This window comes from Paenibacillus lycopersici (genome assembly GCF_010119935.1).
In the GTDB taxonomy this organism is placed as follows: domain Bacteria; phylum Bacillota; class Bacilli; order Paenibacillales; family Paenibacillaceae; genus Paenibacillus_Z; species Paenibacillus_Z lycopersici.
Genome location: NZ_CP048209.1, coordinates 5,973,357 through 6,031,027, shown reverse-complemented (window position 1 = coordinate 6,031,027; position 57,671 = coordinate 5,973,357). Strand labels below are relative to the sequence as shown.

At 58.9% G+C, this 57,671-nt stretch carries 47 protein-coding genes (1 of these 47 only partly in view); 34 read left to right on the top strand and 13 right to left on the bottom strand.

Translation table 11 applies throughout. The features are described from left to right. Positions 1–91: 91 nt before the first annotated feature. Positions 92–676 (top strand): hypothetical protein, encoded by a 585-nt coding sequence (locus GXP70_RS26445; RefSeq protein WP_162359574.1) that lies wholly within the window; start codon positions 92–94, stop codon positions 674–676. 611 nt (positions 677–1,287) lie between these two features. Here the strand turns inward: GXP70_RS26445 and GXP70_RS26440 are convergent. The 3 genes from GXP70_RS26440 to GXP70_RS26430 form a co-directional block, all read right to left on the bottom strand. Continuing rightward, positions 1,288–2,691 carry a glycine--tRNA ligase gene (locus GXP70_RS26440; protein ID WP_162359573.1) on the bottom strand — a complete coding sequence of 468 codons (1,404 nt, stop codon included), beginning with the start codon at positions 2,689–2,691 and terminating at the stop codon, positions 1,288–1,290. Positions 2,692–3,076: 385 nt separating this feature from the next. Beyond that, a complete protein-coding gene (locus GXP70_RS26435) occupies positions 3,077–3,292 on the bottom strand; it encodes a hypothetical protein (protein WP_225442568.1) in 216 nt (71 codons plus the stop codon). 280 nt (positions 3,293–3,572) lie between these two features. After that, on the bottom strand, positions 3,573–5,000 hold the full coding sequence (locus GXP70_RS26430) for a sulfatase family protein (RefSeq protein ID WP_162359571.1): 1,428 nt from the start codon (positions 4,998–5,000) through the stop codon (positions 3,573–3,575). A gap of 199 nt (positions 5,001–5,199) precedes the next feature. Here GXP70_RS26430 and GXP70_RS26425 point away from each other — a divergent pair, with 199 nt between their 5' ends. The 13 genes from GXP70_RS26425 (at position 5,200) to GXP70_RS26370 (ending at position 18,906) form a co-directional block, all read left to right on the top strand. Next, positions 5,200–6,021, top strand: coding sequence for a helix-turn-helix domain-containing protein (locus tag GXP70_RS26425; RefSeq protein ID WP_162359570.1), 822 nt, complete (start codon positions 5,200–5,202; stop codon positions 6,019–6,021). 353 nt (positions 6,022–6,374) lie between these two features. Then, the gene (locus GXP70_RS26420) at positions 6,375–7,241 is read left to right on the top strand and encodes a phytanoyl-CoA dioxygenase family protein (RefSeq protein ID WP_162359569.1); all 867 of its coding nucleotides are present in this window, start codon (positions 6,375–6,377) and stop codon (positions 7,239–7,241) included. 543 nt (positions 7,242–7,784) lie between these two features. Further along, positions 7,785–9,194 carry an ABC transporter substrate-binding protein gene (locus GXP70_RS26415; protein ID WP_225442567.1) on the top strand — a complete coding sequence of 470 codons (1,410 nt, stop codon included), beginning with the start codon at positions 7,785–7,787 and terminating at the stop codon, positions 9,192–9,194. Positions 9,195–9,265: 71 nt separating this feature from the next. Further along, on the top strand, positions 9,266–10,165 hold the full coding sequence (locus tag GXP70_RS26410) for a carbohydrate ABC transporter permease (RefSeq protein WP_162359568.1): 900 nt from the start codon (positions 9,266–9,268) through the stop codon (positions 10,163–10,165). Between the two features lie 17 nt (positions 10,166–10,182). Beyond that, complete coding sequence (locus GXP70_RS26405; RefSeq protein WP_225442566.1) at positions 10,183–11,073, top strand: carbohydrate ABC transporter permease; 891 nt, start codon at positions 10,183–10,185, stop codon at positions 11,071–11,073. A gap of 59 nt (positions 11,074–11,132) precedes the next feature. Continuing rightward, positions 11,133–11,966, top strand: coding sequence for a phytanoyl-CoA dioxygenase family protein (locus tag GXP70_RS26400; protein WP_162359567.1), 834 nt, complete (start codon positions 11,133–11,135; stop codon positions 11,964–11,966). 59 nt (positions 11,967–12,025) lie between these two features. Further along, positions 12,026–12,913 carry a helix-turn-helix transcriptional regulator gene (locus GXP70_RS26395; RefSeq protein WP_162359566.1) on the top strand — a complete coding sequence of 296 codons (888 nt, stop codon included), beginning with the start codon at positions 12,026–12,028 and terminating at the stop codon, positions 12,911–12,913. Between the two features lie 177 nt (positions 12,914–13,090). After that, positions 13,091–14,095, top strand: coding sequence for a hypothetical protein (locus GXP70_RS26390; protein ID WP_162359565.1), 1,005 nt, complete (start codon positions 13,091–13,093; stop codon positions 14,093–14,095). A 235-nt stretch (positions 14,096–14,330) separates the two neighbouring features. Beyond that, complete coding sequence (locus tag GXP70_RS26385; protein ID WP_225442565.1) at positions 14,331–14,981, top strand: GNAT family N-acetyltransferase; 651 nt, start codon at positions 14,331–14,333, stop codon at positions 14,979–14,981. Further along, the gene (locus GXP70_RS29960; protein ID WP_225442564.1) at positions 14,962–15,180 is read left to right on the top strand and encodes a GNAT family N-acetyltransferase; all 219 of its coding nucleotides are present in this window, start codon (positions 14,962–14,964) and stop codon (positions 15,178–15,180) included. Before GXP70_RS26385 ends, GXP70_RS29960 begins: the two co-directional genes overlap by 20 nt. A 328-nt stretch (positions 15,181–15,508) precedes the next feature. Continuing rightward, entirely contained in the window at positions 15,509–16,807 is a 1,299-nt protein-coding gene (locus GXP70_RS26380) for an ISNCY family transposase (RefSeq protein WP_162360403.1), read from the top strand. A gap of 165 nt (positions 16,808–16,972) precedes the next feature. Further along, positions 16,973–18,271, top strand: a complete 1,299-nt coding sequence (locus GXP70_RS26375) for an ISNCY family transposase (RefSeq protein ID WP_162360403.1) — start codon at positions 16,973–16,975, stop codon at positions 18,269–18,271. A gap of 158 nt (positions 18,272–18,429) precedes the next feature. Next, the gene (locus GXP70_RS26370; RefSeq protein ID WP_162359564.1) at positions 18,430–18,906 is read left to right on the top strand and encodes a GNAT family N-acetyltransferase; all 477 of its coding nucleotides are present in this window, start codon (positions 18,430–18,432) and stop codon (positions 18,904–18,906) included. 57 nt (positions 18,907–18,963) lie between these two features. Here the strand turns inward: GXP70_RS26370 and GXP70_RS26365 are convergent, their stop codons facing one another. Both GXP70_RS26365 and GXP70_RS26360 read right to left on the bottom strand, forming a co-directional pair. Next, entirely contained in the window at positions 18,964–19,899 is a 936-nt protein-coding gene (locus tag GXP70_RS26365; protein WP_162359563.1) for an SPFH domain-containing protein, read from the bottom strand. Positions 19,900–19,906: 7 nt separating this feature from the next. Beyond that, on the bottom strand, positions 19,907–20,332 hold the full coding sequence (locus GXP70_RS26360) for an NfeD family protein (RefSeq protein WP_162359562.1): 426 nt from the start codon (positions 20,330–20,332) through the stop codon (positions 19,907–19,909). A 137-nt stretch (positions 20,333–20,469) separates the two neighbouring features. On the opposite strand from GXP70_RS26360, the gene GXP70_RS26355 reads away from it, so the two are divergent. After that, a complete protein-coding gene (locus GXP70_RS26355; protein WP_162359561.1) occupies positions 20,470–21,093 on the top strand; it encodes a histidine phosphatase family protein in 624 nt (207 codons plus the stop codon). Positions 21,094–21,273: 180 nt separating this feature from the next. On the opposite strand, the gene GXP70_RS26350 is transcribed toward GXP70_RS26355, so the two are convergent. Next, positions 21,274–21,693, bottom strand: coding sequence for a VOC family protein (locus tag GXP70_RS26350; RefSeq protein WP_225442563.1), 420 nt, complete (start codon positions 21,691–21,693; stop codon positions 21,274–21,276). Between the two features lie 232 nt (positions 21,694–21,925). After that, a complete protein-coding gene (locus GXP70_RS26345; RefSeq protein ID WP_162359559.1) occupies positions 21,926–23,311 on the bottom strand; it encodes an AraC family transcriptional regulator in 1,386 nt (461 codons plus the stop codon). Positions 23,312–23,655: 344 nt separating this feature from the next. On the opposite strand from GXP70_RS26345, the gene GXP70_RS26340 reads away from it, so the two are divergent. The 8 genes from GXP70_RS26340 (at position 23,656) to GXP70_RS26305 (ending at position 34,781) form a co-directional block, all read left to right on the top strand. Then, on the top strand, positions 23,656–24,198 hold the full coding sequence (locus GXP70_RS26340; protein WP_162359558.1) for an OsmC family protein: 543 nt from the start codon (positions 23,656–23,658) through the stop codon (positions 24,196–24,198). Between the two features lie 52 nt (positions 24,199–24,250). Further along, positions 24,251–25,495, top strand: coding sequence for an MFS transporter (locus GXP70_RS26335; RefSeq protein WP_225442562.1), 1,245 nt, complete (start codon positions 24,251–24,253; stop codon positions 25,493–25,495). 49 nt (positions 25,496–25,544) lie between these two features. Further along, positions 25,545–26,873 (top strand): LLM class flavin-dependent oxidoreductase, encoded by a 1,329-nt coding sequence (locus GXP70_RS26330; RefSeq protein WP_162359557.1) that lies wholly within the window; start codon positions 25,545–25,547, stop codon positions 26,871–26,873. Positions 26,874–26,958: 85 nt separating this feature from the next. After that, positions 26,959–28,677: an ABC transporter substrate-binding protein gene (locus tag GXP70_RS26325; RefSeq protein WP_225442561.1), complete on the top strand. Its 1,719-nt coding sequence runs from the start codon at positions 26,959–26,961 to the stop codon at positions 28,675–28,677. Between the two features lie 12 nt (positions 28,678–28,689). Then, positions 28,690–29,619, top strand: a complete 930-nt coding sequence (locus GXP70_RS26320; RefSeq protein ID WP_162359556.1) for an ABC transporter permease — start codon at positions 28,690–28,692, stop codon at positions 29,617–29,619. 19 nt (positions 29,620–29,638) lie between these two features. Beyond that, positions 29,639–30,532 (top strand): ABC transporter permease, encoded by an 894-nt coding sequence (locus GXP70_RS26315; RefSeq protein WP_225442560.1) that lies wholly within the window; start codon positions 29,639–29,641, stop codon positions 30,530–30,532. Positions 30,533–30,555: 23 nt separating this feature from the next. Next, positions 30,556–32,958 carry a dipeptide ABC transporter ATP-binding protein gene (locus GXP70_RS29955; protein ID WP_225442559.1) on the top strand — a complete coding sequence of 801 codons (2,403 nt, stop codon included), beginning with the start codon at positions 30,556–30,558 and terminating at the stop codon, positions 32,956–32,958. 488 nt (positions 32,959–33,446) lie between these two features. Further along, positions 33,447–34,781 carry an LLM class flavin-dependent oxidoreductase gene (locus GXP70_RS26305; RefSeq protein WP_162359555.1) on the top strand — a complete coding sequence of 445 codons (1,335 nt, stop codon included), beginning with the start codon at positions 33,447–33,449 and terminating at the stop codon, positions 34,779–34,781. Between the two features lie 226 nt (positions 34,782–35,007). Here the strand turns inward: GXP70_RS26305 and GXP70_RS29950 are convergent, their stop codons facing one another. Both GXP70_RS29950 and GXP70_RS26295 read right to left on the bottom strand, forming a co-directional pair. After that, positions 35,008–35,352, bottom strand: a complete 345-nt coding sequence (locus tag GXP70_RS29950) for a hypothetical protein (protein WP_225442558.1) — start codon at positions 35,350–35,352, stop codon at positions 35,008–35,010. Positions 35,353–35,615: 263 nt separating this feature from the next. Continuing rightward, positions 35,616–36,152: a GNAT family N-acetyltransferase gene (locus GXP70_RS26295; protein WP_162359554.1), complete on the bottom strand. Its 537-nt coding sequence runs from the start codon at positions 36,150–36,152 to the stop codon at positions 35,616–35,618. A gap of 192 nt (positions 36,153–36,344) precedes the next feature. Here GXP70_RS26295 and GXP70_RS26290 point away from each other — a divergent pair, with 192 nt between their 5' ends. Next, a complete protein-coding gene (locus tag GXP70_RS26290) occupies positions 36,345–36,914 on the top strand; it encodes a GNAT family N-acetyltransferase (protein WP_162359553.1) in 570 nt (189 codons plus the stop codon). 666 nt (positions 36,915–37,580) lie between these two features. On the opposite strand, the gene GXP70_RS26285 is transcribed toward GXP70_RS26290, so the two are convergent. From GXP70_RS26285 to GXP70_RS26275, 3 genes are all read right to left on the bottom strand, one after another. Further along, positions 37,581–38,408 (bottom strand): sugar phosphate isomerase/epimerase family protein, encoded by an 828-nt coding sequence (locus GXP70_RS26285; protein WP_162360689.1) that lies wholly within the window; start codon positions 38,406–38,408, stop codon positions 37,581–37,583. Positions 38,409–38,503: 95 nt separating this feature from the next. Then, positions 38,504–38,752 carry a hypothetical protein gene (locus tag GXP70_RS26280; RefSeq protein WP_162359552.1) on the bottom strand — a complete coding sequence of 83 codons (249 nt, stop codon included), beginning with the start codon at positions 38,750–38,752 and terminating at the stop codon, positions 38,504–38,506. Between the two features lie 198 nt (positions 38,753–38,950). Next, positions 38,951–39,955: an NAD-dependent epimerase/dehydratase family protein gene (locus GXP70_RS26275; RefSeq protein WP_162359551.1), complete on the bottom strand. Its 1,005-nt coding sequence runs from the start codon at positions 39,953–39,955 to the stop codon at positions 38,951–38,953. 239 nt (positions 39,956–40,194) lie between these two features. On the opposite strand from GXP70_RS26275, the gene GXP70_RS26270 reads away from it, so the two are divergent. Both GXP70_RS26270 and GXP70_RS26265 read left to right on the top strand, forming a co-directional pair. Continuing rightward, entirely contained in the window at positions 40,195–41,088 is an 894-nt protein-coding gene (locus tag GXP70_RS26270; protein ID WP_162359550.1) for a phytanoyl-CoA dioxygenase family protein, read from the top strand. Positions 41,089–41,241: 153 nt separating this feature from the next. Further along, positions 41,242–41,421, top strand: coding sequence for a hypothetical protein (locus tag GXP70_RS26265; RefSeq protein WP_162359549.1), 180 nt, complete (start codon positions 41,242–41,244; stop codon positions 41,419–41,421). Positions 41,422–41,597: 176 nt separating this feature from the next. Here GXP70_RS26265 and GXP70_RS26260 read toward each other — a convergent pair whose 3' ends face one another. Continuing rightward, a complete protein-coding gene (locus GXP70_RS26260; protein ID WP_162359548.1) occupies positions 41,598–42,956 on the bottom strand; it encodes a ParB/RepB/Spo0J family partition protein in 1,359 nt (452 codons plus the stop codon). A 288-nt stretch (positions 42,957–43,244) separates the two neighbouring features. Here GXP70_RS26260 and GXP70_RS26255 point away from each other — a divergent pair, with 288 nt between their 5' ends. The 8 genes from GXP70_RS26255 to GXP70_RS26220 all read left to right on the top strand — a co-directional run. Beyond that, the gene (locus GXP70_RS26255; protein ID WP_162359547.1) at positions 43,245–44,114 is read left to right on the top strand and encodes a VOC family protein; all 870 of its coding nucleotides are present in this window, start codon (positions 43,245–43,247) and stop codon (positions 44,112–44,114) included. Positions 44,115–44,231: 117 nt separating this feature from the next. Next, complete coding sequence (locus GXP70_RS26250) at positions 44,232–45,983, top strand: ABC transporter ATP-binding protein (protein ID WP_162359546.1); 1,752 nt, start codon at positions 44,232–44,234, stop codon at positions 45,981–45,983. A gap of 4 nt (positions 45,984–45,987) precedes the next feature. Continuing rightward, positions 45,988–47,838 (top strand): ABC transporter ATP-binding protein, encoded by a 1,851-nt coding sequence (locus tag GXP70_RS26245; protein ID WP_162360688.1) that lies wholly within the window; start codon positions 45,988–45,990, stop codon positions 47,836–47,838. Between the two features lie 73 nt (positions 47,839–47,911). Continuing rightward, entirely contained in the window at positions 47,912–48,586 is a 675-nt protein-coding gene (locus tag GXP70_RS26240; protein ID WP_162359545.1) for a TerC family protein, read from the top strand. A 112-nt stretch (positions 48,587–48,698) separates the two neighbouring features. After that, positions 48,699–49,169 carry a GNAT family N-acetyltransferase gene (locus GXP70_RS26235; protein ID WP_162359544.1) on the top strand — a complete coding sequence of 157 codons (471 nt, stop codon included), beginning with the start codon at positions 48,699–48,701 and terminating at the stop codon, positions 49,167–49,169. A gap of 1,938 nt (positions 49,170–51,107) precedes the next feature. Continuing rightward, positions 51,108–54,296 (top strand): sugar-binding protein, encoded by a 3,189-nt coding sequence (locus GXP70_RS26230; protein ID WP_162359543.1) that lies wholly within the window; start codon positions 51,108–51,110, stop codon positions 54,294–54,296. Between the two features lie 102 nt (positions 54,297–54,398). Next, the gene (locus GXP70_RS26225; protein ID WP_162359542.1) at positions 54,399–55,439 is read left to right on the top strand and encodes an S-layer homology domain-containing protein; all 1,041 of its coding nucleotides are present in this window, start codon (positions 54,399–54,401) and stop codon (positions 55,437–55,439) included. Continuing rightward, positions 55,436–57,671, top strand: partial view of a golvesin C-terminal-like domain-containing protein gene (locus tag GXP70_RS26220; RefSeq protein ID WP_162359541.1) — the 5' portion only. The gene runs 674 nt beyond the window's last position; the window shows 2,236 of its 2,910 coding nt (coding positions 1–2,236); its start codon is at positions 55,436–55,438; its stop codon lies beyond the right edge, outside the window. Before GXP70_RS26225 ends, GXP70_RS26220 begins: the two co-directional genes overlap by 4 nt.

The following is a 57,671-nucleotide window of genomic DNA, read 5'->3' as shown; positions in this document are numbered from 1 at the left end:
TCCTCTGCGCGCCTAGCGCGCTGCAACTTATTGTCGCTGTCGCCGTCTAGAAAGTAAGCGGCAACATGACAGAGAGAGAGGGGGCTGCATCATGCGAAAATGGTACAGCGTATTCGCGATGATCCTGTTCATGCTGACGGCATGCGGCAGGGCGGAGAAGGATGATCCGCAGGCCAAAGCGCGGGCGGAGGCGAACAAGGCGGTCATGGAGCAAATGGCGCACCCGAAGCCGGCGTACCGGGACGGCCTGTTCGACATGAAGCTGAATGTAGAGCGGACAACGGTTAAACGAGGGGAAGCGATACATGCTTCGGCGACGTTTGCTTATATCGGCGGCGAGCCGAAAATAACGGTGTACGGGGCGCGAAGCTTCCTCGGTTTCGTCATACACGACGGGCATAACTTCGCCATGGACGGCGCCTCTACGACGGAACGCGCCCCGACGGAGCTCGTCCAAGGCAAGCCGCTCGTGCAGCCGTTCTTCAAAAGCGGCGGTTACAGCAGCGATGCTCCCGACGCGAATTATTGGCGCGGCTTCTATGCGGAGAAGGAATTGATCCTGCCGCCGGGCAAGTACGTGCTGGCAGCGTCGGTCTCGTTCGATCTGCATGAAGACATCGCCGATCGATCGTCGTATACGGGTTCGGTGTATCGGACGATTACGGTCGAGGAGTAGGAGGGACCCTAGGGGACGCCGGCCGCATTCATCAGCGCATAATGGAGTAAGTCGCCAGATAAGCAGTAGCCGGTCTCTAGCATCAGTAACCGGTCTCTAGCATAAGCCGTATATGCCGCACCGAATAGACAGCCCCGGGCTTTATGGCCCGGGGCTATGCTCCATGCACCAAGCAATCGGCCGAATGCGAGCAAACAGGTGCACCCCGTGCACCGTAGTCTGTCTAGAAAGTATTCAGTCCTACGACATCACATATGCTGACACCGATAACCGCCATGGGCTGAGGACAGAGGATCCGTTATTTTGTTGAAAGTGGTGTTTTTCGGTTGGCGAACGGACTCGGGATCCGTTATGGTCTCCAGAAAGCGCCGAAAGTCTACTTAATTGGCAGCATAAGGGATCTCCTGTCCGCAGGCACACGAAAAACCAATGAAAACGAGTGAATAACGGATCTCCTGTCCACTTCCTTGCTTTTGACGGCAGCGTTGCTGACTAACAGGTCATAAAACCATTTTATCGTAGCGTTCCCGGCAGGCCCAAAAGGCCCAAAAGGCTGCGCCCTACGCCGGGGAGGCGGCCGCCGAAACTGCACTGCAGTTCGGCTAAGGAACCTAGAACACCATCTTCTCCGCGACGTACGCGCGAAGCTCCGCGATCGGCAGCCGCACCTGCGCCATCGTGTCGCGGTCGCGGACGGTGACGCAGCCGTCGGCTTCGGACTCGAAATCGTACGTGATGCACAGCGGCGTGCCGATTTCATCATGGCGGCGGTACCGTTTGCCGATGGAACCGGCCTCGTCGTAGTCGACCATGAAGTCTGCGGCCAGGTCGGCATAGATCCGCTGCGCGCCGTCCGCGAGCTTCTTCGACAGCGGGAACACCGCCGCCTTGAACGGCGCAAGCGCCGGGTGCAGGCGCAGCACGACGCGGCTGTCGTCCGCTTCGAGCCGCTGCTCCTCGTACGCGTCGATGAGGAAGGCCAGCGTCACGCGGTCCGCGCCGAGCGATGGCTCGATGCAGTACGGCACGTACCGCTCGTTCGTGTCGGGATCGAGCACGTGGAAGTCTTCGCCCGCATGCGTCATATGCTGCTTCAGGTCGAAGTCCGTCCGGTCGGCGATGCCCCACAGCTCGCCCCAGCCGAACGGGAAGCGGTACTCGATGTCGGTCGTCGCGCTGCTGTAGTGCGACAGCTCGTCTTCGGCGTGATCGCGCAGCCGGATGCTTGCTTCCTTCATGCCGAGGCCGAGCAGCCAGTCGCGGCAGAAACCGCGCCAGTACTGGAACCATTGCAGATCCTCGCCGGGCTTGCAGAAGAATTCCAGCTCCATTTGCTCGAATTCGCGCGTCCGGAACGTGAAGTTGCCGGGCGTGATTTCATTGCGGAAGCTTTTGCCGATTTGGCCGATGCCGAACGGCAGCTTCTTGCGCATCGACCGCTGCACGTTCTTGAAATTGACGAAGATGCCCTGGGCCGTCTCCGGGCGCAGGTAGATCTGGTTCGCGTTCGATTCCGTCACGCCCTGGAATGTCTTGAACATGAGGTTGAACTGGCGGATGTCCGTGAAATCATGCGAGCCGCAGTCCGGGCAGGCGATGCCGTGCTCCGCGATAAGCGCCTTCATGGCGTCGAACGTCATGCCGTCGACGACGACCTCGATGCCCTTCCCGTCCAGGGCGTTCTCGATGATTTTATCCGCGCGGTGGCGGGCTTTGCACGATTTGCAGTCGATCATCGGATCGTTGAAATTGCCGACGTGACCCGAAGCGACCCACGCCTGGGGGTTCATCAGAATCGCGGCGTCCAAGCCGACGTTATGCGGCGACTGCTGGATGAATTTCTTCCACCACGCGCGCTTGATGTTGTTCTTCAGTTCGACCCCGAGCGGGCCGTAATCCCATGTATTCGCGAGTCCGCCGTAAATTTCGGATCCCGGGAAAATAAACCCGCGCTGCTTCGCCAGCGAGACGACGCGTTCCATGGATTTCGGTTCGTTGGTTAGTTCGTTGCTCATCGACAGACACTCCTTCGGCCGTCGCGCGGCCATGATGGTAATAGAAAAAGCTCCCGCCTCCGGACATCGCATGCACGCGATATCCGGGGACGAGAGCTTGCGCACCCGCGGTTCCACCCCAGTTGACGGCCTTGAAGAAGACCGACCACTTTTAGACGAACAATTGGAGATTGCTCCGGACTGCCGTTTCCCCAAGGTCTCTTCCGGGCTTGCACGATCCCCGGCTCGCTGCAGTAGAAGACTGCTCAGGTACTATGGTCCATCATTGCCGATCATCCATGTTTTGGCTATCGTATCGCGAAGCGGGAGAAAAAGCAACCGGAATCAATCGGATTTCCGCAGGCGCCGCGAGCACGCGCACATACGGCAATCGATTCAACGGACGTCAGCGCCTGTCGGAATAGAGTGCCGTCGCCTGCGGTTCATCGATCGCTTCATCAATGAACAAATCGTTCAGCGAGCTAAGCGAGCCGTCCTCTTCGACCTGATAGACGTCAAGCTTCTCGCCGGCCAGACTCATTTCGATGCAGCAGTTCCAGCAAAAATACTGATGAGGACCGATCTTGCCGATATCGGACGAGTTGCAGTTGATGCATTTCAAGGGCATGGGCTCCTTTCGGCGAATCTACGAATCTACCACTGCGGGAAATGCTACTAGCATTGCCGATTTAACGAACGCCTAAACCCTCCGCTATCAGCGGAAGGCAATCCTGCAATCGCATCGGATGCCGATCATGAGCTTTCATCGCAGAGGCAGCGCGGATTCGCGGACGCCGACAAGGCTGCCGCCTGACGAAGGGGCAGCCTTGCGATGTGCGGCGCGGAAGAAGCGGAGCCCGGCTTGCCGGATTTCGCAGCGTCACGGTGCGGCGATGCGCTCCCTATCCGGCCGAAAGCGTGGCCGTCCGCAGAATGCGCCGGTCTTCCGTCCAATGGTCGCGGTACCAGGTGCAGCTCTCGAACGTGTCGGAGACACGGTCCATGCTGCGCGCGAGGAGCCCCCGGAACCGCTCCAGCACGGCGGCATGACCCGGGTCGCCGGCCAAATTGCGCATCTGGCACGGGTCCTCCGCGTTGTCGAACAGCAGCTCTTGCCGGTCTGCCCGGTAGATGGCGTAGGTATACCGTTTGTCCCGCAGCGCCCGCCATTCGTGGCCGTCCGACCAATCCGCGGTAGCGCCGGTTCCTTGCAGGAACGCCGCCTCCGGTTCTTCGCCGGCTTCGCCGAGCGCGAACGGGCTAAGGTCGGTACCTTCGACCTCCGAAGGGACCGGAAGATCGAGCAAGCTCAGCAAGGTAGGCATGATGTCGCATGTATTCAAGCAGACGTCGGTCTCGCCCTGCGGCACGCGGCCTGGCTGGCGCAGCAGGAACGGCACGCGCACGGCCTCTTCGTAGAAGATGTTTTTCCCCTTCCGTCCGTGGGCGCCGAAGAGCTCCCCGTGATCGGAGGTGAAGACGAACACGGTGTCGTCCCGGAGTCCAAGCTCGTCCACGGCAGCCAGGAGCCGGCCCAGGTTCCAGTCCAGATTCGCCGTCATCGCGTAGTATACGCGCAGCCATTCCGGGATGGACGCGCGCTCCTCGGAAGACAGCTTGGCCCAAGCGTCCGCGTGCGGGTCGTCGGCATCCAAGTAGTTCCGCGGCAGCGCGAACTCGGCGTCCTTGAACCGCGCCAAGTATTCGGCGGGCACGTTGTCCGGCGTCCATGGATCATGCGGCGTGCCGTAGGACAGGAACAGGGCGAACGGACGGTCTGCGCCCGCGAGCCTCCGCAATTGTCCGATGGCCATGTCGGTCTGCCCGTCGGGCTCGTAGCCGTCCATGGGGATTTTGTCGGCGGTATCGGCGTGGTAGTACATGCCGTAATAATCGTGGTGAAAGTTGTATGCGGCCCAGAAACCGTCGAAACCGAGCCGGTGTTCGCCGGGCGGCGTGTACGAATTGCGAGTCTCGAAGTGATGGCCCAGCTCGTTGGCCGACAGATGCCATTTGCCGATGTAGGCCGTGTCGTAGTCATTGTCGGTCAGCACATGCCCGACGCAGCGATGATTCGGGTTCATGCTGATTTCGTTGATGACCATGCCCGTGCTGGTCGTGTATTTGCCCGTGAACAGCGAAGCGCGGTACGGCGCGCATACCGGGTGCCCCGAGACGGCGTTCGCGAAATTCATGCTTTCTCCGGCGAGACGGTCGATGTTCGGGGTTTGCGACAGGCGGTCGCCTGCATAGCCGCAGGCGGACAAGCGCAGCTGGTCGGCGAAGACGTAGATCAGGTTCGGCTGCGTGCGAGGTTGGTTTCGTTCCATCGTAATGGCCTCCTTGGACGGGCGAAGGGGCGCCCTATGCTCGAATGGGTATTGGCGTCGCGTCTTTCTCTCACGTTCTCATTTTACTGCGGCCCGCCGCCGCGCGACATGCGGGATTCGGAACAAAAGGTGGGGGATAGGGACATATGTTATAATGCGGGCATAGAAAATGGGATGAAGTAGAGTGAGGGTTCTGGACATGAAGCATGGCGAATTGTACACCATTCCTTCGGACTGGGACGGCGGCGTCTCGGTTCCGCTCATCGGCACCAATTATTGCCATGCCAATTACCGCAACGTTCGCGGCCGCGCCGATATCACGGTGATTGCTTGCGTGCTGCGCGGGGAAGGACGGATTCAGGTGGACTCTGTCGTGCACCGGCCGAAGGCAGGCGACGTGTTCATATTGCGCAAAGGAAGCTACCACGAAGTGACGGCGCTGCCTGACCAGGAGGAGTATTGGACGTACCTGTGGTTCAACGTCGCGGGCAGCAGCGAAGGGCTGCTCGCGGCATTCCAGCTGTGGGAGAAATCGCTCGTCGCCGACGCGCCGCTTGAGGGGCTGTTCCGCAAGGCGTTCCGTCTCGTCCGCCGCAATCGGCAGGGGGACTCGGAGCAGGTCCAGGAAGGCGTCCTGCTCGTGCTGACGGAAATCCTGATCGCCCTATCGCGGCTGCTGAAGAGCCGCAACCTGAAATTGTCCGATCAGGCGCAGCAGATCAAGCAGTATTTGGACCAGCTGGCGGAGCCGTTCGATTCGGAGCGCTTCAGCCGGAGCATGGCGATGTCGTACAAGCAGCTGAACCGCGTGTTCAAGCAGGAGACGGGCTTTACCGTGTACGGCTATCTGCTGTCGAGGCGGATCGGCCAGGCCGAGATGCTGCTGCAAGACACGAGCTTGAGCGTCAGCGAAATCGCCTTTCGGCTCGGCTATGCCGACCCGCATTATTTCTCGAACCTGTTCAAGCAGAAGACGGGGATGACGCCGACGGGCTTTCGCCGGCAGGCCGGCCATCGCTGATCAAGCGGGCAGGGCGGCGTTTCGTCCGGCTAAGGCCGGCAGGGATTGAAACACGATGGTAAGAAAATGTAATATGATTGCAATCGGCATTTCATCTTGTCTTAATATAACGCGCCTATACTAGAACTCGACCCCCTTTTTGATATAAACCTTTGGACCTGCGGCCCGTTGCCGCGGGTCTCTTTTTTTTGCCGTTCGGGCAATGACAGGGAACAGGCACGGCATCGTCGATCGCTTGCCGAAATCGCCGGAAGTTTGGACAAATCGCGGCCGACTCTGCCAAATACAAGCCGCAGTCGGCATGGTACATTGAGCACATCGATGAAAACGAACTTGACGGAGGTAGAGGAACGATGGAGAACAAGCGGCAATCGGGCAGCTTGACGCGGGAACAGCTCGATCATTACAACGTTGAAGGCTATCTCGTTCTGGAGGATTTGCTCGACGAGCAGGACATGGCGGCGCCGCGCGCGGCGATGGCGGAGAAGGTGTCCATGATCGCCGACGAATTGTACGACGACGGGCTAATTGCGGATAAACTGGAAGGGGAGCCGTTCAAATACCGGCTGGCCAAGTTGTTCGCGGGAAAGACCGACAAGGACTTCCTGAAATACGGCCGGAGCTGGCGGGATCGGATCGCGGGTTATTATCGCCTGCTAAGCAATCCGAAAATCCTGAATGCGGTAGAGTCGCTGATCGGCGATGAAATATTCGCCAATCCGGTCTACAACGTGCGGCCCAAAGTGCCCGGCGTGGCGGCCGGCGCCGTGCCTTGGCACCAGGACAAATCGTATTGGCCCGACGCGAACGCGAATCCCGTCATCACGGTATGGATTCCGCTCGTGGACGCGACGCTTGAGAACGGGTGCCTGCATATCAAGCCGCGCACGCAGATCCGGAAGCTGCTGGATTGGCATGCCGAATCGCACACCGGCACGGGATATACCGCGCTTCACGAGCATCAGCTCGGCAAGTGCCCGACGGTCGCGCTGCCGGTCAAAGCCGGCACGGCGATCCTGTTCAACGACCGGGTGCTGCATATGTCGACGCCGAACGGCTCCGACCATGTCCGCTGGAGCGTTGATCTGCGCTACCAGCCGACCGATCAGGACCCGATGGTGCAGCACGGCGTCGGTTTCCTGGCGCGCAGCGGCAAATTCCCGAGCCGCGTGGCGACGCTTGCGGATTGGCTGGCGGAGCGGCCGGAGCACGAAGGCTGACTGGTGAAGTGACGTCAGCCTGAAGGACTTGCGTATCGTCAATGGCTATCTTTCATGAATAATGATAACAACGGAGCCCGCAAACCCGCGAGGCTCCGTTGTTATTTTATAAGCAGACCTAATTTGCAGCTTAAATCCAACTGTATTTCCCTTCCATCAGTGGCTGCCTCACCGCCGAATGCTGCCGGAATCGTGTGAGCAAAAACATACAAAAATACGAGAGCCCTTCTTTTTCGAGTCCCTTTTTCATGGGGCCTCCGAACGGCTCGGATCCTTGTACTGCGTTCGGGTAACGGACGGAGCGCTTCCGTGCAATGCTCGGTGACAAGCTGCTTTTTCGGCATCTCCGGCGGGTGCTGGCCCTGCGAATTGCGGATCGCATAGTCGAGCGCCATTTTAATGATAAGGTCGTCCCGTTACTTTTTATCAACAAGCCAAATGATCAAATTTTATAAATCTAGGATCAAATGCAAAAAATACTTTTCCCGCAGCCTCTTATATAATTCACTCGTGGAAGCGGTTTCTAAATAGGGGAGGGTGCGTATGACGAAGATGAAATTAGCAGTGAAGGTCGCGATTCCGACGATGCTGGCCGTCTATTTGGCCGGCTGCGGCAGCTCGGGCCAGTCTGCGAACGACAGCGACGGTTCCGCCGACAAAGGAGAAAAAGCGGAGGTCGTCGTGTGGGGGCTCGACCCGCTGTCCGTTGGCAGCGGCAACAAGGAAATGATCGATGAATTCAACAAACAGCATCCCGGCATTAAACTGGTGACGCAAGCGATGCCGGGCTCCAGCGGCTACGACACCCAGGACCTGAGCAAGCTGACCGCCGCGATCGCCTCCGGATCGCCGCCTGACGTCGTCAATCTGAACGGGCCTTTCATCATGGAAGTCGCTTCAAGGGGAATTCTGATGCCCTTGAACGATCTAATCGACTCCTCCGGCTTCGATCTATCCCGATTCTACGATTACACCATCAAGGAAATGTCGTTCAAGGGCCAAGTATGGGGCTTGCCCGCAGGGATGGACGACAGGGTTCTCTATTATAACAAGGATATGTTTAAGCAAGCCGGACTGGATCCCGATAAGCCGCCGACGACGTGGGATGAGCTCCTCGACTATTCCAAGAAGCTGACCGTTCCAAGCGGCGATTCCTTCAAGCAGATCGGATTTCTCCCTAATTTCGGGAACAGCTGGTTCTATCTGTATTCGATTCAGAACAACGGGAAATTTCTCGACGACGAGGGCAAGAAAGTGCTTCTGAACTCGCCCGAGAACGTGGCGGCGCTCGATTTCATGGTGAAAGGCTACGACCTTCTCGGCGGCGCGAAGAAGACGAACGCCTATTCCTCTTCGTTCCAATCCGGCGCGAACGATCCGTTCCTGTCCGGCAAGCTGGCGATGGTCATTAACGGCAACTGGGTATTGTCCGACTTGCTGCGCTTCTCGCCTAATCTGAACTTTGGCGTGGCGATGCCGCCTACGCCGACGGGAGGCGATTTCAAAACATGGAGCGGAGGCTGGGCGTGGGGAGTGCCGAAAGGCGCCAAGCACCCGAAGGAAGCCTTCGAAGTCGTGAAATGGCTGACGACGGAAGGTCCCAAATATCAGGCCGAAGCGGCTGCGAAATACAATGCGGCGCAAAGCAGGACGTATATCCCGAATTGGACCGCCAACATCGACTTGAACGACTACTTGAACAAAACGTATATCGAGCCGCTGCAAAACGCGAACGTCAAGAGCGCGATCGATTTTACCGTCAAAGCGATGGAGAAGTCGGTCAGCCTGCCGGTATCTCCCGTCGGACAGCTGCTGTGGTCCGAACACGCGCGGGCGATCGACGAGGCGATCTACCATAACGGCAGCACGCAGGAAATCCTGGACAAAGCCAATGCAAAAGTGCAGGCGGAGCTTGATAAATTCTGGGCCAACAATACCAGCTTATCCAAATAGCAATCGTAACAAGAGAATAGGATAACCGCCGTTATTCTATTCTCTATTCCATTCGTGAAAAGGAGCGTATTATGGCTCAGACGCATAAAAGGTACCGGCAGTCGCGAAGGGAAGCGCTTGTCGGCTACGGCTTCGCCTCCCCGTGGCTGATCGGACTCGTCGTGTTCGTCCTATTTCCGGTTATCGCTTCCTTGCGATACAGCTTCATGGACTACGATATCTTGCAGCCGGCGAGATGGGTCGGATTTGCCAACTACGAGGCATTGCTTCACGACAGTCTGTTCTGGAAATCCCTCTATAATACGTTGTACTACGTCTTATTCAGCGTCCCGTTGACGATTGTCCTCGGTCTCGGCATCGCCCTGCTGCTAAATGCGGAAATAAAGGGGATTGCGCTATACAGAACCCTGTATTATATCCCTTCCATCGTGCCGATGGTTGCGGCTTCCATTTTGTGGGCGTGGATTTTCGATCCGAATTTCGGCATCCTGACGAACGTCGTGCATTTTTTTGGCCTATCCGCGCCCGGCTGGCTATCCGATCCCGCTTGGGCCAAAAATTCGCTGATTCTCATGTCCCTTTGGAGTGCGGGAAGCGGGATGATTATCTATCTTGCAGGCTTGAAGAACATCCCGAAAGTATATTATGAAGCGGCCGATATTGACGGAGCCGGATTGATCCGGAAATTCATGAACGTCACGCTCCCGCTTATCACGCCGACCTTGTTTTTCCAACTCATCATCGGGATGATCGGGAGTTTTCAGGTTTTTACCCAATCGTACATCATTACGGGCGGCGGGCCTAACGACTCCACCCTGTTCTACGTGCTGTATTTATATAACAACGCTTTCCGGTTTTGGAAAATGGGCTACGCGTCCGCGCTCGCTTGGGTGCTATTCGTTATCGTCATGTTCCTGACCTGGCTCAATCTTAAACTATCGAAACGCTGGGTTCACTACGACCAAATGTAAAGGAAAGGAGGAATCGCATGCTCCAGCCGAAGGCTCAAACACGGACGATGACGCGAAAGCGGCCTATTCTAGCCAAGTCATCGCCGAGATCGCTTCTCAGGCATATTGTCTTAATCGTATTAAGCGTTTTTTTCGTATTCCCGCTGCTATGGCTGTTGTCGACGTCGCTGAAGACGGATCTTCAAGTATTCGTCGTGCCGCCGGAATTGATCCCGAAGCCGTTTTTATGGAAAAACTATACGAATTTATGGACGTACTTTCCTTATTTTCTTTTTTTGAAAAACACGGTGCTGGTCGTCGTGCTCAGCGTAGCGGGCGTGCTGCTGACCGCCCCGCTCGTCGGATATGCTTTCGCCAGGCTGCGCTGGCCGGGCAGAGACTTCTTCTTTCTTATTCTCCTGGGCACGATGATGCTCCCGAGCCAAGTCACGCTGATTCCTTTATACCTGCTGTTCAGCAAGCTGGGATGGATCAACACGTTCATGCCGCTCTGGGTACCGGCTTGGTTCGGCGGCGGCGCCTTCTACGTCTTTCTGATCCGTCAGTTTCTCATGTCGATACCAAGGGATTTGGAAGAAAGCGCGTTTATCGACGGGGCCGGCTACATGCGGATTTATACGAACATCATGCTGCCTCTGATTCCTCCCGTGCTCACGACGGTTGCCATCTTTCAATTCATGGGGTCGTGGAATGATTTTATCGGCCCGCTGATTTACTTGAACGACCAGTCCAAATATACGCTTTCGCTAGGCTTGCGGATCTTCCAACAGCAATCCTCCCAATCGCAGGGGGAAATCGGGATGATGATGGCGGCTACGGCGATCAGCGTCGTTCCGGTCATCGTCTTCTTCTTCCTTGCCCAGAAGAAGTTCATCGAGGGCGTCGTTCTGACGGGCATTAAAGCGTAATCAAAAATGCTTGAAATGACATTCATTTTGGACATATGCGGAAAGGTGCGTGTTTGGCTGTGAGCGGTTTGCTTCAAATGCAATGCTTGCCGGAAGAGAAGGACATTCGGTTCTTCGAGGAGAACGGATTCTGGGTGTCGCCGAAAATTTTTTCGGATGAACAGCTGGAGAAGATTATTGCACGCCAAGATCGCATCTATCGCGGAGAGTTCGAGACGGGGAGAGAGCCGGTCTGCAACTGGCTTGAAGGCGTCGACAACCCGCGGGCGCTTCGGAAAACCGACAATTCGCATTGGTCGGATTCGATACTCCGTACGGTGGCAACCGATCCGACGATCGGAACCATCGCCGCCAAGCTGATGAATGCCGACGTCATTCGGCTCTGGCACGACCAGCTGCTCTATAAGCCCGGCAGAGGGACAGGCAAAGAAACGGCAAACGTCGGCTGGCACCAGGACTTCGTCTATTGGCAGAATTGCAAGGAACCGACATTGGTAACGGCCTGGGTTGCTTTCACCGACGTGGATCTTTCCAACGGCTGCATGCAGGCCGTTCCGCGGAGTCACAAGTGGGGACTCGTGAACGTGAACAACTTTTTCGAGCAGAACCTCGAGAAGCAGCAGGCGGAGATGGAATTACCGGACAATGAAGTATTCAAGCCGGTGCCGCTCGTCATGAAGGCAGGACAAGTCAGCTTCCACCATGCGCTGACGATTCACGGCAGCGGCGCGAATGCAACCGACACGCCCCGCCGTTCGATGGCCGTTCACTTAATGACCGGCGATACGCGATATCGGGACACGCCGAGGGGAAGGCATTTCAATGCCCAAATTTTGAATGGCAATGATGGAGATCTATACGAAGGAGACGCATGGCCAGTGCTTTACCCGTAATCGGCAGGACTATCGCAACAAAGAGGCGCAGCGAACATACCTTCGGAAGGTGAGGGATAATGGCGGAATCGAAACCTGAGAAGTATGATAAGCCTCATTGCGCAAGCGTGGTGGTATCGGATACGGAAATGCGTTTTGAGCTTCCGTTCGCAGATCTTGACAATATGCTATATATCGGAATTAACAAGACCGAAGATTGGACGGTAAGAACCCATTATCACGATCATTTTGAACTTTGCTATCTGGATCAGGGGCAGCTGACGTATTTTATCGATAAATCCATCTATCACATCAACCAAGGCGAATTATTCATTACGAAGCCCGGAGAAAGGCATTACGGGCTAACGGACGGAATTTCGCATTTTCGGCTGTATTATTTGGGGTTCAAGCTGGACATGCTGCGCGCAATCGAAGGCGAATATTATGGGATCGGGGTAGACCGGGTCATCATGGACGAGGACTATCAGATCAAACGGATGTTTGACCAGATCATCGGGGAAGTGCGAAATAAACGTCAGGGGAGCACGGAGATGGCGCAAGGGCTGTTTCTTCAGCTGTTGGCTACATTGCTTCGACTGCATCTAGACCGCACGACGCTCGGGTACAAAAAGCCGAAAATACTCAAACCGATGATCATTAGACTGATGGATTATCTGCAAGTGGAAATCCGGCACGACCATAATATCGAAGATATCGCGGAAAAACTGCATATTAGCCGTTCTCACTTGGCCCGCGCCTTTAAATCGACAACCGGAATGACCATCGGGGAATATATTCGCAATTTATGCCTGGATAAGGCAAAATACCAGCTGCGCGAGACCGACAAGTCGGTATCGGTAATCGGAGAAGAATTGCGCTTCATTTCCATTCACACGTTCAGCATTTTTTTCAAGCATTATATGGGAATGTCCCCTCTCGAGTATCGCAAGCTATTGCGAGCGAATTAGTCAGCTAGCGGAGAAACGGATTCAGACCGAAGAGTACATTGCTGAAAAAGATCGTCAATAAGGCCGGCCCGCCCAGGTGCCGGCTTTATTTATTGGTTTACATACGAACATTTGTTCTGTATATTATTGGTAAGCGGATATGGGCCGTAAACGAATTTCAGAGGGGGATGCGTTGCTGTGACCAGGCTGCAATGGAATCTTGGTACGGATTTGACCGATTTCGAGTTGGGGGCATCTGGTGCAAGAGCCGTGGATTGGAACGGTTCAAACGCCTTAGGTTTCGAGGGAGAGCACTGCGTTCCGGTTCTGCTCCGCGATCCATTGGGCATGGACAGTTTCCTCATTGAAGCTGAAGTTGCCTGCACGGCCGACAGTTTTGCCGGCCTTGTCTTCGGGGCAGCGGACGAGAAGAACTTTGAATTGGTATACGTGTCGGCGAGCAACGAATGGGGCTTGCCCAATCTTCAATACGATCCGGTCATGAACGGTTCCAGCACGTGGCAAATTTATCATGGGCCAAGCTATCAGGCCGTGGCAGCCGTTCCTCCAGATCAATGGGTCCGAATCGCCGTAAGGGTACAGCCGGACAGCGCCTCGATATACGTCGGAGGGAGCTCGCAGCCTAGTCTTGTCATTCCTAATCTGCTGCACGGCAGGGTGTCAGGCGGTAAAGTCGGCCTATGGGGCAGCGCCCCGAGTACCATCAGAAATCTTGTCGTTGCGCAGATCGAGCCTCGGCCGCATACCGAACGTACGCCGGACAGCGTCGTACGTCCCGCCCCGTCCGTAGTGCCGGCGTGGATGGTGTCCAAGCTTCCGGACCAAACCTGGATCGAAGCGCCAGTGGAAATCAACGGTACGCTCAATCTAAACAGGCTGTATACGGCCGAGCAGGGCGCCGTCGTTCAAGCGAAATATTCAATTAACCTGGCTGAGCGGCAAGAAACATGGCTTCGTCTCGGGTTCAGCGACCGCATCCGTTTATGGGTGAACGATAACGAGGTTTATGCGGGAGAGTGGAAATGGGAGGCACCCGGGTTCACAATGGACGGAAGGATCCGTGCCGACCAGATTCGCGTGCCCGTTCAGTGGAGAGCGGGCTCCAATACCATATTGGCGGAGGTGGCCAGCATAGAAGGCATGTATGGCTGGGGACTTAGCGTTCGAATGGGTCTTAAGTAGCCGAGGACAGGCAAGCCCGCGCGGTTATGGGCTGCAGAAATAATAAAAACCGGCACGATTACGTGCCGGTTAATGCCATTTAAAGGTAACCCGAAAATAGTCACGGATACATAATAGTCTATAAAAAAATCGCATATAAGTCTATATCTTTTTCGGTATGGGTTGTATGTTTATTAAGCGAAGCGGCCGCGACGCGCATACGTTCAATCATTTCAATAACGGAGGGTCAAAGCTTATGCAGCAGGCAGGCATTCGATATGAACAATACCGCGAACAAGATTATAAGGCCGTCAGCGATTTATTACTCCTGGATGCCCATACAGGCGAAAATATCCTTCGCGTGCTTGCAGAAGCGCCGGAATTGTTCGTTACCGCGTATCGGGGCGATACACTTGTCGGGGTGGCTCAAGTGAATGAGCCGGGAACGCAATCGTATTTGACCGTGTTTGTTACGCCGCAGTTCCGCAGGCAAGGAATTGGCTCAGCCATGCTCGAGCATGCCGAAACTCAATTGCGGTCAGGAGGAACCCGGAAGGTTAGAAGCTCCTTTCGAGCCGGGCATCTCTCGGCGCTTGCGTTTGCGCACAAGCATGGTTACTCCTCTTATTTTTCATCGGCTCTCATGCAGAGAGTGGGTGATCCGTTTCCTCTGGATGAGCTTCCGGTACGTCCGTACAGGGACGAAGACTATTTTGCCAGCCAATCGCTCTATGCTGAGGCTTTTCACGACATGCGTGTTCGAGTCGGGCGTTTTCCCGATTCCGTTGTCGCAGAGCCCAGCGAAGAAGAACGAAGTGCCTGGAAGGCGGATGCGGATACCCGCTATGTCTATGAAGTAAACGGGGGAGATCGTCGCTTACAGCCACTTGGACAGCAGTGGAATTAGCAGCGTTTGCGTCCGAACCGACCTCCAGGGACGGGGGATCGGAAGAGCGTTTGTCATGTATTTGTGCAATGAGATCTATCGGCGCGGCAGCGCGGATATCAGTCTCTGGTGCGTAGTCGGCAATACAGCGAGAAACCTGTACGACAGGCTTGGTTTTCGGGAGAAGTATACGATGGATTTCGTGCGCAAGGCGCTGTAATGCGCTGGATGCATATCGCGCAGGCAACAAGAAAAAGCTGCGGCAATTGCTGCTGCAGCTACTCCTTGTTCCGCCTTACTATAAGACAAAGTACTGTAAACGTTGAACGCCGTCCGGCAACTCGTTACAGAAATAATAAAAACCGGCACAAGCATATGCCGGTTAATGTCATTACAGGATAACCCGAAAATAGTCACGGATACATAATAGTCTATAAAAAAATCGCATATAAGTCTATATCTTTTTCGGCATGGTGTTGTTCGTCTGTGATAATGTCACCCTGTAACTGTTCTGAGATAATGTCACTATGAGACAGGAGACCATGACATTGACGAACACAGAGCTGAAGAAGGTATTGGTTGTGGAGAAAGTGTTGGATGGACACATGACGAATGAGGAAGGAGCTGCCCTGCTGGGGCTTTCGGTTAGACAGGTTCAACGTCTGAAAAAACGTTATCAAGTCGGAAACGCTGGGGGGATCGCTCACGGCAATCGCGGACGTAAGCCCGTTCATGCCTTGTCCGCGGAAATCAAGGATCGAGTCGCGGAACTTTACACACAAAAGTATCAAGGCAGCAACAGCTGTCACTTTGCCGAACTGCTTGCTGAGCATGAGGGGATTGAACTAAGCGGCGTCAGCACACGTCGCATTCTCCTCACCAAGGGTTTGAAATCGGCGAAACAGCGTAGACGTTCGAAGGTGCACCAGCCCCGTAAACGTCGCTCCCAAGTCGGTATGCTTTGGCAGATCGACGCAACTCCGTATGCTTGGCTCGAGGATCGTGCCCCTGTCTTTGCCCTTCACGCCGCCATCGACGACGCTACCGGCATCGTGACAGGCGCCGTATTCATGCCCACTGAATGCCGCGAAGGGTATTCGCTTGTGATGATGCAGGGAATCAAGAAACAAGGCATCCCACTCGGACTCTACAGCGATCGCCACACCATCTTCCGTTCGCCGAACGAGAAACTTACCTTGGAGCAGCAGCTTGCTGGCATGACCAAGCCCCTCTCGCACTTTGGCAAGGCTATGCATGAATTGGGCATCGAACACATCAAGGCCGTCACGCCGCAAGCCAAGGGCCGCATTGAGCGCCTCTGGGTGACGCTGCAGGACCGCCTCGTCATTGAGCTGCGATTGCTCGGTGTATCGACCATCGAGGAGGCCAATAAGGCACTCCCCAAGCTTATCGCCAAGCACAACAAGCAGTTTGCCGTAGCCCCCGTATCTGCCGACTCCGCTTACCGCAAGCTTGGCAAGGACGTACGCTTAGAGCATGTATTCACGACACGTGAACATCGTAAGCTGGGTACGGGCCGAACGCTTTCGTACGGCGGGAGGATTTACACCTTCGCCAAGGCGGTACCGGGACACTGGGATGCCAAATCCGTTGTCGAGGTCCGAGAGACACTTAGCGGGGCCTTGCTGATCTGGCACAACGGAGAGGCCTTAATGCTGAAGGAGACCACGAAAGCGGTCCGACAGGCGGAGAAGAAGCCCAATAAAAAAGCGGGTATTGCGCAGCCACGCAAACCCGCCGCTGACCATCCTTGGAAAAGGACGTATCAGGTACACCAAAAACAGATTCAGAATACCACAATGCAAGGCCGAAACCAAGCCACCTGACGGTGGCTTTAAACTCAACGGGGGTGACATTTTCACAGAACAGTTAGGGTGACATTCTCTCAGACAATTGACATATCTTTTTCGGCATGGGTGTTGTTCGTCTGTGATAATGTCACCCTGTAACTGTTCTGAGATAATGTCACTATGAGACAGGAGACCATGACATTGACGAACACAGAGCTGAAGAAGGTATTGGTTGTGGAGAAAGTGTTGGATGGACACATGACGAATGAGGAAGGAGCTGCCCTGCTGGGGCTTTCGGTTAGACAGGTTCAACGTCTGAAAAAACGTTATCAAGTCGGAAACGCTGGGGGGATCGCTCACGGCAATCGCGGACGTAAGCCCGTTCATGCCTTGTCCGCGGAAATCAAGGATCGAGTCGCGGAACTTTACACACAAAAGTATCAAGGCAGCAACAGCTGTCACTTTGCCGAACTGCTTGCTGAGCATGAGGGGATTGAACTAAGCGGCGTCAGCACACGTCGCATTCTCCTCACCAAGGGTTTGAAATCGGCGAAACAGCGTAGACGTTCGAAGGTGCACCAGCCCCGTAAACGTCGCTCCCAAGTCGGTATGCTTTGGCAGATCGACGCAACTCCGTATGCTTGGCTCGAGGATCGTGCCCCTGTCTTTGCCCTTCACGCCGCCATCGACGACGCTACCGGCATCGTGACAGGCGCCGTATTCATGCCCACTGAATGCCGCGAAGGGTATTCGCTTGTGATGATGCAGGGAATCAAGAAACAAGGCATCCCACTCGGACTCTACAGCGATCGCCACACCATCTTCCGTTCGCCGAACGAGAAACTTACCTTGGAGCAGCAGCTTGCTGGCATGACCAAGCCCCTCTCGCACTTTGGCAAGGCTATGCATGAATTGGGCATCGAACACATCAAGGCCGTCACGCCGCAAGCCAAGGGCCGCATTGAGCGCCTCTGGGTGACGCTGCAGGACCGCCTCGTCATTGAGCTGCGATTGCTCGGTGTATCGACCATCGAGGAGGCCAATAAGGCACTCCCCAAGCTTATCGCCAAGCACAACAAGCAGTTTGCCGTAGCCCCCGTATCTGCCGACTCCGCTTACCGCAAGCTTGGCAAGGACGTACGCTTAGAGCATGTATTCACGACACGTGAACATCGTAAGCTGGGTACGGGCCGAACGCTTTCGTACGGCGGGAGGATTTACACCTTCGCCAAGGCGGTACCGGGACACTGGGATGCCAAATCCGTTGTCGAGGTCCGAGAGACACTTAGCGGGGCCTTGCTGATCTGGCACAACGGAGAGGCCTTAATGCTGAAGGAGACCACGAAAGCGGTCCGACAGGCGGAGAAGAAGCCCAATAAAAAAGCGGGTATTGCGCAGCCACGCAAACCCGCCGCTGACCATCCTTGGAAAAGGACGTATCAGGTACACCAAAAACAGATTCAGAATACCACAATGCAAGGCCGAAACCAAGCCACCTGACGGTGGCTTTAAACTCAACGGGGGTGACATTTTCACAGAACAGTTAGGGTGACATTCTCTCAGACAATTGACATATCTTTTTCGGCATGGGTTGTATGTTTATTAAGCGAAGCGGCCGCGACGCGCAAATAGCAACGGAACCGAAGGGAGAACGATCCATGATTACACTCCGAAAAATCACGCTGGATAACCGGCGTGCCATCTTCAACCTCGAAGTTTCCGAGGAGCAGCGCCGCTACGTCGCATCCAACCTGTCGAGCGTGGCGTCTTGCTACGTGATTGCAACCAACGGCGGGCATCCGTTTCCGTTCGCGATCTACAAAGACGAACAGCCGGTCGGGTTCGTGATGATTACGTACCACATTACCAGCTACGATACCCCGTCGGTCGCGGAGGACGGCTACAGCATCCTGCGGCTGATGATCGACAAGCGGCATCAGAACCGAGGTTACGGACGGGAAGCGATGCGAGAGGTGCTGGCGTTCATCCGCACCTATCCGGCCGGGCCTGCGCGCTACTGCTGGATCGCGTACAAGCCTGAGAACACGCCGGCCAAGAAGCTGTATGAAAGCTTCGGCTTTCGCGATAACGGCGAGATCGTAAACGACGAGCATACCACCGTTTTGGAATTATAACGTTGCGAAGAGCGCCTCCATGCTTGATTTAAGCAGGGGCGCTCCTTTAGTCGCTGGTTACTTCGGATTCGTTATATCGAAAATTTTACCGATCATGCCGGCTGAACCGAGGGCATTGACGGCGTCCGTCGGGATGAAGATCGTCGTCGCCCGGCCTTCCGCCATTTGACCGAGCGCTTCGAACGATTTGTACGCCAGGATCTGCGCATCCAGGCCCGCCAGCTTGATCGCTTCGATGCGGGCCCGTTCCGCGTCGGCGACATGCTTGATCGCTTCTGCTTTCCCGATCGCTTCCAGCTCCTGCGCTTTCTGCTTCGCCTCGGCATCGAGAATTTGCCGCTGCTTCTCGGCTTCGGCCGCCAGAACGACCGCCGCTCGCTGCGCTTCCGCTCGCAGGACGGTCGATTGCTTCTCGCCTTCCGCCTGCAGGATGATCGCGCGTTTCTCCCGCTCGGCCCGCATCTGCTTCTCCATCGAATTCTGAATATCCGATGGGATGGCCAGCTGCAGCACCTCGACGCGGTCGATGCGAACGCCCCAGTTCTCCGACGCCTGATCGAGCACGAGCCGCAAGTCCGTTTGAATGCGGTCGCGGTTGGAGAGAATCTCGTCCAGCTCCATCTTGCCGATCGTCGCGCGGAGGGCCGATGCCACGATATTATGGATGCCGCCGACGTAGTTCGCGATACCGTAGGTCGCGAGCTTCGGATCCACGACGTTGAAGAACGTCGCCAGCTCGACGCCGATCGCGACGTTGTCCTTCGTAATGACGGATTGCGACGGCACCGTTTCCTGATGGATGCGAAGATCGTGGCGCAGCCGGATCTTATCGATGACCGGAATGATCAAATTGACCCCGGCATTGAGCGTCTTGTTGTATTTGCCCAATCTCTCCACGATCGCCACGGTTTGCTGGGGGATGATGCGCACGCCTTTCGCGACAATGGCTGCAACCGCCGCAAGAATGACGATAAATACGATTATGCCGACCAACTCGCATCTACTCCTTTGTCACGACTAATTTGGTTACGCGTACTTCGGCGACGCTCACTTTGCTGCCTTCCTCGATTCGTTCGTCCGCAACGGCGGACCAAATTTCGCCGCGCAGGTTAACAAGCCCGGTCTCCCCGGGAGCAATGGTCTTCACGACCCAAGCTTCTTGTCCAATCAGTTCGTCGACGATCGGGCGGAACGCCGTTCGCGCGGCGGAGGGCACGATTTTGCGCAGGAGCGGCAGCAAGAAGAGGTAGAGGAGCGCAAGCGCGACGACGAACGTGAAGCATTGCGCCAGCGGCGGAAGCCCGGCAAGCGCCGCTAGGATGGAGACGACAGAAGCGGCGGCCAGCAGCAGACAGTAGAAGGTGCCGGTAAATAGCTCGATCAGCACGAGCGCGACGGCCAGTACGAGCCAAGCGACGGCGAGCATGAGCCACCTCCTTAACGAACGTTCAGTTCTATACCTATGTAGTTTCTTCGTAATCAGAACAAGCGGAATATGCGATGAGAGCATGAGGATTTGGCCACGAACCAACAATGACCGAACAAGATTGCGAGGCGAGAACAATGAACGAGCTGCTACTCATCAGGCATGGAGATGCCGAGCATTTACGATCGGGCTTCGTCGGCGGGTGGACCGATACCCGATTGACGGACCAGGGGAGAAGGCAGGCGCACTGCACGGGGGAGCGATTGTCGCAGCTGCTCGCGAACCGGACCGTACGCATGTACGGCAGCGATTTGTCCAGGGCGAGCGAAACCGCCGGGATCATCGGCCGGTATCTAGCCGTGCAGCCGATCCTTACGGCAGAACTCAGGGAATCGAATAACGGCCAGGCGGCGAATTTATCCAAGGAGGAGGCAGCGCGAATCGGCCTCCCCGTTACGGAGCCGATTATCGACTGGGTGCCGTATCCGGAAGCGGAAAGCTGGAGAATGCTGCACCGTCGGACTTCCGCCTTCCTCCGCCGAATCAAGGAAGAACCGAATGACGCGACCGTTATCGTAAGCCACAGCAACGCGATTGTCTCGCTGATTCAGGGCTGGCTCGGTTTTCCGGCCGAACTGTTCTCCGTCTCCTTCGATATCGAGCCGTGCAGCATCACGCGGCTGCGGACGAACGGCTGGCATGAACCCACCCTTGCCAAGTTGAACGATACTTCGCATCTGGAGCATGCCGGTAATTTCTGATCAGAGGCAAGCCGCATGACGGGGGCATGCCGTGCCGCTTATCTAAGCAGACGAACGGCAGCCGAGAAGGCCTGCCGCTGCTAATTGGCCGAGCGCCTGAGTCGACGACGGGCCGATGCCAAGCAAGTGACAAGGGCGGCCGTCCGCGCGATAACCCGCGCGGACGGCCGCCCTTATTCGCTACTCCCGGCAAATCATCAGCTTGTTGCCGTCCGGATCTTTGACCACGAACCAGTGGTCGTGCTCGATGCCGGTCACCAGCTCGACGCCGAGCTGTTTCATGTAATCGAGCGAGCCTTGCAGATCGCTCGTCATCAGCATGAACGCCGGCGTCGTAATGGACGGCGCGCCGCCGGGCTCTTGGCCGCCCCACATCGGCATGGTGTCCAGGATGAGGCCGGTGCCTTCCATCGGCAGCGGACATAGGTGGCCGCCGATAATGTCGCAGCGCGTCTCGTCGAGTCCGAGCACCCGGCAGTACCAGCTGCGGGATTTCTCGATATCGCGCACCGGGACGAAGCAGCTGCCGACTTTATTTTTCACCGGACTTGCGGCAAAGGTGCCTTCGGCAGCGGATTCCGGCTGGTTGGATGGGGTCATGGGCTTGCCTCCCTGAATAAGTTTGAATGACTTCGGTACAAGGTTGGGCCGGTAACCGCCCGGACCGGAGCGATGCATCTTCCGTGGGCTCATGATTGTCCTTCGGCATTATCGCTTGTTGTTATTGAGGAAGCGACCAGCGCGAAGCTTTCCCCCCTCGTCATCGTATCGTTCGCTAATTCCACTTGCCAATCCGCTTATCGGCTTTTCGCTGAACATGGATGGCTGCCGTTCACGCTCCGACGGACCGCGTGACAGGCAGATAGAGGCTTACGACGGCATCCCGTTCGACATCCATGCCCGGAGAGACCTCGTATTCCGCGAACCATTGGCGATCCTCATCCGGCAGACAGTCGCCGCTCGCGGCGATCCAGCGATGCATCATTTCGAGGACGCCGGTCAACGAGCCGTACGTCCTCGTTGCGCAGTACGCGTAATCGCCGGCCTTGAGCCGCCGTTCCTCGAGCCCCTCCCACGGAGCGGTACGGTCTGCCGCATCGTTTGACTGCGAAGCGGAAGCGGGGATTATCCCGTTCTCCCACCAGTAATCCGCCGAATTCCGCATGCCGTAAGCGAACGACATATAGTAGATTCCTTCGCCGGCGCTGCCGTTCTTCCCGGACAGCGTCTTCCTGTGCCATGCGATCAGCCGCTGTTCGGCCGCCGACTGGGCATCGGCTCCGATGCCGCGGGCGCAGTAGGCGCGCAGCTCCGGCCGACGCACGATTTCGATCGTCTCCCGCCGCAGCTTCCGCTGAACGGGGAGGAAGAGATGCATGCGCGTTACTTTGCCGTTGTAGGCGATGAATTCCTCGATGCAGGGCGAGTCGTCGAGCTCGAAATTGCTCTTCGGCAGCCATTCGGAGACAAGCCGGTTCCAGCCTTCCTGAATGATCGCGGGAGACGCCGAGGGAACCTTCCTTACGGCGTACAAGCCTCCGGCGAACGGCGCTGCCGCCCAATCGCCGCCAAGCATGTCCGGTTCCTCCGTCAGCATCAGGATGCGGTAACCAAACCGGGGATGCCCGCCGTCATCAGGCATATCCACATTGCAGCCGAAAATCCGCGCTTTGCGCTTTCCCGCCGCGCCGATCGCCGTCAGCCTCTCGTACGCGATGCGGAACGCTTCGTTCTCCATGCCTGCTTCCTGCTCCGCGACATGCAGATAGGCAGCCGCCTTACCGGGCTGAAGCCGGACGACCTTCACGTCGGGGAACCGTTCCGACTGCTCCCTGTCCTCCGAGTACGCGAACTGTTCGCCGAGGCGGATCGGTTCGAAGCTGTAATGGATGGCGGCGGTGCGATAGGCGGCCGGCGTCAGCCCGACGAGTTTCTTGAACACCTTGGCGAACGCGTGATAGGACGCGAATCCGCTTTCCAACGCGAGCTCTTCCACGGTGCGCTTCGAGTATCGCAGATGATTGGCGGCGACGCTCATTCTTCGCTTGCGGACATAATCCTTCACGGGGTGCCCGGTCAGCGCATAGAACATGCGGTATAACTGCGGGACCGATGCGTAGGCCTCTTCCGCGAGCGTAGCGAGCTCGAGCGCCTCGTCGTCGTCCAAATGGTCTTCGATGTAGTCGAGCGCCCGCTGCACCGCATCCGCATAACTCATGGCTCTCACCTGCCGTCGTTGATGTCTTGGCCTTATTATAGCAAAGGAAAATCGAGGAAGCAGGTTCAAAATTATCAAGTTTCTACATCGAGTTTCGTATGGCGTGCGTGCGGCTCGCTCGTCTTCCGCAATTCCGGCAAGCAACGCGTGCCGCCTGCATCGCGCAACCGGCTTTGCATCGGAATCTTAAATACATGAATCGGCTTTTTCTATTATACATCGGGTCGGATGTCATCTATATTATAAATACCTAGTTTTCTCATAGGAATTGTAAATTATGTTTGAGGCAACGCGTGCATGGCAATCAGGGATACATACGTCCCGGAGAAAGGCGGAAGAACGAGATGGGCACCTTAAACGAATATTTAACGCACAAGCGTACCGCATTATTGGCGCGCCGGGCGCAAGCGGAATCGCATCCGGAGCAGACCGCCAAGCTGCGCGCGAAGGCCAGGGCGCTGGGACGAAGCGGCGTCCGCGAGATCCGCATCCGGGATTTCCAGGTGATCAGCGACAGCCCGCCGGATTTCGCCGGCTATGATCTCGGTCCTTCGTCGCCGGAGCTTCAGCTGGGCGTGCTCGGCAGCTGTCTGACCCATATCGCGCTCATTCAGGCCGCGGAACGCCGGGTTTCCCTTCATGCCGTCGACGTGGAGGTGGAGGGCGAGATGCATCCGCTTGCCGGGCGTCCCGGCTACGAGCACATCCCCGTCTACCCGCATAACTTGCGCTACACGCTGACGTTCGAATCCGATGAAGCGGAGGAGACGCTGCGCGCGCTGCATGAAGCGATTGAGCAGGTCTGTCCGATTTTCAACCTGCTCCGCCAACCGCAGCGCGTCGACGGCGAGTTGATCATCCGTCGCCCGGAGGCGCGCAATGCGTAAGGCGCCGGGCGGCTGCGGCAGGCGATCCGCAAGCGACAGGGGGACGTAACCGTTGCCTCGGCTGTCCGGACTGCTTCAATTGCCTCCGTGGAAGCGCAATTTGTATATTCTCTGGCTCGGGTTGTTTTGCAACTTCATGGCTTATACGCTCTCCGTCCCGTTCTTCCCGCTGTTCCTGCAGCAGGAGCTGGGCGTTCGGAGCGGGCTGGAAGCCTGGTCGGGCGTGTCGATCTCGATCAGCTTCCTGATCAGCGGCTTATGCGCGCCCTTCTGGGGCTCGCTCGGCGACAAGTATGGCAGCAAGTCGATGCTTGTCCGTTCGGGCATCGGGCTCGGCATCGCGCATTTGGCCAACTATTTCGTCCATGATCCGTATACGTTCATCCTCGTCCGGATCTTCCAGGGACTGATGGCCGGCTTCGGTCCGACGTCCATGGCGCTCGTCGGCACGAATACGCCGGAGAAGCATGTCGGATACGCGCTCGGCGTCATCTCCACCTCGACCGCCGCGGGCGGCATTATCGGACCGCTGGCCGGCGGGATATTGAGCCACTGGGCCGGGCTGCGCGGCTGCTTCATCGCCTCCGGCGTCATCACGCTCTGCTCGGCGCTAATCGTCCTCGGAGTGAAGGAATCGCATGAGCGCCGCGCCGCGAGACGTCCCGGCATATGGCAGGACATCAAGCGGGCGGCGGCCAATTCCCGCTTGCTGCGCGTATACGGGCTGATTCTGCTCGTGTCGACGTCGGTGATGATCCTCGATCCGTTGTTGACCATCTACGTGGTTCAAATCGGAGGCAGCGCCGAGAACGCTTCGGTCAGCTCCGGCATCGTGTTCTCGGCGGTCGGCGTGGCGACGGTTATTATGGGGCCGCGCTGGGGAAGGATCGGGGGTCGAATCGGGTACGGCAGGACGCTGTTCATCGGCTTGATCGGCGGCGGAGTCGGCAACTTACTGCAAGCGGCCATTCCGCATCTGGTCGGCTTCGGGCTGTTGCGATTCGGTTACGGACTGTTCTTTGCCGCGGTCTATCCGGCACTGAACGCGCTGATCGTTCACTACGCGGACGGCGACTTCCGAGGCAGAGCCGTCAGCTTGAGCCAATCGGCCAGCCAGTTCGGCATCGTCGCGGGGCCGCTGCTCGGCGGCCTGCTGGGCGGATGGATCGCCATTCCGTATGTTTTCGTGCTGACGGGCATCGCGCTGCTCGCCGCCGCATGGGGAGTCAAAGCGATGCCCTCCGGCAAGCCGGGCGAGAGCGAAGCGGAACGAACCGCTTCTATTTCGACATTTTAAATCCGACTAAAAGCATGCGAATAATTTGAATGAAATGAGGGGACTAACCATGGCGCAACGACAATTGAAATTAGGCGCGAATTTGAACGGCGTCGGCAACAGTATCTCCTTCTGGCGTCATCCCGACGTGCCGATCAACGCGAGCGTAAGCCTGGCCTTCTATACCGGGCAAGCGCGCAAGGCGGAAGAAGGGAAATTCGATCTGCTCTTCATTGCCGACGGGCTGTTCATTAACGAGAAGTCCAATCCGCATTTCCTGAACCGCTTCGAGCCGCTGACGCTGCTGTCCGCGCTGGCGGCGTCTACCGGGCATATCGGACTCGTCGCTACCTTGTCCACTTCCTACAGCGAGCCGTTCACGGTCGCGAGGCAGTTCGCTTCGCTGGATCACTTGAGCGGCGGCAGGGCGGGCTGGAACGTCGTCACCTCGCCGCTGGAAGGCTCCGCGCTGAACTTCGGCAAGGGCCGGCATCCGGATCATGCGCTGCGCTACGAAATCGCCGAAGAGCATCTGGCTGTCGTCCAAGGGCTGTGGGATTCCTGGGAGGACGGTGCCTTCGTCGGCGATAAAGCGTCCGGCGTCTTCTTCGACCCGGCGAAGCTGCACGCGCTGAACCATAACGGCACGCATTTCGCCGTGCAAGGGCCGCTCAACGTGGCGCGTTCCAAGCAGGGCTATCCGGTCGTCTTCCAAGCCGGCTCCTCGGATTCGGGCAAGGCGCTGGCGGCCAAGTCGGCGGACGCGATCTATACGGCGCACGAGACGTTCGCGGAAGCGCAGGCGTTCTACGCGGACGTGAAGGCAAGGGCGGCGGCATACGGAAGAAATCCCGACGAGCTGCTCATCTTCCCGGGCATCGGCCCGATCGTCGGCAGAACCGAGGAAGAAGCCGAACGGAAATACCGGGAGATTGCGGAGCTCGTGGCGATCGACCAAGCGCTGAATTACTTGGGCCGGTACTTCGAGCACTTCGATTTCTCCCGATTCCCGCTCGACGAGCCGTTCCCCGATATCGGCGATCTCGGCAGCAACAGCTTCCGCAGCACGACGGACAAGATCAAGCGGGAGGCCAAGGAGCAAGGACTCACTTTGCGCCAGGCGGCCCTTCGGGCATCCACGCCGCGCTCGGGATTCATCGGTACGCCGGAGAAGGTCGCCGATCTGATTCAGCAATGGTTCGAAGGGGGCGCCGCGGACGGCTTCAACGTTCGTACGGTCGTGCCGAACGGATTGGCCGATTTCGTCGACCTGGTCGTGCCGATTCTTCAGGAGCGGGGCTTGTTCCGCAAGGAATACGAGAGCGATACGCTTCGCGGCAATCTGGGACTGCCGGTACCGCGCAACCGGTACGCATCGGAGGCTATCGAGACGATATGATCCGCGGCCGCGATCCAATAAACCATTCACCGCAAACGATCAAACAAATTCATGACCTACAGCGTCAATCGGGAGGAAATGGGAGATGAGAAAAGGATTAGGGGTCAAAGTCAGCTTGGTTCTGGTTATTGCCGTCATGCTCTTGTCGGCTTGCGACTCGTCCGGGAAGAAGAACGGCGCGGGCCCGGCAAGCGGAGACGCCGGAGGGAAGAACGCCGCGAATGCGGCGAATGCCGCGGGGAGCTCGAATGCATCGAGCGATGCGGGGGGACAGAACGGCGATACGAAGGCCGCTTCCGGCGGCGAGCTGTCCTACGCGCTGGCTACCTCGCCGGATACGCTCGATCCGGCTCGCAGCGGCCTGGCCGTCTCCGTGCGGGTGTTCCGCACGATCTATGACAGCCTCGTCGCGCAATTGCCCGACAATTCGATCAAGCCATGGCTGGCGACCGAGTGGACGATTTCGCCGGACGGCAAGAGCTACACGTTCAAGCTCCGCAACGACGTAAAATTCCAGGACGGCACGCCGTTCAACGCGGAAGCGGTCAAGTACAGCTTCGACCGCATTCTCGATCCGGCGACGAAGGCCGCCAACGCTTCGGCGCTGCTGAAACCCTACCAATCGTCGGAGATCATCGACGACTATACGATCAAGCTGAACCTCGAGACCCCATCCTCGGCCTTCCTCGGCAACTTGAGCCAGGCGATGCTCGGCATCGTATCGCCGACGGCGGCGAAGAAGTACGGCGATCAATTCGGCAAGAATCCCGTCGGCACCGGCCCGTTCTCGTTCGTGAAATGGGAGGACAACACGGACATTCAGGTCAAACGGAACCCGGATTACGCGTGGGCGCCCGAGCTGGTCGAGAACAAAGGGGCGGCCTATCTGGACGCCATCGATTTCAAAATCATTCCTGAGGAGGCGACGCGCATCGGCAGCGTGCAAAGCGGCCAGGTGAAAGCGATCGAAACGGTGCCGCCGCAGAACGTCGTATCGCTCAAGAACGACGCGAAGCTTCAAGTCATCCAGACGAATACGGCCGGTCTGCCGTACACGCTGTTCTTCAACCAGACGCACGCGCCATGGAACGAGCTCAAAGCAAGGCAAGCCGTCCAGTATGCCGTGGACATCGATTCGATCGTCAAGAGCCTGTATCTCGGCACCTACGAACGCGCCTGGTCGCCGCTGGCCCCGAATACGTTCGGCTATGATCCGGCGCTGGAGAACGGCATCAAGCCAGATCTCGACAAAGCCAATCAGCTGCTCGACGAGCTCGGCTGGACCAAGGGCTCGGACGGCATCCGCGAGAAGGACGGCAAGAAGCTGACGCTGCATTATGTCGACGGCTCGCCGAACCGGGAGAAACGCAACGATATCGCGGCCATTATTCAGCAGCAATTGAAGAAGGTCGGCATCGACGTTCAGGTGGAGATCACCAAGGACACCGCCACCGTCGTGTATACGAACTGGGCTTACGATCTCTATGGCAACAGCCAAGTGAATTCGGACCCGGCGGCGCTCAATTCGTTCTACCATACGACCGCCGAGGGAGCCCGCCCGTCGCTCAGCCATCTCGCCGATCCCGAGCTCGACAAGCTGCTGGATCAAGGCGTCGTCGAAACGGATGCCGCGAAGCGCAAAGAAATTTACGTTAAAGTCCAGCATGCCATTATCGACAACGCCGCCATTCTTCCGGTCTATGTGTTCCCGTATACCGTAGCGGCCGTGAAGGAGCTGTCCGGTCTGAAATTCGATTCGCTCGGGTATCCGCTGTTCAACGACGCCTCGCTCGCGCAGAAGTAAGGAGGCCGGAAGATGACCCAAATCATTGCGGTTCGACTGCTGAGCTCCGTGGGCGTCGTGGCCGGCTCCTGCATCCTGGTGTTCTGTATTCTGTACGTGCTGCCCGGCGACGTCGTGATGAACATGATCGATCCGAGCTCGATGAGCCCGGAGGCGATCGCCAATCTGCGGCATCAGCTGGGCGTCGATCAGCCGTTCTATGAACAGCTGCTCCATTATTTCAGCGCGCTGCTGCGAGGCGATTTCGGCCATTCGCTCGTCAATTCGGAGCCGGTTCTGCCGAAAATCCTTGCTCATTTCCCGGCTACGCTCGAGCTGACCGCCGCCGCATCGTCCGTATCGATCCTTGTCGGCGTTGCGCTCGGCGTACTGGCGGCCATCCATCGCAACAAACCGATCGACATCGCGGCCAGAATCATCGGCTTGTTCGGCATTTCGATGCCGACCTTCTGGTCGGGCATTCTCATGATTCTCGTCTTCTCCGTCTCGCTGGGCTGGCTGCCCGCAATGGGCTCCGACGGCTGGAAGACGCTGGTGCTGCCGGCGCTCACGCTCGGCCTGCTGGGCGCCGGGTTCATCGTGCGCATGGTCCGCAATTCCATGCTCGAGGTGCTGGGCGAGCCGTTTATTACGACGCTGCGCGCCAAAGGGCTGCCGGAGCGAGCCGTCATGTACCGCCATGCGCTGCGCAACGCGTTGATTCCGGCGGTTACGATGATGGGCATTCTCATCGGCGAGATGCTGGCCGGAACGGTCGTCATCGAGACGGTGTTCTCGCGGCAGGGCATCGGACGCATCATATCCGATGCCATCATGTCGAAGGATTTGCCGGTCGTACAGGGCGTTATTCTGTTCACGGCCATCGTCTACGTCGTCATCAACGCGCTGGTCGACATCTCGTATTCGTACATCGATCCGCGCGTTCGGCGCCTGCAGCATTAAGAGGGGGGGGGGATGAAAGTTGAGGGAAGCCGTATCGGCAAAAGCGGCATGGCGGACAAAAGCGGTCTCCGCGTCGCGCCGCCGCCCGTTTCCGAAGTTGTCCGTATCGCGGCTTATGGTCTTCGCCGCCGGCCTGATCGTTCTGTTTCTGATCGTCTGCGCCCTGGCGCCGCAGTGGATCGCGCCTTATTCGCCCACGGACATGCAAGCGGACCGGATTCTGCATCCGCCGGGAGCCGCGTACTTGTTCGGAACCGATTACTTCGGACGCGACGTCTTCAGCGTCGTCGTGTACGGAACGCGGGAATCGCTGTTTATCGGCTTCGCTTCGGTCGTCGTCGGCGGGCTGGCCGGGTCGCTGATCGGCGCGCTGGCCGGTTATTTCGGCAAATGGACGGACGGTATCTTGATGCGGATTATCGATGTGTTCATGACGATTCCCGGCGTGCTGCTGGCGCTCGCGGTGGCCTCGGTACTCGGTCCGGGCTTGTGGAATTTGATTCTGGCGGTTGCGCTGGCTTCGATACCGAACTATGCCAGAATCATGCGCGGGCAAATTCTGAGCGTCAAGAACAGGCCGTTCGTCACGGCCTCCCGGTCTATCGGCGCTTCGGAGCTGCCGATCTTCTTCAGGCATGTGCTGCCCAATTCCTTGTCGCCGCTTCTGGTCATGGCGTGCATCGGCGTGGGCACATCGATTCTGACCGGCTCGGGCTTAAGCTTTCTCGGGCTCGGCGTTATTAAGGAAATACCGGATTGGGGCGCGCTGCTCTCCCAAGGCAGAGGGTACTTGACGGTCGCTTGGTGGATCTGCACGTTTCCCGGCCTCGCGATCACGTTGTTCGTCCTGGCGGTCAACGTGATCGGCGACGAGCTGCGCGACGCGCTCGATCCGAGGAAGCGTCGCGCATAAGCCGCGCATAAGGAGGAACGCATGTGAGTCAATTGCTGGACATCTCGCACGTCAGCGTGGAATTTGACAAGGGCCGGGGCGCGCTGCAGGCGATCAGCGGGATCAGCTTCTCGATCCAGGCCGGCGAAACCGTCTGTCTGGTCGGGGAGTCGGGGAGCGGGAAGACGGTCACTTCCAAAGCCGTCATGCGATTGATCGACGAAGAGAATGGCAGGATCAGCGCCGGCGAGATCCGTCTTGGCGATGTCGATATCGCCGCGCTCCCGAAGCAAGCGCTCCGTTCGCTGCGCGGGAAGCGGATGGCGATGGTCTTCCAGGAGCCGATGTCGGCGTTCGATCCGGTGTTTACGATCGGCCGCCAAATCGTCGAAACCATCCGGCGTCACGATCGGAGCAGGACGCGGTCCGCGGCTTGGCAGCGGGCGGTGGAGCTGCTGCGGCGCGTCGGCATTCCCGAGCCCGAGCTTCGGATGAAGCAGTACCCGAACGAGCTGTCGGGCGGCATGCTGCAGAGGGCAATGATCGCCATGGCCCTCAGCTGCCAGCCCGAGCTGCTCATTGCCGACGAACCGACGACGGCGCTCGATGTCACCATACAGGCGCAGATTTTGCAGCTGCTGCAGGAATTGAAGAACGAGTTCAACATGTCGATACTGCTCATTACGCATGACTTGGGGGTCGCGGCCGCGATCGCCGACCGCATCGTGGTGATGTATGCCGGGCAGGTGGTCGAGCAGGGAGCCGCGGCCGAATTGTTCGCCGAGCCCCATCATCCGTATACGATGGGCCTGCTGCAATCGATCGCGACGATGGAGAGCGACCGCGGGCAGAAGCTCTATACGATTCCAGGCTCCATCCCGAGCCTTGATGCGCTGCCTGCCGGCTGCCGGTTCCATCCCCGTTGTCCGTACGCGACCGAGGCATGCATGAGCGAAGCCCCGCCGCTGAAGGATCGGGAAGGCCGGCTGTCGGCTTGCTGGCATAGCGACCGGCTCGCCGCCGGCCGGACAGACCGGCCGGCGCCGCAGGCTGCCGAAGCTGCTTTCCAAGCCGAATGGTCCGGGGAAGCGCGTTACGCGCCGTCAGTGGAAACAGCTGCGGCTGCGGGGACAGCAGTGGCAGCCGTGGAGACAGCTGCGGGGACAGGAGCGGCGGCCGTGAAGGCAGCCGTAGAGAACGCCGTGGAAACAGCTGTTGAAAGAGTCATGGGGAAAGCCATGGAAACGGCCATAGAGATTGCCGTGGGGACAGCCGTGGAAACAACCGTGGAAACAGCTGTGGGGACAGCCGTAGAGACTGCCGTGGAGGCAGCGTCAGCCCCGGCTTTGCCGGCGGCTCGGGACGCCATCGCTTCCGCGGATGACGGCGAGCCGGACGCATTCGCCGATATGCCGGATTCCCCGGAAGACGCGCTGATCGAGCTGCGGAGCGTGAGCAAGCATTATCCTTTCGGCCGTTCGCTCTTCTCGTTTGCGGCGAAGGCGGTTCAGGCCGTTGACGACGTCTCGTTCACCATTCGCAAAGGTGAGACGTTCGGGCTGGTCGGCGAATCCGGCAGCGGCAAGTCGACGCTTGGCCGGGTGCTGCTGCAGCTGGAGAAGCCGACCTCCGGGTCCGTCCTGTTCGAGGGCAGGGAGCTGGGCGCGCTCTCGCCGTCCCGCCTGCGGGAGGAACGGAAGCATATGCAGATGATTTTCCAGGATCCGTACGGATCCGTCGATCCGCGCTGGAAAGTCGGCGATATCATCGGCGAGCCGCTCGCCGTGCACGGCAGACTGAGCGCCGCGGAGAAGCGGGAGACCGTTCTGGAGCTGCTGGAGCTGGTCGGCTTAAGCGCGTCCGCTTACGATCGCTTCCCGCATGAATTCTCGGGCGGGCAGCGGCAGCGAATCGGCATCGCCAGGGCGATTGCGCTGCGGCCGAAATTTCTGCTCGCGGACGAGGCCGTATCGGCGCTGGACGTTTCGGTGCAGGCGCAGATCGTCAACCTGCTTCAGGATCTCAGGCAGCGGTTGAATTTGACGACCATGTTCATCGGCCACGGGTTGAATATCGTGCGGTACGTGTCGGACCGCATCGGCGTCATGTACTTGGGGAAGCTTGTTGAAATCGCGCCGAGCGAGCAGCTGTTCAGGCGGCCGGCGCATCATTATACGAGAGCGCTGATCGCCTCGATTCCGGTTCCCGTTCCGCAGCGGCACCGCGAATTGGCGGTCCTCCAGGGCGAGATCCCGTCGCCGGCCAATCCGCCTTCCGGCTGCCGGTTTCGCACCCGCTGTCCGGCGGCGACCGCGAGATGCGCGAGCGAACAGCCCGAATTGCGGCCGATCGACCAGGGCCATTTCGTCGCCTGCCACGATCCGCTGGATCGCGGACTGCCGATCGAGATCGGCCGGCGGCCCGTTTCCGCGGACTGGCGGATTTAAGCCAACGGGAAGGGAGGGGCGGCAGCGGAAAGCCCGGACTGGCGGATTTAAGCTTAAGCCAAGGGGAAGGGCGGGAAGGGAAGCCAGCGGAAAAGCCAATACACGGTGCGACGCCCTGCTGGAGGCCCGTTCGCCATTCTGCCAGCTCCTTATGCGGTAAACGCCCAGCATCACATTCGACCTCTAACGAACCGTGTACGCCTTAAACGGCCGAAATGGGCGCATTCGCCGGGGCAGCGAATCGAGGCAACCTTATATCGGTGAACACGGCTCAGTTGCAGCGTCGATAGGTCATATAGCGATGCTGAGATTCGTAACGTTGCAGACAACGGGCAATTGTGCCGAATAACGTCAACGCAGTTCTTTAGCGCTGGGGAATTGCTTCAGCGTCACCGGCTTGAACGCATCGGCGGCCGCTAGCTTAACAGAAACGACGTCAGCCATTGAAGCGGCCGGCATATTATAAATCCCACGGGAGGAACCGACTTATGGGAACGAAGAGACAAATCAAGCTGGGCGCCATTCTGCACGGCGTCGGAGGCAATATCTCCGGGTGGCGTCATCCGGACGCGATCACGGATGCAAGCGTCAATTTCGAGCTTTATAAGAAGTGGACGCAGAAGGCGGAAGCGGGCAAGTTCGATTTCGTCTTCATCGCCGACGGGCTGTATATTACGGAGAAATCCATTCCGCATTTCCTCAACCGGTTCGAGCCGCTGACCATCTTGAGCGCGTTGGCCGGCGTCAGCTCGAAGATCGGCCTTGTCGGCACCTTGTCGACCTCGTACAGCGAGCCGTTCACGGTGTCCCGTCAATTCGCCTCGCTGGATATGATCAGCCGTGGCCGTGCGGGATGGAACGTCGTGACTTCGCCGCTCGAAGGCTCTGCGCTGAACTTCGGCAAGACCGAGCAGCAGCATCCCGCCCATTCCGAGCGTTATCGGATCGCGGACGAATATTTGGAAGTCGCGACCGGCCTGTGGAGTTCATGGGAGGAAGACGCATTCGTGCGGAACAAGGAGACGGGCGTCTTCTTCGATCCGGCGAAGATGCATACGCTGAACCACAAGGGAAGCCACTTCGCGGTCAAGGGGCCGCTGAATATCGCGAGATCCCGGCAGGGCGAGACCGTTATTTTCCAGGCGGGGGCCTCCGAATCCGGGAAGCAGTTCGCGGCCAAATGGGCGAATGCGATCTTCACCGGCCAGGAAACGCAGGACGATGCGAAAGCGTACTACGACGACGTGAAAAGCCGTGCCGCGGCGCTGGGCCGCAAGCCGGAGGAAATCGTCATTCTGCCGGGCATCGGGCCGATCATCGGCAGCACGCAGGAGGAAGCGGAACGCAAGTACGAGGAGATCGCCAATCTGGTGTCGATCGACAAGGCGCTGGATTTCCTGGGGCGCTTCTACGAGCATCACGATTTCACGCAATACCCGCTTGACGAGCCTTTTCCGGAGCTGGGTGAGCTCGGACGCAACAGCTTCCGGAGCGCGACGGACCGCATGAAAGCCCGTGCGAAGGAAGAGGGGCTCACGCTGCGGCAAGTCGCGCTGCAGGTGGCGACGCCGAAGCCGACGTTCCTGGGCACGCCCGAAGCGGTAGCCGACAAGCTGCAGGCCTGGTTCGAGGCCGGAGCGGCCGACGGGTTCATCGTCGGCGCGGCCGGGCCGAACGGCCTGGAGGAGTTCGTGGACCACGTCGTGCCGATCCTGCAGGCACGCGGATTATTCCGCAGCGAGTACGAGGCCGATACGCTGCGCGGGAATTTAGGGCTGCCGATCCCGGTGAATCGGCATGCCGCCGCATTGCCGAACCGATAATAACCGAAAGGGGCGTCCGATTTCGATCGGCCGCCCCTTTCGTTAAGGCGCGGGCTTCACGCGCCGGGTGAGGATCAATCGCCGCCTCCGCCGTCTCCGCTGACTCCGCCATGCCCGCCAGATCTGCCAGGTTCACTAGATCCGCCGTGACCCCCAGGTCCACCAGGTCCGCCAGGTCTCCCAGGTCCTCCGTGCCCACCAGGTCTGCCAGGTGCCCCAGGTCCACCTAATCCGCCGTGCCTACCAGGCCTCCCGGGCTCAACAGGTTTGCCATGCCCGCTAGATCCCCCAGGTTCGCCAGATCCGCCGTGATCCTCAGGTCTCCCAGGTTCACCGTGCCCACCAGGTCCACCAGGTCCGCCAGGTCTCCCAGGTCCCCCGTGCCCACTAGGTCTGCCAGGTGCCCCAGGTCCACCAGGTCCGCCAGGTCTCCCAGGTCCCCCGTGCCCACTAGATCTGCCAGGTGCCCCAGGTTCGCCAGGTTCGCCAGGTCCGCCAGGTCTCCCAGGTCCGCCAGGTCTCCCAGGTTCGCCAGGTCCGCTGCGATCCCCAGGTCCGCCACGCCCACCATACCCCCCACGCCCACCGGGCTCGCCATACCCACCACGCCCGCTGTGCCCAGCGTGCCCTCCGTGCCCGCCCGTCCTGCCGTCGCTGCGGCTCGCGTTTCGTCTCGACCCGTCGGCCTGTTTCGGATCTGCCCGGTTGATTTTCAACGAACTTGCGATAAGCAGCAGGAAGACGGCCAGGACGATAATGACGATTACGATTCCCATATGCGCAACCTCGCTCTCGTAATAGAGTCGCCGCATGAGCTGCCGGCAGCATGAGGGCCTACGGCTTGAACTCTTCGCTCAGCATGCCATAGATATATTCGTCGTGACGCTGTCCGTTCGTGAAAATCATGCCGCGAAGCGTGCCCTCAAGCCGAAAACCGAGCTTCTCCTGCAGCCGGACGGAGCTTTCGTTGAACGCATAGACATGGGCCGTCGCTTTCTCGTACCGCAATTCATGGAAGAAGTAGCGCAGCAGCAAGGACACGGCTTCCGACGCGTACCCTTGCCGCCAATGCGGCCTGAAGATCGCGACGCCGTACCGGAACGTGCCGTTGCGCGCATCGCAATGATGCGAGTTGATGCTGCCGACGATGTCCCCGTTCAGCGTTGCGATGACAAGCTGGATATTGTCGCCCTGCTGACCGAGGAAGGCCTGCTGTTCCGCCCAAGCCTTCGTCCCGGCTTCCGAACGCGGAAAATAGAGGGCGTCGGATAAGCGGGCCCCTTCCGAGTCCCGGTCGTTCTCATGAAACTTCGCCCAATCGTCGGGAACGATCGCGCGCAGCCTGATTCGGCTGCCTTCCCAAATATTCATGTGCCATGGCTCCTTTCTGCATGCGAACCGGTAGTTCGGACCCGAGAACGGCTTCGAATTAAGCATATCGCGGCGGTGCTTGCGTCATGCCGCCGAATTCCGCTGCGTTTAAGCTGAATTTAAGCTGGTTTTAAGCCGAACCGTTTACACTGGCGATAGCTGGATTCATTCTTGGATGGGGCGAGTGGTCACGTGAATATCGAATCGTTATTTTCTGTATTTCCTGCGATTGATACGAAGCGGCTGCATTTGCGGCAATTGGAGCTTCGGGATGCGAAGGATCTGCATGCGTACTGGTCGGATGCGCAAGTGAACCGGTATTTGGACTGGAACGGTCCGGGCTCCGTAGCGGATTCCGCCAATATGATCGCATCGTGGAATCAAGCGTATCGGGAGCGCAGGCTCATCCCTTGGGGCATCTCGTATCGATGGCAAAAGGAGCTGCTCGGCACGATCACGCTCATGCCGACGCGGGGCACCTTCGACCATTCCCGATTCCCGCTTGTACTGGGCTATGATCTGGCCCCCAAGGAATGGAATCAGGGCATCATGTCGGAGGCGCTGCAGGGCGTGCTGGATTTCTCGAAGCGATCGCTTCGTCCGTATCGCATTCAAGCCGAGGTAGCCCCGGAGAATGCGGCCTCGCTCCGGGTATTGAGGAAGCTGGGCTTCCAGCACGAAGGGGTGCTGCGCTCCTACCTCATGCATGAAGTGACGCATAAGCTGCTCGATATTGCCGTGATGGCGATGTTGTGCAATTGAGCGGCTGACCCGCGCACGCCAAGGGAGGGAGCGGCAATTCGCTTCGTCCCTTCGTAGGTCAGAGGAACGGGAGAAATGCCGGTGCTTGTGAACGCCAAAAAATCAATTGAGCCCACGAAGACCCCGTATCTCAAGCAGCTCTGCCGCTTTCGATGCGCATAAGCAGAAATACCGGCGGGATTGACGGCCAAGCCTGGTTTGATGTCTAAAACCCCGACGGGAATTGGTTGATATTGGCTTCCCGCGTCAGTGACAGCAGATCCGCGATTGGCTGGCTTTGACCCCATATTCGCATGGTTGCGGACAGCAGATCCGTTATTGCGCCAGAAAAACCCAGGTTCGATGCTTGCCGAGGTCAATAACGGATCCTCGATCCGGAAAGTAATCGATTTCATTACTTTTCGGTCCAATAACGGATCCTCTGTCCGGCGTATACAGGCCTCCTATATCCGCCTGTAATGTTGGCCGCGCATGCCGGCAGCTTGCAGCATCGAGACGGGGCCGGAGCGCGCGCTGCCCGGCGAGCGAATCGCGAACTGTACCAACGCCTCAAGAGCGCCGCTCCGAAGGACGATCCCGACAGCAGAAAGCCCATGCAATCGGCATGGGCCTTCTTTACGTTCCGCCATCTCCGGCTGTAGCAACTCGAATGGCCTGTGCTCGATTTTACAAATAAGGCTCGACGATGCGGCGTACGCGGTTGATGCCTTCCCACATGTCGCCGGGACCGTCGTAAATCAGCGATACCGCGCCGTTATAGCCGCCTGCTTTCAACACTTCCAGGCAGCGGGTATATTCTTCGACGTTCGGCAGACCGCTGTCGTCGTACTGCGCCTTGGCATGGATGGAGACGGCGTGCGGAAGAATCGCGGCGAGCTGCTCGTATTTGGTCTCGCCTTTGAAATTGCCGAAATCGTCAACGATGTTCAGTCCCCCGTCGAACGCGCCGATGATCGCGAGACAATTGTCGGACGTCGACGTGAGCGGCTTGAAGTTCTCGGTGATGACGCGCACGTTGCGGCTTTGGCCGTAGGCATGCAGTTCTTTTAAGCCTGCGATGGAACGGGCCAGACCGGCTTTGTCGTCCGGCTCGCTCTCGCCAGCCACAACGCGGATATTCTTCGCGCCGGCTTTCGACGCGATGTCGATCCACTCGCGGATATACGCGATGTCGGCTTGTCTGCGGACTTCGTCCGCGCTGGAGAGATCGCCGTAATCGAGCAGGATCGTATCGAACGATAGGCCCGCGCGCTCGAACGCGCCGCGCAGCTCGGCCAAATAACCGTCATCCGTGGCCGGGAAATGGAAGTGGCCGATTTCCAGCGCGCCGAAGCCTTGCTCGACCATGTAGGCCGGCAGATCGACCAGCTTCATCAATTCCGGCTGCGGGGTTTCGACGAAAATATGCTTGCGGGCATCCGCGTCCCACTGCGTCCAGCGAAGGGGGCCGAGATTGCGGTGCAAGCTCCAGGTGCTGAGGGAAAGGTAACTCATGTTCAACGTTCACGCTCCATTTTTTAGAATGTCGTTTCGGGCATAGCTTCGGTAATCGATCGTTAGAGGAAAATTAAAGCTCATGAAAGCTTCGCTTAAAGCAGCCTTCTGCAGGCTTCGCATTTCTTGACCTTGGGGTACTCCCGGGCTTCGAAGAAATCGTCCGTGAAGAAGTACTTGCCGTTCTTGCTTTCGTTGCCGATAACCTTCTCGCTGAAATGCTTGAGATCGACGAAGGTGCACCGGTTGGAGTGCAGCTTGCGGCCTGTTGTATCCGTAATGATGAAATAACCTGACGTGCTTTTGTACGTTTTGAACTCCTCGACCGACGTGATTTCGATCATGGTTTTCAACTCCGATCTCGAATAAAAGAAAAGATTCGCCGGCAGGCGGGACATGAGGTCTGCGCGGCGTTCGAGAAACGGGCAGGCGCCAGGGCGGAACCGGCCATCGGAAGGCAGGCGCCGGGGCGTGACCGATGATCGGAGAACGGGCGGACAGTGCCTCCCGAGCCCTCCCGTCAGCCAGGTCGCAAACGCTGCTTACGCTTGCTTGACCGCCAATTTCGCGAACGCGCTACGCTGCGCCTCGATGATCTCGTCTTCCCACGTCTCGTCGTCCGAATTCGGAATCCGTTCTTCCGCCTCCATGACGGCGAACGCCTGGCGCATGCCCTCTTCGAGCGAAACCGTCGGCACGAATTCCGGCACGTCCCGCATCAATTTCTCGGGGCTATAGATGACATTGTGCGCGAAAATCTCATCGCAAATGCCGAAACGATCCGCATGGATCGATTTTAGCGTCTCCAATGAAACGCCGACAAGCTCCACTTCGCGGCCGAGCACCTTCATGGCGAGCTTGTGGTGCTGCTCCCACGTCGTAAACCCGCGCGGCACGACGTTGTACGTCTGGCCGATGCAGCGCGCTTGGCCAAGCACGCCGGCGAATGCTTTGGCCGCGTCGTCCGCGTGCAGGAACGAATGCAGCGCTTTGCCGTCGCCGCAGACGAGCAGCGGCTTGCCCTTGCGAATGCGATCGATCCAGCCGAAGTCCCATGCGACCTGGCGCAGGATGCCGTTCTGCGGGCTGTACGTCGTCGACGGCTTCAGAATCGTGACGGGGAAGCCTTCACGATAAAACGCTTCCATAAGCACGGCGTCGGCCTCGGCTTTGCCCCGGCCGTAACCGGTCGTCGGACGCAGCGGGTGATCCTCCGTCACGGGCAGCCAATCGTAATCGACGCCGTACGTGCAGACGGTGGAGCATTGGATGAAATGCTTCACGCCGCGGAAGGCCCGCAGGCTGCTCTGCGCATCCTCGGGGCCGAAGCTGATCATGTCGATCGCGGCGTCGAACCGCTCCTGCTGCATGACGCGCTCGAACGTTTCGCGCTCGCCGCGGTCGCCGTGAATGACGCGGACGCCGTCCGGCAGCGGCTTGCCGCTTTTGCCGCGGTTGTAGCAGGTAACGTCATGCCCTTGCCGCAGCAAAAGGCGCACGATGCTCGTGCTGATGGTGCCGGTTCCGCCCAGAATAACGACTCTCATGTTGGGAAATCCCTCGCTTTCTATTATCTGTTATTCGCCATACGAAGTCTATTCGCCATGCGAGGCCCACTTCCTGTCGTGCGAGGTTCATTTCCTGACGTGTATGCGCCGGACGCGAGGAGGCGATGACCTCCGAAAGAAGTCATAATTTCGTTAATAGAGTCAGATACGTATCTTGCGAACGCCGGCATTGCGAGTATGCTAGAAGTATACAAAACTAGGGCAGGGGCTGGTAGCGCATGAAGAAGTTGAATGTACTGACCAAGACGCAAGTCGAGCAGTTCATGGAGCGCGGCTGGATTCGGCTGGAGGAAGCGATTCCGCGCAAGCAGGCATTGGCGGCGGCTGAATTTCTATGGGACAAAGTAGAAGAGCAGGGCGCCCTCCGGAATGATCCGTCCTCCTGGACGAAGCCGATGATTCGGCTGAACGAGGATTACGATACCCCGGAATTCCGGGCATGCAACACGGAGCGGCTGTGGGGAGCCGTCGAGGATTTGATCGGAGCCGACCGGGCGATCAACCGCGTGAATAAGGGGTGGGGCTACTGGGTCATGAATTTCTCCGTCGGCGCCGGTCGTCCTTGGACCGTGCCGACAGGCGGATGGCATCAGGACGGCTCGCATTTCCGCCATTTCGTCGATAGCGGCGATCAAGGGCTGCTGCAGCTCTGCTTCTTCTCGGAAGTAGGTTCAAGGGGCGGAGCGCCGCTCGTGATCGAAGGGTCGCATAACGTCGTCGCGAGAGTGCTGCGGCAGCATCCGGAAGGGCTGGACGTGCACGACGCCATTCGTCTGGAGTTCGAGCATCCATGGCTCGCCGGCATCGGCAATCCGTCGGACGAAGCCGGGAGCCCGGAAGAGATCGCTCTTGCGCGCATCGAACGTTACATGAACACGACCTATCATGACCCTGAGGGGTATCAAATGAAGGTCGTTGAGGCTACCGGTACGGTAGGCGACGTTATTTTGGCGCATCCGTTCCTCATTCATAATTCGTCCCAGAACCATCTTCGCGTTCCGCGTTTCCTGATGACGAAGACGGTTCCGCTCAAGGAACGGATGAATCTCAACCGTCCGGACCCATCCGAGTATTCGCCGCTGGAGTTAAGCACCGTGCGAGCCATGGGTTAGCGGCTGGGCGACTGGGCAGGCGGTTCAGGCGGGTGGATAGGTTGGCATTACAACGCGATAAGCCTTCGCTCCGTCCTGAAGGCAGGATGGGATGAGGGCTATTGGCTGTCCGACGGTTGAAAGCTTTGGGCGCGGAGGAAAGAGGTGTACTGGGTGCACTACATTGGCGAGAAACCGGCGAATTCGCCCAAAGAGGTGCAGTGGGTGCGCTACATTGGCGAGAAGTCGGCGAATACGCAAAAAGAGGTGCAGTGGGTGTACTACATTGGCGAGAAGTCGGCGAATACGCACAAAGAGGTGCACATGGTGGTCCGCGCGAAATCGCCGGGATGACGCAAAGAGTTCCTTCGGGTACTACAGCGGAAGCATGAAGGGGAATATGACAAGCACAAAAAGAGGTGCACCCGTGCGCGACACGCCCTATCGGCGAAGCTCCGCAACGAGGTGCACCTCTTTTCTTTCTTGGCCGGCTTCCAGCCGTCAGGTGGGTTGGCTGGTTACGAAACTAGTTAGATTGTTTCTCCCGACTTGGCTGCGGCGAGCGCCTGGACTTCCCGCCACTGCGCGAGCTGCTGCTCCAGGCCGTGGATCACAGCGTCGACGCCGGAGGCGAAGCCTGCGTAACCGGCGTCCGCCGCAGGTGCCGCCGCGTAGGCGGCCAGCGCGTCCGGCGTCAACGGGCCGATGGCCGCCAGCGCCTGCAGCAGCTGCTGCAGGCCGGCTGCCAGCGGAGCCGTGCCCGCCGCGACCGCTTCGCCCGCGCCGGGCACGGCCGCTGCCGCCTCCGCGGCGCCATACGATCCGTGCCCGCCGGCTGCGTCCCCGCCAGCCGAGCCGTTCGCGCCGCCAGCACCGCTCGCTCCCGCACTCGCACCGCCGAAGCTGCTCATGCCCGCACCCGCGGCACCGCTCGCACCCGCGCCGGCGCCAAGACTCGCGCCCGCAGCGCTGCCCGTGCCAGCAATGTCGCTCGCTCCCGCGCTGAATGCACCACCAGCGCCGCCAGCGCTGCTCGTGCTCATGCCCGCGCCATTCACGCTCGCGCCGGCACTCCCCGCCGCTTCCGCCGCTTCCGCGGCGAGCCGCGCCTTCTCGGCCTTCGCGGCGGCCGCGCGCTCGGTCTGCTCGGCTTTCAGCTCCGCGGCGCGCTCGCGCTCCTTCTTGTTCTGCTGCACGGTCGACCACGTCTGCAGCAGTTCAAAACCGTTCTTGTACAGCAGCTTGTCCTTCGTGCCGTCCGAAATGTCCTTGTCCTTGAACAGCTTGACGATCTTCTTCACGTCGCTGACGGGCATTTCGTCGCGCGCGACGATCAGGGCGAGCGGGTCGCGGTGCTCGATCGGCAAATCCTTGATCGGCAGCAACTGATCCTCGGTGAGCTTGTCCTTGCGGATTTGGGTACCGCTGACGATCAGCCTGCGGACCGCGTTGCCGAACTTCAGCAGCTCGCACTTGTTCTTGATGTAGCTCTCCGGCTTGCCGAGCTTGCTGGCGAGAAACTTCAGCGAGCTGTTGAATTTCGATTCGTTCATCAGCTTATGGAACGCTTCGGCCTCCTCGATCGGCGAGAAGCCTTCGCGCGTCAGATTCTCCGCGATCTGCTCCAGATAAATGTCCATCTCTTCCGTTGCCGTCGAGACGATGCACGGTATAACGGGCTTATTCAGCATTTTGCATGCTTTGTACCGGCGATTGCCGTATATGATTTTATACCGTCCGTCCGGCGTCTTCCGCACCTTGATCGGAGAGAGCAGGCCGAGCTCCCCAATGCTCTTCATCAGCTCCTCCAGCGCTTCTTGGTCGAACTGGTAGCGCGGCTGGTCGGTGTCTTCATCGATTAAATGCAGGTCGATCTCTATCATATCCATAACAAATGTACTCCAATCTTTACAGAAGGTGGTCAAATCGAACGAAAGATGGCGCTAGCGGTACTTCGTATTATATACCAGCCGTTCTACCCGTGAAAATGCCCCCGTAACCGCTTACGTCGAAATTGGGTTCTGCCGCGCAATGTGTTACGATCTACCTGTTGGGTTTACAAAAGCCATATTTTTTCCAAGACAAACCTTGGCGGACAAGACGGGGGAACAGCTTGACGCGAAATTGCGCTTTCGCGCGCTGACGCGTCGCCATGGTCAAGAAGGGGGTGGAAAGCGATGAGGAACGAAATCGATGCGCGTACATCGATCGGAACGGTCCAGCTTCGGGTCAGCCAGCTGCAGCGATCCATCGATTTCTACCGGTCGGTCGTCGGATTGCGGCTGCTCGGACAGGAACGGAACGGCGCGGAGCTTGGCGTTCCCGGTTCGAATCGGCCCCTGCTGAAGCTGGTCGAGATTCCGGACGCGATTCCGAGGCTGCGCAGATCGGGGGCGGGGCTGTACCATGTTGCCCTGCTGGTGCCGGATCGCCGGTCGCTTGGTCTCGCGCTGCGCAGCCTCATCCGGAGCGGCGTTCGCATCGGGCAGTCGGATCATTTGGTCAGCGAGGCGCTGTACATTTCGGATCCGGACAATAACGGCATTGAAATTTACCGCGACCGTCCCCGCCAGGAATGGCATTGGGACGCGAACGGTCATGTCCGCATGGCCGTCGATCCGATCGACCGGGACGGCTTGCTGGCGGAAGCGGGCGACGCGCCGTGGAACGGCCTGCCCGAAGGAACGACGGTCGGCCACATTCATCTGCATGTGACGGAGCTGCCGACGACGGAGCACTTCTATGTCGACGTGCTCGGGTTCAATCTGGTCGCGGGCATGGCGGATTCCGCGATGTTTATTTCGGCCGGCGGGTACCATCATCACATCGGGCTCAACGTATGGGCGGGCATCGGCGCGCCGCTCACGCCGGAGCATGCGCCGGGACTCGATTATTACGAAATCGCGGTGCCCGACACAGCAGCGCAGATGGCGGTTTTCGCGAGGCTGCAGGCGGCCAGCGTCCCCCTGCGGACGGACCGGGGAACCGTCATTGTAAGCGACCCTTCCGGCATACAAATCCATATCGTCGTTCGCGAACCCGCATAGCGCCAATCGGGCGTGCTGCAGGCGGCCAACGTCCCGCCTCCAGCAATCGTCGGCATTGCGGGAGGTTTGTTTTTTGGCGGGAAGGGATCATCCACAGGCACGGAGAGGAGCAGCTACATGGCAAGCAGGAGCGGACTACTCGTATCGTTCGTACGATCCAAATGGTACATCTATGCTTCCGGCGTGTCCTTCACGCTGGCGGCGAACCTATTTCAATCGTATTACCCGAAGGTGCTCGGCAATTTCACGGATCATCTGGAGGGTCAGGGCTTGACGCAGTCGGGGGTCATCGACGCGAGCGTGGCGCTGCTGATCATCGGCCTCGCGTACGGGATTTTGGGCGGCATCGGGCAATTCCACATCATGTACGTCGGACGGCTGTTCGAGAAATATACGCGCAAGAAGCTGTTCAAACACTTTACGAAGCTTGGCGAGCAGTTCTATTCCAAGAACGGCGTCGGCAAGCTGCTCAGCTATGTGATGAACGACGTGACGACCGTCCGGGAGTCGATCTCCATGGGCGTCAACCAGACGGCCAACGCGCTCATGCTCATCGTGTCGGCAGTCGTCATGATGGTGGTCAGCGACATTCCGCTCTATCTCATCCTGGTCTGCATCTCGCCGCTGATCGCGATCCCGTGGATCGTCGTGAAGATCGGTCCGGTCATCCGCGCGCGTTCGCATGCCGTGCAAGAATCGCTCGGCAAGATGACCGAGTCGGCCGAGGAGCAATTCGGCGGCATCCGGGTGACGAAGAAATTCGCCGTGGAAGACACCATGAACGGACGCTTCGGCCGAACCGTCGACGTGATTAAGGACAATCAGCTGAAGCTCGTGCGCGTATCGTCGTTTTTTCAGGCACTCATTCCTTTTCTTGGGGCGCTGTCGCTCATCATTACGCTCGCGTACGGCGGCTATTTGACGCTCTCGGGCGAAATCACGCTCGGCAATTTCGTCGCGCTGACGCTCTACGTGCGGATGATGGTCAATCCGCTGCAGGCGATCGGCAACGTCATCAATACGATCCAGCGTTCCCGCGCTTCGCTTGAGCGCTTGAACGATCTTTTGAACAAGAAGCCGGAAATCGTGGAGCACGAGCGGGCGGTCGACGTCGATTGGGCGCATGCCTCGCTGGATGTCCGCAATCTGACGTTCTCGTATCCCGGCACGGAGAAGGAAGCGCTCAAGGGCGTCTCGTTCTCGCTGCCGCCAGGTAAGACGCTCGGCATCATCGGCAAGACGGGCAGCGGCAAAACAACGCTCGTCAAGCTGCTGCTCCGCGTCTTCGAATCGCCGGCGGGCACGATCGCTATCGGCGGCACCCCATTGAGCGAACTGACGATGGAAAGCCTGCGCGGCGGCATCGCCTACGTACCGCAGGACGGATTCCTGTTCAGCACGACGATTCGGGACAATATCGCGTTCTTCCGCCGCAGCTCGGAGCTGACGCTCGTGGAGAAAGCCGCGGAGCAGGCCAAGATCCGCGACAGCATCAAGAGCTTCCCGGAAGGTTTCGAGACGAAGCTGGGCGAACGGGGCGTTACGCTCTCCGGCGGCCAACGGCAGCGGACGGCGCTTGCGCGCGGACTGCTCATGAATGCGCCGATCCTCATTCTCGACGACAGCGTCAGCGCGGTCGACGCGGTGACGGAGACGGCGATCATCGATACGATCCGCAAGGAGCGCAGGGATAAGACGACGATCCTGATCGCGCACCGGATCAGCGCCCTGAAACATGCGGACGAAATCATTGTCATGGATGAAGGACGCATCGTGCAGCGAGGCACGCACGAAGCGCTGCTCAAGCAGCAAGACGGCATCTATGCGATGCTGAACGCGATACAGGAGGAGGGAAGCAGCGTTGGCTAGAACGATGAAACAAGCGGCGACGGGCGGCGCGGCCGAAGACCGGCAGCAGGCCGACCAGCCCAAAACGAACAACAGCTCCGCGTACAAGGGGCTGTTCAATTACGCCAAGCCGCATCTGTGGACGTTTCTGGGCGTCTTCGGCTGCATCATTGTGGCCATTGCGGCGGATTTGCTGCAGCCGTACTTGGTGAAGATCGCCATCGACGATCATTTGACGAAGGGCGACAAGAACGCCAATACCCTTTTACTCATCGCCGGGATCTATCTCTTGCTGTCGGCAGGAGGCTTCGTCTTCACCTATCTGCAGAACAATCTGCTCCAATACGCGGGCCAAAGCATCGTCGCCGCGATCCGCAAAAACCTGTTCCGCCATATTACGAAGCAGTCCATGTCCTACTTCGACCGGGTTCCGAGCGGCAGCTTGATCACGCATGTGTCGAGCGATACGGAGACGATCAACCAGTTCTTCAGCCAGGTGCTGCTGAGCGTGCTGCGCGACGGTCTGACGCTCGTGTTCATCATCGTTCTGATGTTCCAGCTGGACGTGCAGCTGACGATGTACTGCCTGATTTTGATCCCGATCATCGCGGTCATGGCCATCTCGTTCCGCTCCTACATGCGCAAGACGTACCAGATGACGCGGACGAATCTGTCGCGGCTCGTGGCGTTCGTGGCGGAAAATCTCGCGGGTATGCACATCATTCAAGTTTTCCATCAGGAGAAGGAGCAGCAGAAGCAGTTCTCCGAGCGCAATCAGACGTATTTCCGCTCCAACCTGCGGGAGATTCGCACCAACGTGCTGTTCAACCGCTCGTTCGATATGCTCGGCAACTTGTCCGTCGCGTTCGTGACATGGATCGGCGGCAAAGCGGTGCTGGACCATTCCGTGCCGTTCGGCGTGCTGTTCGCGTTCATCACGTATATCCGGCAGTTCTTCCAGCCGATCAACAGCATTACCCAGCAGTGGAATACACTGCTGTCGGCGTCGGTGTCGATGAACCGGATCTGGTCGATTTTCAATACGGTGCCCGAGGTGCAGGACAAACCGGGCGCCGCGGTCGATCTATCCGCCGTGAAGGGTCAAATCGACTTCAATGGGGTAAAATTTGCCTATACGGAAGGCCAGCCTGTCATCCATCATCTCGACCTGCATGTACGGCCCGGCGAAATGATCGGCATCGTGGGCACGACGGGGGCGGGCAAGAGCTCCATGATCAGCCTGCTCTGCCGGTTCTACGACGTGAAGGCGGGCAGCGTCACCATCGACGGGATCGACGTCCGCGACATGCCGCAGGAGCGGCTGCACCGGCTGATCGGCCTCGTGCAGCAGGAGCCGTACCTGTACTCCGGCAGCATCATCGATAACGTCAGACTGTTCGACGACCGCGTGACGCGGGAAGAGGTCATTCAGGCATGCAGGCTGGTCGGAGCGGATACGCTGATCGCGGGCATGAAGAACGGCTACGATACGCTGCTGTCGGAGCGGGGAAGCGGGCTGTCGGCAGGCGAGCGACAGCTGATCTCGTTCGCCCGCATCATCGTGTTCAAGCCGAAGGTGCTCATCCTGGACGAAGCGACGGCGAACCTGGATTCCCATTCCGAGCAGCTCATTCAACGCGCGCTGGCGGTCGTCTCCGAAGGACGGACGACGCTGGTCATCGCGCACCGGCTGTCGACGATCATGAACGCCGATCGGATCATCGTCATGGCGCTGGGCGAAATCGTCGAGGAAGGCAAGCATCGCGAGCTGCTTCAGCTCGGCGGCTACTACGCGGAGCTCTACCGGCATTCGCAAGGCCGCGCCGAAGCGTCCGGCAAGGCGGGAGCCGGCGCCCCTGCCATCGAAGCGGGCTGAATAGACATTCCCGATCAAGTTATGAGATAATGAGTCACTGTTGAATTACGGCTACCAGTTAGGGGTCTGGCGAATGGAATTGTTTCTGCTGATTTTGGAAATCTTGCTTGTCAACATCGTACTGAGCGGCGACAATGCCGTCGTCATTGCGCTGGCCAGCCGCAACCTGCCGAAGGAGCACCGCCAGAAGGCGGTCTGGTGGGGCGCGATGGCCGCGGTCGGCCTCAGAATCGTGTTGACGGTCGTTGCCGTATATTTGCTTAAAGTGCCGTTCATTCAAATCGCGGGGGCGCTCCTGCTGTTCTGGGTCGCCGTGTCGCTGCTGAAGGACGATGGAGAAAGCAAGGACATTCAGGGCGCAAGCTCGCTGTGGAAGGCGATCCGCACGATCGTCGTGGCGGATTTCGTCATGAGTCTCGACAACGTGCTCGCGATCGCCTCCATCGCGGAGAATCGGATCTGGATCATGGCGATCGGCGTTGCGCTCAGCATCCCGATTATCGTATGGGGCAGCCAGCTGATCATGGTGCTGCTGCATAAGTTCCCGATCTTCATCTTTATCGGCGCCGGCATCCTCGGCTACACCGCCGGCGAAATGCTGCAGGAGAACGAGTCGCTCGCCAAGGTCATCCTGAGAGTGGCGGATTGGGCGGACGAAGCGTTCCCGTTCGTCTGCGGGCTGCTCGTCATCGTGGTCGGCTACGTGCTGCAGAAGCGGGAGCGTTCGCGGGTGCAGGAAGCGCACTGATCGTTGGAAACAAACGCAATCGTTCGCCATTGGCCAGGCTTGGAATGAACCATTCCGGCCTGGCCTTTTGGTATGTCCGCTTACATGATAACGGAGAGGAGGCTGTTCCTGAATGAACCTGCGCGCGAACCGGATGAGCGCCGAAGAGGCGAGCGAGATCGCCGGATGGACGTATGAAGCGCCGTATGAATTCTATAACAACGAACCAAGTCCCGCCATGATCCGAGAACTGATGAGCGAACCTTACTTTACCGTATATGACGCGGCAGCCGGGCCTGTGCCTGTCGGATTCTTCTGTTCGGGAAACGCTGCGCAAGTACCGAACGACGCGTATCCCTATTCGGCGGATTATGTGGATATCGGCATCGACATGCGGCCCGATCTAACCGGAAAAGGAAACGGCGGGCCGTTCTTGGCCTTCGTGCTGGAGCAGATCGGCCAATCGTTCGGAGAGCGTCCGTTCAGGCTGACGGTGGCCCGGTTTAATCAACGGGCGATCCGTCTGTATGAACGTTTTGGGTTTAGCCGGAGGCACGAATTCGTGAAGGGATCGACGACATTCATCGTGATGGTGAGACCGTAGCAAACAGCTGCCGCAGGCAGACAGGCGGGGAGAGCCTGTCGCGCCGGGCGAGCCAGCCGCGGGCGCCGGCTTGCGGAGCAGCCGGGCGGCGGGGACCTGCCGCCCCGGGCAAGCCAGCCGAAGGCGTCGCCTTGCGAGGGCAGTGTCAGGCGGGGAGAGCCTGCCGCGCTGGGCGTGCCAGCTGAAGGCGTCGGCTCGCAGTGCAGTCAGGCGGGGGAGGGCTGCCGCGCCGGGCAAGCCAGCCGAAGGCGTCGGCTGGCGGGGGCAGTGTCAGACGGGGAGAGCCTGCCGCCCCGGGCAAGCCAGCCGGAGGCGTAGGCTTGCGGGGGCAGACAGGCGAGGAGGGCTGCCGCGCCGGGCGAGCCAGCCGAAGGCGTCGGCTGGCGGGGGCAGACAGGCGAGGAGGGTTGCCGTGCCGGGCAAGCCAGCCGGAGGCGTAGGCTTGCGGGGGCAGACAGGCGAGGAGGGCTGCCGCGCCGGGCGAGCCAGCCGAAGGCGTCGGCTTGCGGAGCAGCCGGGCGGCAAGCCTGTCTCCTCGGGCGAGCCCGAAAGCAGCTGGTGCTGCCAGCTGGTTGCTGCCGAGAAAGTGCTCGGTTCTTCGACATTGCCCATGCCGACAAGATCGTCTTCATGGGCAACGGACACAGAAGCCGTTATTTTGTTAAAAACGGTATATTTGGGGTGGTGAACGGACACAGGAATCGTTATTGCCTCCGGAGAGCATCAAAAGTCTGCCTATTTGACGAAATAGAGGATCCTCTGTCCGCGAGCATTTAAAAAGCTATGAAAACAGGCGAATAACGGATCTCCTGTCCGGGTTCAGTGCTTTCGAAGACAGTGCTGCTGCCTATTCCTCCTTAAGCGACGTGATTAGCTTCGGATCAAGCTGGAAAACGGGAAAGTGGCCGCCGCTACTGCCCGAGGTCCGCCGTTCAAATAATACCAGCCACTCAATGTCTCTACCATGGGTTTCCCTACGATCTGGTGCCGAAAAGTCCAATGGACTTTTCGGCTTTTTTTTTTTTTTTTTCGACGACTCTCATTTCGTAGAAGAGCCCTCGATTTAAAACCAGCCGCTGCCGCAGGCAGCTGTAACACCAGCTTCAGCGGCGAGAACCTGCCGCCTTCGGGCAAGCCAGCCAAAGGCGCCGGCTTGCGGAACAGCCAGGCGGCGAGAACCTGCCGCCCCGGGCAAGCCAACCAAAGGCGCCGGCTTGCAGCGCTCCAACGTAAAGCGTGCCTCGCAAGAGACAGCAGGCGGTTCGCATCGCGAGCGCCCCTTGAGCGCCCAAGGTGAAGTGTGTGCCGCGAGGGACAAAATGAGGCGGCACATTCGTATTTAATGAGAAGCTCCGGGCAGTTTGAGCTCGGCAGCTGCCGCAGGCAGCTGTAACACCAACTTCGGCGGCGAGAACCTGCCGCCTCGGGCAAGCCAGCCAAAGGCGCCGGCTTGCGGAACAGCCAGGCGGCGAGAACCTGCCGCCCCAGGCAAGCCAGCCGAAGGCGCTGGCTTGCGGCGCTCCAACGTAAAGCGTGTCCCGCGAGGGACGAAAGCGAGCCCCGGCACGTACTGGCTCCCAACCGTCTCTGCGGCGCATGACGTTCTCATGGTCCCGCAAGGGACAGCAGGCAGCTCGCGAGCGCCGAATGGGAAGTGTGTCCCGCGAGGGACGAAAACGAGGCCCGGCACCGACGTCTCCCGAGTGCGCTGCTCTGTAGCATCGACGTTATACCATTCCGGGTGTCCAGAGGGCCGGAGGCCCTTGGGGTCCCCCTGGAGAGGGGGATTTAGGGGGTCGCGCCATGCGATTTAGGGGGTCGCACCACGCAGTTTAGTCATAAAAACACTAAAAATAGCACAATAAAGCATAGCTTTTTATTGATACTAATTGTATCATATTAACGCATGTCAGAGCAGAGTTGAGAGGAGATGAAGGAATGAGCAGGAAGTTCAAATGGCTGAAGACGCTGAGCTTGATGAGTCTGCTGCTGGGCAGTTCGAACGGACTGTTCGCGGCCGGTCAGGCGAGCGCGGATGCCGGGGACGGAACGGGAAGCGCCGTGACGTTCGACGGAACGGGCAAGTTCAAAGACACCTTAGACACGCTGGACAATGTATTTCTGGAATCGGGAGTAAGTGCTGCAGACGGGTTGGTTACGGGCCCGGGCGACTTGTATTATTACGCCGGCGACACCAGCTTCAAAGGCGTGACGATTGATGTAAACGCTAACAAATGGAAGTTGAATTTCACGGCCTCCGACGAACTGAAGGTGTTCGAGGCTACGTACGACAGCGGCACGGGCACGTTTACGGACGGTCAGGAAGTAACGATGGTGCGGAAGCTGAAGCCGGACCTCGTGACCGATCACTCACAACTTATTGCCTCATACATCTCCGGCCCGGTAGCGGCGGGAACCAAGTATCTACATATCCGACTGCCGCAGGCAAGCCATTTTAGCGATCCGGACAGCTATGCGGACTTCGCCTTGGATAATGTAACGTTGACGAGCACGGCGTCCACGGCGCCGGTGAACGACTACATCTCCGACAGAATGGAGGATTTCACCAAGCTTGCTTCCAGTGCGGATACGAGCAATCTGAACGTCGTCAGCTTCGCCAGCTCGATTTGGGACGCGCGGACATTCACCAACCTGGCGATCGTCGAACGCATTGACGCGACGAAGGCCGATCAGGGGCTGACGTACGAGGTGCCGGAAGGCAAGGAGGCCAAGAGCGTATATGCGGAAGGGTATTTCAACTTCATCCCTTCGAACTATTTCGAGGTCTGGGCCTCGCCGGACGGCGTGACGTACACGAACGCCACGCAAAGCAGCTCCTACCATAAACCGATAACCGCATACGGCCCCGACTGGCTGCCGACGACGATCGACATCGGCAATCTGCCAGCGGGCACGCGCTTCGTGCAAGTCCGGATGCCGGCCTTCACGTCGGGCGAGCTGTACGGCATCAAGCATCCGCGGATGACCCGCATCGCGGTGGGCTACGGCGATCCGTCGGACGATGGCGGCGGTACGCCGGTGGAGACGCCGGGGCAGACGACCATCAAGCAGGCGACGGGTCCGATCACGATCAACGGCACCGTTGAGCTGGACGGCAACGGGAATCCGACGGGCGAATGGCAGGGCGCGAACGCCATTACGCTGGAGGGCATTACGGACGGGGACGGCGATTATCACGGCGCCAAGGTGTATTTCAAATACGACGCCGACAATCTGTACGTGGGCGCGGTCATTCAAGATCCGACGCCGATGATCAACGAGAACACGGGCAACGGCATCTGGGCGGGGGACAACCTCGAGCTGTTCCTCGGCACGGAGGATCTGGACTACAGCCAGCATCCGGACATGAAGAACACGATGCTCGAGAGCGACGTGCAGGTCGTCATCAGCGGCAGTATCAGCAACGGCCCGCAATCCTACGTGTACCGCAACTCGAGCTTCATGTACCCGTCGATTCCGCTGGCGGGCACGAAAGCAGAGGACGGCAAGAGCTACACGCTCGAAGCGGCGATCCCGCTCAGCGAGATCGGCCTTACGAATCCGTGGGATCACAAGAGCCTGCTGCTTAACTCCGTGCTGAACGACGGCAGCTCGAGCGGACGCGGCCAGTGGGGCTGGACGACGACGGGCGAATCCGTGAAGAAGAACAGAGGGCAGTGGGGCAAGGCCGATCTTGAAGTCGGCACGGCTCCCGCGCAGGACGTCTCGGTGGACGTCAATGTCAACGGCGAGACGAACCTGATTACGGTTTCCGGGCAAGCGGCAAGCGTGACGGGCAGAGACATTACGCTGCTCGTGACCGATCCGAACGGCGCGATCGCTTATATCGATCAAGCGCCGAGCGATGCTCAAGGCCATTATTCCTTCACGTTCCCGATTACTGGCAGCGCTTACGCGAGCGGCGTCTATACGGCGACCGTCGGCGGCGACGGCATTACCCGTCCGACGAGCGCGACGTTCTCGTTCACGCCGGGCGAGCCGGGACCGGTCAATACGGACGAGCCGCGCGGCACGCTGAGCGCGCCGGACTCCGCCGTTGCCGGCGGCACGGTCAAGCTGGCAGCGGGCTTCCTGGGCGGGGGCGGGCAAAGCTTCAATATGATGCAGGCCGTCATTCATTACGATCCGAATAAGTTGAGTTTCGCGATCGATCCGGAAGATGCCGATCGGCTCGCTTCGGGCGTCGTCGAATCCGCCGTACCGGGATTGAGCGTGCTCGATGCCGCGATCAAACCGGAGCTCGGCCAAATTCTGGTCGTTCTCGGCAGCACGGCACCGGATTTCTCCGCGCAAGGGCATCTGTTCGACTTGAACGCATCCGTGAAAGCAGATGCAGCCGCGGGCGAGACCGGCGTTTCGATGCAGCAATTCCAGCTGTCGAACGACGCCGGGGTCATTAACGCGGCGGACAGCTCCGTATCCTTCTTGTTGACGGCGGCAGACCACTCCACGCTGGTCGCGGCGATCGCAAGCGCGCAGGAGAAGCACGACACGGCGGTGGCAGGCAGCGAAGCAGGCCAATACCCTGCAAGCGCCATTACCGCGCTGCAGGACGCAATCGACGCGGCGCAAGCGGTTGCCGATAACGCGGCTGCGAGCCAGGACGAGATTGCGGCAGCGGTCAGTGCACTGAATGCTGCGGTCACGACGTTCCTGAACAGCGTCAACGCACCGGTAGTCGTAACCGACAAAACGGAGCTTCAGCACGCGATTACTGCTGCGCAGTCGACGTACAACAAGGCAACAGCGGGCACGAAGGTCGGCCAATATCCGCAAGCGGCCAAAGACGCGCTGTCGTCGGCCATCGCTGCGGCGAACGGCGTGTACGCGAGCGTCAGCGCAAGCCAGTACGTCGTTGACCAAGCGGTTGCAACGCTGCAAGCGGCCGTACTGACATTCAAAGGCCAATTCATTGCGCTTGTACCGGGCGCAACCCATATTACGATTCAGGATCTGTCCATTCTGGCGAAATACTTCGGCAAGACGTCGGACGATCCGGAATGGGCTAACATTGCGAAGGCGGACCTGTTCGACGAAGGCGAGATTACGATTCGTTCGCTCGCCGCAATCGCGCAAATGATTACGAATGACTGGCTGAACGACTAACATAACGATTCCGGGAACTGCGGCTCGTCTGCTTCCGGGCGGGACGCGCAAGGCGCGTTCCGCTCCGGGCAGGCGGCGCGGGGATCGGGGAAAGAAGGCATCATGATTAAACGAGCGTTCGCGTTGCTGCTGTTGATCGGCTTGACGCTTACGGCCGGATGGCCGCCGATGGCATTCGCCGGCGGCAGTCCGTCCGTTGCATTAACGATCGACAAGCCGGCGGCGGCTGTCGGCGCGGAAGTGAAGGTCACGGTCACCGGCAGCTCGCTTACGGATGTCTATGCGTACGAAGCCGCGCTCCGGTACGACGACAGGCGATTGAAGCTGAGAACGGCCGTCAACATGGCGGACGGCTTCTCCATCGACCCGATCGTCAAGGATGGCACGATTACGCTCGCGCATACGAAGGTCGGCAAGCGTTCGGGCGACAGCGGCACTGTCGTGCTGGCGACGCTCACGTTCGTGGCGCAGGCGGCTGGACCGGCCGAAATATCGCTCATCCGGACGAAGCTGGTCAATGCCGCGCTTGGCGAATCGATCGTGAAAGGCGTCAGCCGCGCGAAGGCGATCATCGGAGGCGGGGCACCGCTTACCGATATAGCCGGGCACTGGGCGGAAGAAGCGATCAAGCGGGCGGCAGGACTTGGATTCGTGCAAGGGTATGCGGACAACCGCTTCCTGCCGAACAAGCCGGTCACGCGGGCCGAATTCGCGGCGATGCTTGTCCGAGCAATGAACCCGGCGTCTCTGAATGCCAACGCTCCTGTATTCAAGGATGCGGCTGCGATTCCCGCCTGGGCGAAGGACGCAGCGACTACCGCAATCCGTGCAGGCTGGATTACCGGTTACGAGGACTTAACGTTCCGCGCCGGCAAGCCGATTACGCGCGCCGAATTGGCGGCGATGGCGGTTCGCGCCATGGGCTGGCAGCCGGAAGCGGCGTCGAAGCCGGATTTTGCCGATTCGGACGCCATTGCTCCGTGGGCACGTCCTTATGCGGCGCTGTCCGCCGAACGGAAGCTGATGGGCGGAAGAGGCCAGCAGCGCTTCGCGCCGAACGAACCGACGACCCGGGCGGAAGCGGCGGCGATATTGGTCAGAATGTACGATGCGAAGATGAATGAAGGAGGATTAACGAAATGATAGCGAGCAAGCGATGGAAAGCAAGCCTGATGGCGGCTTTAGGCGCGTTAACGCTGCAGTTGGCGGGCGTCGGCAATTTCGCGTCCGGCACGGCAGCGGCCGAAGCAGCCGGTATCACCTATTATGTGGATGCCGTAACCGGCAATGACGCCAACAGCGGAACAAGCGCGGGCCAGCCATGGCGGACGCTGAGCCATGTCAGCTCGGTGGGCGCTGCGGGCCAGCTGCATCCCGGCGATGAAGTGCTTTTGAAATCGGGCAGCGTGTGGAATCAGTCGCTCGACGTTACGTTCTCGGGCAGCGCGGACGGCCAGATCACGATCGGCTCCTACGGCGGCGACGTCAAGCCGATCATCAACGGCGGAGGCGGCGGCTACGGTGTACGGATCGAGAACCATGAATACATCACGGTGCAGGACATTGAAATCACGAACTTCAATGCCGCGAACCCGAACGATTACAAAACGGAGTTTCACCGGCGTTCCGGGGTCTGGGTCATCTCCCATCATGAAGGCCCGATGAGCGGCATCCAGCTCAAGGACCTGGATATTCACGATGTGGCGGGCATCTCGGTCAGCGGTGAAGATTGGGTCACGGACACGGACGGGGAAACGGTCAACAAGAACCACAACGCGGCGATCATGGTTAATGCCTGGGAGTGGGAATCGAATGTTCCTGCCGATAAGCACGCGTATTTCAAAAACCTGCTGATCGAGAACAACCATATTCACGACGTGCAGACGATCGGCATCAATATGGACGGCTTCGCGAACGATACGTCGCAGTATCATCAGAACGTCGTTGTTCGGGGCAACACGATCGAGCGGACGGGATCGGACGGCATCGTCCTCGGCGTAGCCAAGAACCCGCTGATCGAGAACAACGCCGTGTACGACGTCGCGATCAACTCGTATGATTTCAAGTGGATCGCCGGCGTCTGGGTATGGAAGACGGACGGCGCGATTTTCCGGCACAACGAAGTGGCCCGGGTGCATTACTTGAACGCCGCTTCGACCGACTCCTCGGCTTTCGACACCGACATCGCCGCGCAGGGCGATCATTTGTACGAATACAACTATTCGCATGACAATGCCGGCGGCTTCGTGATGGACATGGGCCAGCTGCAGAACGGCACGAACTATTACCGTTACAACGTCAGCCGCAACGACCAGCATCACCGCTCGTCGGGCAAGACGGTGGAAGTGCACGATAACGGATTGTTCTTCAACAACGTGTTCTACAACGACAACGGCGACGGCTTCCTCTTGTCGGACAATCCGAAGTCGACGTATATCAACAATATTTTCTATACGTCGCAGGGCAGCCAGCCGTATCCGGCAAGTCCGAAATTCTACAACAACGATTTCTTCGGCGCTACGCCGCCGAGCCAAGGCGTCCGCAACTTGAACGTCGATCCGAAATTCGTCGGTCCTACGGGCGGCGACGGCATGGATAAAGTGAATGGCTTCAAGCTGCGGGCCGATTCGCCGTTGATTGGCGAAGGCCGCGTCATTGAAGGCAACGGAGGCAAGGACTTCTGGGGCAACACGCTGTATACTGGCTCCCCGGATATCGGGATATTCGAAGATCCGGCAAGCGCGAAGAGCGATACGTCCGCGCCGTCCGCGCCGACGGGACTGGCCGCGCAGGATCGGACGGATTCCACGCTGAAGCTGACCTGGACGGCGAGCGAGAACGGCGTGCCGCTGGATGCCGACATCTACAACGCATCCACGAACGAGAAAATCGCGTCGGTCATCATGGCTAATTCGGCAACGCTGACAGGATTGACCGCAGACACGGAGTATTCCTTCTATGTGAAGGCGCGCGACTTGTCAGGCAATGTCTCGCCGGCCAGCGGCACATTGACGGTCCGGACGACAAGCGCATCCGTCATCGTGGACGATGCGGACGCTGCGAAGACGGGCACGTGGACGGCGGCGACCGGCGGGAACGCGAACGGCTACGTGTACACCGCGAAAGGAAGCGGCGCGAAGACGATTAAGTGGACGCCGAATTTGCCGCAGAGCGGCTACTATGCGGTGTATTACTGGCTGCCTCCGCGGGCATCCAACGAGAGCAGAGCGACGAACGCCGCATTCAACGTGCAGTTCGACGGCGGCTCGAAGGCGTACACGGTCAACGAATATACGTCGCCGTCGGGACAATGGCTATTGCTCGGCAACCATAAGTTCGCGGCCGGCACGGGCGGTTCCGTGACGCTCAGCGACT

Coding starts and splice junctions, on each gene's coding strand:
- GXP70_RS26445 (WP_162359574.1), top strand. CDS start 92: ATGCGAAAATGGTACAGCGTATTCGCGATGATCCTGTTCATGCTGACG.
- GXP70_RS26440 (WP_162359573.1), bottom strand. CDS start 2,691: ATGAGCAACGAACTAACCAACGAACCGAAATCCATGGAACGCGTCGTC.
- GXP70_RS26430 (WP_162359571.1), bottom strand. CDS start 5,000: ATGGAACGAAACCAACCTCGCACGCAGCCGAACCTGATCTACGTCTTC.
- GXP70_RS26425 (WP_162359570.1), top strand. CDS start 5,200: ATGAAGCATGGCGAATTGTACACCATTCCTTCGGACTGGGACGGCGGC.
- GXP70_RS26420 (WP_162359569.1), top strand. CDS start 6,375: ATGGAGAACAAGCGGCAATCGGGCAGCTTGACGCGGGAACAGCTCGAT.
- GXP70_RS26415 (WP_225442567.1), top strand. CDS start 7,785: ATGACGAAGATGAAATTAGCAGTGAAGGTCGCGATTCCGACGATGCTG.
- GXP70_RS26410 (WP_162359568.1), top strand. CDS start 9,266: ATGGCTCAGACGCATAAAAGGTACCGGCAGTCGCGAAGGGAAGCGCTT.
- GXP70_RS26405 (WP_225442566.1), top strand. CDS start 10,183: ATGCTCCAGCCGAAGGCTCAAACACGGACGATGACGCGAAAGCGGCCT.
- GXP70_RS26395 (WP_162359566.1), top strand. CDS start 12,026: ATGGCGGAATCGAAACCTGAGAAGTATGATAAGCCTCATTGCGCAAGC.
- GXP70_RS26385 (WP_225442565.1), top strand. CDS start 14,331: ATGCAGCAGGCAGGCATTCGATATGAACAATACCGCGAACAAGATTAT.
- GXP70_RS26370 (WP_162359564.1), top strand. CDS start 18,430: ATGATTACACTCCGAAAAATCACGCTGGATAACCGGCGTGCCATCTTC.
- GXP70_RS26360 (WP_162359562.1), bottom strand. CDS start 20,332: ATGCTCGCCGTCGCTTGGCTCGTACTGGCCGTCGCGCTCGTGCTGATC.
- GXP70_RS26355 (WP_162359561.1), top strand. CDS start 20,470: ATGAACGAGCTGCTACTCATCAGGCATGGAGATGCCGAGCATTTACGA.
- GXP70_RS26350 (WP_225442563.1), bottom strand. CDS start 21,693: ATGACCCCATCCAACCAGCCGGAATCCGCTGCCGAAGGCACCTTTGCC.
- GXP70_RS26345 (WP_162359559.1), bottom strand. CDS start 23,311: ATGAGTTATGCGGATGCGGTGCAGCGGGCGCTCGACTACATCGAAGAC.
- GXP70_RS26340 (WP_162359558.1), top strand. CDS start 23,656: ATGGGCACCTTAAACGAATATTTAACGCACAAGCGTACCGCATTATTG.
- GXP70_RS26330 (WP_162359557.1), top strand. CDS start 25,545: ATGGCGCAACGACAATTGAAATTAGGCGCGAATTTGAACGGCGTCGGC.
- GXP70_RS26325 (WP_225442561.1), top strand. CDS start 26,959: ATGAGAAAAGGATTAGGGGTCAAAGTCAGCTTGGTTCTGGTTATTGCC.
- GXP70_RS26320 (WP_162359556.1), top strand. CDS start 28,690: ATGACCCAAATCATTGCGGTTCGACTGCTGAGCTCCGTGGGCGTCGTG.
- GXP70_RS26305 (WP_162359555.1), top strand. CDS start 33,447: ATGGGAACGAAGAGACAAATCAAGCTGGGCGCCATTCTGCACGGCGTC.
- GXP70_RS29950 (WP_225442558.1), bottom strand. CDS start 35,352: ATGGTGGGCGTGGCGGACCTGGGGATCGCAGCGGACCTGGCGAACCTG.
- GXP70_RS26295 (WP_162359554.1), bottom strand. CDS start 36,152: ATGAATATTTGGGAAGGCAGCCGAATCAGGCTGCGCGCGATCGTTCCC.
- GXP70_RS26285 (WP_162360689.1), bottom strand. CDS start 38,408: ATGAGTTACCTTTCCCTCAGCACCTGGAGCTTGCACCGCAATCTCGGC.
- GXP70_RS26280 (WP_162359552.1), bottom strand. CDS start 38,752: ATGATCGAAATCACGTCGGTCGAGGAGTTCAAAACGTACAAAAGCACG.
- GXP70_RS26275 (WP_162359551.1), bottom strand. CDS start 39,955: ATGAGAGTCGTTATTCTGGGCGGAACCGGCACCATCAGCACGAGCATC.
- GXP70_RS26270 (WP_162359550.1), top strand. CDS start 40,195: ATGAAGAAGTTGAATGTACTGACCAAGACGCAAGTCGAGCAGTTCATG.
- GXP70_RS26260 (WP_162359548.1), bottom strand. CDS start 42,956: ATGGATATGATAGAGATCGACCTGCATTTAATCGATGAAGACACCGAC.
- GXP70_RS26255 (WP_162359547.1), top strand. CDS start 43,245: ATGAGGAACGAAATCGATGCGCGTACATCGATCGGAACGGTCCAGCTT.
- GXP70_RS26250 (WP_162359546.1), top strand. CDS start 44,232: ATGGCAAGCAGGAGCGGACTACTCGTATCGTTCGTACGATCCAAATGG.
- GXP70_RS26245 (WP_162360688.1), top strand. CDS start 45,988: ATGAAACAAGCGGCGACGGGCGGCGCGGCCGAAGACCGGCAGCAGGCC.
- GXP70_RS26240 (WP_162359545.1), top strand. CDS start 47,912: ATGGAATTGTTTCTGCTGATTTTGGAAATCTTGCTTGTCAACATCGTA.
- GXP70_RS26235 (WP_162359544.1), top strand. CDS start 48,699: ATGAACCTGCGCGCGAACCGGATGAGCGCCGAAGAGGCGAGCGAGATC.
- GXP70_RS26230 (WP_162359543.1), top strand. CDS start 51,108: ATGAGCAGGAAGTTCAAATGGCTGAAGACGCTGAGCTTGATGAGTCTG.
- GXP70_RS26225 (WP_162359542.1), top strand. CDS start 54,399: ATGATTAAACGAGCGTTCGCGTTGCTGCTGTTGATCGGCTTGACGCTT.